41 protein-coding genes are annotated in these 43,561 nt (G+C 46.5%); 28 read left to right on the forward strand and 13 right to left on the reverse strand.

Going from position 1 to position 43,561, the window contains the following annotated elements; all coding sequences use genetic code 11:
• Positions 1-93 precede the first annotated feature (93 nt).
• The 5 genes from R7041_RS12890 to R7041_RS12910 all read left to right on the forward strand — a co-directional run bounded on the left by R7041_RS12890 (position 94) and on the right by R7041_RS12910 (position 4,338).
• Complete coding sequence (locus tag R7041_RS12890) at positions 94-1,113, forward strand: SPOR domain-containing protein (protein ID WP_064368882.1); 1,020 nt, start codon at positions 94-96, stop codon at positions 1,111-1,113.
• Positions 1,114-1,339: 226 nt separating this feature from the next.
• Complete coding sequence (locus R7041_RS12895) at positions 1,340-2,347, forward strand: substrate-binding domain-containing protein (protein ID WP_206949373.1); 1,008 nt, start codon at positions 1,340-1,342, stop codon at positions 2,345-2,347.
• A gap of 55 nt (positions 2,348-2,402) precedes the next feature.
• Positions 2,403-3,338, forward strand: coding sequence for a LysR family transcriptional regulator (locus R7041_RS12900; protein ID WP_005379132.1), 936 nt, complete (start codon positions 2,403-2,405; stop codon positions 3,336-3,338).
• A 269-nt stretch (positions 3,339-3,607) separates the two neighbouring features.
• A complete protein-coding gene (locus R7041_RS12905; protein WP_005379135.1) occupies positions 3,608-4,012 on the forward strand; it encodes an SMR family transporter in 405 nt (134 codons plus the stop codon).
• Positions 4,009-4,338: an SMR family transporter gene (locus R7041_RS12910; RefSeq protein WP_005478614.1), complete on the forward strand. Its 330-nt coding sequence runs from the start codon at positions 4,009-4,011 to the stop codon at positions 4,336-4,338. The genes R7041_RS12905 and R7041_RS12910 overlap by 4 nt, the downstream gene beginning before the upstream one ends.
• Before the next feature lie 889 nt (positions 4,339-5,227).
• On the opposite strand, the gene edd is transcribed toward R7041_RS12910, so the two are convergent.
• Positions 5,228-7,024: a phosphogluconate dehydratase gene (gene edd, locus R7041_RS12915; protein WP_064368883.1), complete on the reverse strand. Its 1,797-nt coding sequence runs from the start codon at positions 7,022-7,024 to the stop codon at positions 5,228-5,230.
• Complete coding sequence (locus R7041_RS12920; protein WP_005467756.1) at positions 7,024-7,548, reverse strand: gluconokinase; 525 nt, start codon at positions 7,546-7,548, stop codon at positions 7,024-7,026. Before R7041_RS12920 ends, edd begins: the two co-directional genes overlap by 1 nt.
• A 153-nt stretch (positions 7,549-7,701) precedes the next feature.
• On the opposite strand from R7041_RS12920, the gene R7041_RS12925 reads away from it, so the two are divergent.
• Positions 7,702-9,078 (forward strand): GntP family permease, encoded by a 1,377-nt coding sequence (locus R7041_RS12925; protein WP_012841240.1) that lies wholly within the window; start codon positions 7,702-7,704, stop codon positions 9,076-9,078.
• 9 nt (positions 9,079-9,087) lie between these two features.
• Complete coding sequence (locus R7041_RS12930; protein WP_025624148.1) at positions 9,088-9,699, forward strand: bifunctional 4-hydroxy-2-oxoglutarate aldolase/2-dehydro-3-deoxy-phosphogluconate aldolase; 612 nt, start codon at positions 9,088-9,090, stop codon at positions 9,697-9,699.
• 105 nt (positions 9,700-9,804) lie between these two features.
• Here the strand turns inward: R7041_RS12930 and xapA are convergent, their stop codons facing one another.
• Positions 9,805-10,629, reverse strand: coding sequence for a xanthosine phosphorylase (gene xapA, locus R7041_RS12935; RefSeq protein WP_064368884.1), 825 nt, complete (start codon positions 10,627-10,629; stop codon positions 9,805-9,807).
• A 121-nt stretch (positions 10,630-10,750) separates the two neighbouring features.
• Here xapA and R7041_RS12940 point away from each other — a divergent pair, with 121 nt between their 5' ends.
• A complete protein-coding gene (locus tag R7041_RS12940) occupies positions 10,751-11,656 on the forward strand; it encodes a LysR family transcriptional regulator (RefSeq protein WP_025622053.1) in 906 nt (301 codons plus the stop codon).
• 81 nt (positions 11,657-11,737) lie between these two features.
• Here the strand turns inward: R7041_RS12940 and gorA are convergent, their stop codons facing one another.
• Positions 11,738-13,093, reverse strand: a complete 1,356-nt coding sequence (gene gorA / locus R7041_RS12945) for a glutathione-disulfide reductase (protein ID WP_206949372.1) — start codon at positions 13,091-13,093, stop codon at positions 11,738-11,740.
• A 259-nt stretch (positions 13,094-13,352) separates the two neighbouring features.
• Positions 13,353-14,192 (reverse strand): 23S rRNA (adenine(2030)-N(6))-methyltransferase RlmJ, encoded by an 840-nt coding sequence (locus R7041_RS12950; protein WP_005379158.1) that lies wholly within the window; start codon positions 14,190-14,192, stop codon positions 13,353-13,355.
• 400 nt (positions 14,193-14,592) lie between these two features.
• Here R7041_RS12950 and prlC point away from each other — a divergent pair, with 400 nt between their 5' ends.
• Entirely contained in the window at positions 14,593-16,635 is a 2,043-nt protein-coding gene (prlC, locus tag R7041_RS12955; RefSeq protein WP_161440649.1) for an oligopeptidase A, read from the forward strand.
• 66 nt (positions 16,636-16,701) lie between these two features.
• Here the strand turns inward: prlC and asnC are convergent, their stop codons facing one another.
• Complete coding sequence (asnC, locus tag R7041_RS12960; protein WP_005389595.1) at positions 16,702-17,166, reverse strand: transcriptional regulator AsnC; 465 nt, start codon at positions 17,164-17,166, stop codon at positions 16,702-16,704.
• A 113-nt stretch (positions 17,167-17,279) separates the two neighbouring features.
• Here asnC and R7041_RS12965 point away from each other — a divergent pair, with 113 nt between their 5' ends.
• The 3 genes from R7041_RS12965 to R7041_RS12975 all read left to right on the forward strand — a co-directional run bounded on the left by R7041_RS12965 (position 17,280) and on the right by R7041_RS12975 (position 22,033).
• On the forward strand, positions 17,280-20,405 hold the full coding sequence (locus R7041_RS12965) for an EAL domain-containing protein (RefSeq protein WP_064368885.1): 3,126 nt from the start codon (positions 17,280-17,282) through the stop codon (positions 20,403-20,405).
• Between the two features lie 89 nt (positions 20,406-20,494).
• The gene (locus tag R7041_RS12970) at positions 20,495-21,274 is read left to right on the forward strand and encodes a class I SAM-dependent methyltransferase (RefSeq protein ID WP_053303431.1); all 780 of its coding nucleotides are present in this window, start codon (positions 20,495-20,497) and stop codon (positions 21,272-21,274) included.
• A gap of 186 nt (positions 21,275-21,460) precedes the next feature.
• Positions 21,461-22,033 (forward strand): hypothetical protein, encoded by a 573-nt coding sequence (locus R7041_RS12975; protein ID WP_064368886.1) that lies wholly within the window; start codon positions 21,461-21,463, stop codon positions 22,031-22,033.
• A 69-nt stretch (positions 22,034-22,102) separates the two neighbouring features.
• Here the strand turns inward: R7041_RS12975 and R7041_RS12980 are convergent, their stop codons facing one another.
• The gene (locus R7041_RS12980) at positions 22,103-22,981 is read right to left on the reverse strand and encodes a carboxylate/amino acid/amine transporter (RefSeq protein WP_017635030.1); all 879 of its coding nucleotides are present in this window, start codon (positions 22,979-22,981) and stop codon (positions 22,103-22,105) included.
• Between the two features lie 64 nt (positions 22,982-23,045).
• A complete protein-coding gene (gene uspA, locus R7041_RS12985) occupies positions 23,046-23,471 on the reverse strand; it encodes a universal stress protein UspA (RefSeq protein WP_005379165.1) in 426 nt (141 codons plus the stop codon).
• A gap of 282 nt (positions 23,472-23,753) precedes the next feature.
• Here uspA and ftnA point away from each other — a divergent pair, with 282 nt between their 5' ends.
• The 3 genes from ftnA (at position 23,754) to R7041_RS13000 (ending at position 26,070) form a co-directional block, all read left to right on the forward strand.
• Entirely contained in the window at positions 23,754-24,281 is a 528-nt protein-coding gene (gene ftnA, locus R7041_RS12990; protein ID WP_005379167.1) for a non-heme ferritin, read from the forward strand.
• A gap of 91 nt (positions 24,282-24,372) precedes the next feature.
• Positions 24,373-24,696 (forward strand): universal stress protein UspB, encoded by a 324-nt coding sequence (gene uspB / locus R7041_RS12995; RefSeq protein ID WP_005379169.1) that lies wholly within the window; start codon positions 24,373-24,375, stop codon positions 24,694-24,696.
• A 180-nt stretch (positions 24,697-24,876) separates the two neighbouring features.
• Complete coding sequence (locus R7041_RS13000) at positions 24,877-26,070, forward strand: NAD(P)/FAD-dependent oxidoreductase (RefSeq protein WP_005382944.1); 1,194 nt, start codon at positions 24,877-24,879, stop codon at positions 26,068-26,070.
• Positions 26,071-26,163: 93 nt separating this feature from the next.
• On the opposite strand, the gene R7041_RS13005 is transcribed toward R7041_RS13000, so the two are convergent.
• Positions 26,164-27,507, reverse strand: a complete 1,344-nt coding sequence (locus tag R7041_RS13005; protein WP_005382945.1) for a sigma-54 interaction domain-containing protein — start codon at positions 27,505-27,507, stop codon at positions 26,164-26,166.
• A 436-nt stretch (positions 27,508-27,943) separates the two neighbouring features.
• On the opposite strand from R7041_RS13005, the gene R7041_RS13010 reads away from it, so the two are divergent.
• The 5 genes from R7041_RS13010 to R7041_RS13030 all read left to right on the forward strand — a co-directional run bounded on the left by R7041_RS13010 (position 27,944) and on the right by R7041_RS13030 (position 31,268).
• Positions 27,944-28,495, forward strand: coding sequence for a BON domain-containing protein (locus R7041_RS13010; protein ID WP_046874167.1), 552 nt, complete (start codon positions 27,944-27,946; stop codon positions 28,493-28,495).
• 45 nt (positions 28,496-28,540) lie between these two features.
• The gene (locus R7041_RS13015; RefSeq protein WP_005379177.1) at positions 28,541-28,717 is read left to right on the forward strand and encodes a DUF1328 family protein; all 177 of its coding nucleotides are present in this window, start codon (positions 28,541-28,543) and stop codon (positions 28,715-28,717) included.
• An 8-nt stretch (positions 28,718-28,725) separates the two neighbouring features.
• Positions 28,726-28,923 carry a hypothetical protein gene (locus tag R7041_RS13020; RefSeq protein WP_005379178.1) on the forward strand — a complete coding sequence of 66 codons (198 nt, stop codon included), beginning with the start codon at positions 28,726-28,728 and terminating at the stop codon, positions 28,921-28,923.
• A 104-nt stretch (positions 28,924-29,027) separates the two neighbouring features.
• Positions 29,028-29,459: a hemerythrin domain-containing protein gene (locus R7041_RS13025; protein WP_005379185.1), complete on the forward strand. Its 432-nt coding sequence runs from the start codon at positions 29,028-29,030 to the stop codon at positions 29,457-29,459.
• A 144-nt stretch (positions 29,460-29,603) separates the two neighbouring features.
• Entirely contained in the window at positions 29,604-31,268 is a 1,665-nt protein-coding gene (locus R7041_RS13030) for a diacylglycerol kinase family protein (protein WP_206949371.1), read from the forward strand.
• A gap of 201 nt (positions 31,269-31,469) precedes the next feature.
• Here R7041_RS13030 and R7041_RS13035 read toward each other — a convergent pair whose 3' ends face one another.
• A complete protein-coding gene (locus R7041_RS13035; RefSeq protein WP_005379193.1) occupies positions 31,470-31,868 on the reverse strand; it encodes a hypothetical protein in 399 nt (132 codons plus the stop codon).
• Positions 31,869-32,016: 148 nt separating this feature from the next.
• The gene (locus R7041_RS13040; RefSeq protein WP_005379194.1) at positions 32,017-32,454 is read right to left on the reverse strand and encodes a DUF2383 domain-containing protein; all 438 of its coding nucleotides are present in this window, start codon (positions 32,452-32,454) and stop codon (positions 32,017-32,019) included.
• A 361-nt stretch (positions 32,455-32,815) separates the two neighbouring features.
• Between R7041_RS13040 and R7041_RS13045 the strand changes: the two genes are divergently transcribed.
• From R7041_RS13045 to R7041_RS13060, 4 genes are read left to right on the forward strand one after another with little or no spacing between them, the layout of a single operon-like run.
• On the forward strand, positions 32,816-33,064 hold the full coding sequence (locus tag R7041_RS13045) for a hypothetical protein (RefSeq protein ID WP_005379196.1): 249 nt from the start codon (positions 32,816-32,818) through the stop codon (positions 33,062-33,064).
• Positions 33,065-33,112: 48 nt separating this feature from the next.
• Positions 33,113-33,625 (forward strand): hypothetical protein, encoded by a 513-nt coding sequence (locus R7041_RS13050; RefSeq protein WP_064368888.1) that lies wholly within the window; start codon positions 33,113-33,115, stop codon positions 33,623-33,625.
• Complete coding sequence (locus R7041_RS13055; protein ID WP_005379200.1) at positions 33,615-33,941, forward strand: hypothetical protein; 327 nt, start codon at positions 33,615-33,617, stop codon at positions 33,939-33,941. Before R7041_RS13050 ends, R7041_RS13055 begins: the two co-directional genes overlap by 11 nt.
• Before the next feature lie 45 nt (positions 33,942-33,986).
• On the forward strand, positions 33,987-35,057 hold the full coding sequence (locus R7041_RS13060; RefSeq protein ID WP_064368889.1) for an AI-2E family transporter: 1,071 nt from the start codon (positions 33,987-33,989) through the stop codon (positions 35,055-35,057).
• An 18-nt stretch (positions 35,058-35,075) separates the two neighbouring features.
• On the opposite strand, the gene R7041_RS13065 is transcribed toward R7041_RS13060, so the two are convergent.
• Together R7041_RS13065 and R7041_RS13070 are read right to left on the reverse strand one after the other, a co-directional pair.
• Positions 35,076-37,523 (reverse strand): EAL domain-containing protein, encoded by a 2,448-nt coding sequence (locus tag R7041_RS13065; protein ID WP_206949370.1) that lies wholly within the window; start codon positions 37,521-37,523, stop codon positions 35,076-35,078.
• 194 nt (positions 37,524-37,717) lie between these two features.
• On the reverse strand, positions 37,718-38,623 hold the full coding sequence (locus tag R7041_RS13070; RefSeq protein ID WP_054579547.1) for a DMT family transporter: 906 nt from the start codon (positions 38,621-38,623) through the stop codon (positions 37,718-37,720).
• A gap of 168 nt (positions 38,624-38,791) precedes the next feature.
• Between R7041_RS13070 and rmuC the strand changes: the two genes are divergently transcribed.
• From rmuC to ubiB, 4 genes are all read left to right on the forward strand, one after another.
• Positions 38,792-40,324 carry a DNA recombination protein RmuC gene (rmuC, locus tag R7041_RS13075; protein ID WP_033905890.1) on the forward strand — a complete coding sequence of 511 codons (1,533 nt, stop codon included), beginning with the start codon at positions 38,792-38,794 and terminating at the stop codon, positions 40,322-40,324.
• 77 nt (positions 40,325-40,401) lie between these two features.
• Entirely contained in the window at positions 40,402-41,181 is a 780-nt protein-coding gene (gene ubiE / locus R7041_RS13080; protein WP_005379210.1) for a bifunctional demethylmenaquinone methyltransferase/2-methoxy-6-polyprenyl-1,4-benzoquinol methylase UbiE, read from the forward strand.
• 11 nt (positions 41,182-41,192) lie between these two features.
• Entirely contained in the window at positions 41,193-41,828 is a 636-nt protein-coding gene (locus R7041_RS13085) for an SCP2 domain-containing protein (protein WP_005379213.1), read from the forward strand.
• Entirely contained in the window at positions 41,825-43,459 is a 1,635-nt protein-coding gene (gene ubiB, locus R7041_RS13090) for a ubiquinone biosynthesis regulatory protein kinase UbiB (protein ID WP_318114847.1), read from the forward strand. The genes R7041_RS13085 and ubiB overlap by 4 nt, the downstream gene beginning before the upstream one ends.
• The last annotated feature ends 102 nt before the right edge of the window (positions 43,460-43,561 follow it).

A 43,561-nucleotide genomic window follows, 5' to 3' on the forward strand; every position in this document is an offset into this window, starting at 1 on the left:
TTCCGGCTCTTTTTTTGCTAGTTATTCTTTGTTCACATTTTTTTGGCGCTTTGCCGCCATAATGACCTTACCCACTAATTTAGAGTGAAGTGTATGGAAATGAAGAAGGCACAACACCCATCTCGTATCTTCCAAGCAAGCCTAGCTTTCGGCTTGTCGCTGGTATGCGCCCAGTTTTCTAGCCCAGTATCGGCGGAGGAGTTCCTTTGCCAAGCCACTCAAGCCAGCGAGAAAGAATTACCGATGCTTGAGAAAACGTGCCCAATTGGTAACGGAGTATGGGGAAAGAAAGTGCCGCAGGGGGGCAACTACCTTTACTGGATTCAATGCGGATTGCTACCCAAGCCTATGTCTCTCGCGAAAGCTAAGCCTCTCTATAGTAAAATCACGACTGACGTATGGATGAAGCCTGAATCCAAAGGCTATCGCTGTTTGATTGGACCTTACAAGGCATTGTCTGATGCGAGGGATGACTTACGAGGAGTCAAAACCTTGTCGAATTACAAAGAGGCGTTCATCCGAGTGGTTGGGAAAGGGACGAAACAACCAGTAACACCACCTACACCTAAATCTACTGTATCGTCGAAATCAGCCGCATCTTCGGTTAAGCCAACACCGACGGTGACCCCGAAACCCGCGCCAGTTCCTGCTGTGCGAGCTGATACCGACGCCTTTAAAGCGCGGGCAGAGAAGCCAGATACCAAGGCAAAAAGTTCACGTGATAGCTCTTCGTCTAAGCCTGTTGCTAAGACCAAAGCGAAGCCAATTGTCACCGGAAATGATGACATTGAAGTTCGCTTGAGTACTTCAGTACAGGGCAAAACGTACGTGGTCCCATATTTACTCGATCACCATAATCAGTTTTACATGGAACATGGTAAGCCGTGGAACCGCCTCAACTACGAAAACTCGCACAAAGTATGTCAGCAACTGGGTATGAGCTTAGCCAACCCTGCAGAGTTTAAAGCGCTGAGGGCGTCTGGGGTGATGGAAAAAAATCAATGGCCACTGCAACTGCCGTATTGGGGCAAAGATAAGAAAGGTTTGTTCGCCGATCGTGAGCCCAATCAGCTCACCGGAACCTCATTATTGAACGTGGTGTGCGTGAAATAACGACTCAGATATTGCGGTCAAAATATAGAAGAAAGCCCCGAGTTCGGGGCTTTTTTGCGGTCTCAAATATTATCGCTATTTAAGAGGCGTTTCTTTGTGATGCGTTTGCTAATACGCTCTACCACTGATATTCATCTCATTTTGCGAATTATTTTCACTGAACTTGTCGGCAGAGAGTCTATTCGTCATAATGTTACTTGTAACATTACTGATAAATCACATATTTATGGCTCAACAGAATAAGAAAACTCGTACGACATTGCAGGATGTCGCAGACCAGGTTGGCGTCACGAAGATGACCGTTTCACGCTATATGCGTAACCCTGAATCGGTGGCAGAAAAGACTCGGGCCAAGATTGCGACTGCGATTGAAGAGATGGGTTACATCGAAAACCGTGCACCGGCGATGTTGTCAAAGTCCTCCAGTAAAGCCATTGGTATTTTACTGCCGTCTTTGTCCAACCAAATTTTTGCTTCCTTTGTTCAGGGCATAGAGATGGTGACCAAAGCCAATGGCTATGAGACGCTTTTAGCGCATTTTAGCTACGATGAGCTTGAAGAAGAGCGCAAGATCGCGTCATTACTCTCTTATCAAGTCGATGGGCTTATTCTAACTGAAAGCCATCACACGCCGCGTACATTACAGATGATCAAAAATGCGGGCATTCCGGTGGTCGAAACCATGGAACTGCCATCGGAGCCGATTGATATGGCGGTTGGACTCGATCATGAAGATGCGTCGTACACCGTGGTTAAGCAGATGCTAGATACGGGGAAGCGTACAATCGTCTATTTTGGCGCGCGTCTGGATACGCGAACCAAATTGCGGATGCAAGGTTACGATCGCGCGATGGCAGAAGCAGGGCTAGAACCCAAACATGTATTAACTGGTGATCATTCTAGTTTTTCTTTAGCGCATGATTTGCTCGAACGCGCACTGGAAACGCACCCAACGCTCGATGGGGTGTTCTGTACCAACGATGACATCGCAATTGGCACCATGCTGAGTGCGCAGCAACGTGGCATTCAAGTTCCACAGCAATTGGCAGTGGCGGGCTATAACGCGCTGGATATCGGTCAAACCATCAGCCCGAAACTGATCAGCGTTGATACGCCGCGTTTCCAAATTGGTGTAAAGAGCGCAGAGCTATTAATTGCGCGCCTGAAAGGCGAAACGCAAGAAGAAAAAGTCTTCGATATGGGGTATCAGATCACGTCGGGAGAGAGTGTTTAACTAATTGTTAACTGCTCTTTGTATTCGCTCATCAATGGTATTGGTAGGTTAGGGTATGGCACATCAGCTGGATGCATTGGATCTCAACTTAATGCGTTTATTAAAAGCCGTGGTGGAAAACCGCAGCATCAAGCTGGCCGCAATGCAGCTTGGCATTTCTCAACCGAGCGCCAGCCGCGGCGTGATGAAGTTGAAGCAAGTGTTTGATGACCCGCTTTTTGTGCGTAAAGCACATGGGGTAGAGCCATCACCCATGGCGATTCGTCTCGCCGCCGAGTTCGACAATATGGTTGCACCACTGGAAAAAGTGGTGCAAGAATTTGAAGTGTTCGACCCACTGCAATACCAAGGGCAGATTGCGATTGTAACTGACCCTTATTTGATGGATGAACAAGGGCAGCGACTGCTCACTGGCTGTCATCGAGCCTTTCCCAAAGCGCACTTTGCCTTTTCCAGCTGGAATACTTACTCGCACGATGAAATGTTAGAAGGCGAGCACGATTACTGCATTCTTGACCAAGAGACCGAGCTGTCGAAAGACATTTACATGCGCCCGTTATTCGTTGAAAAACGAGTGATTTTGGCGCGCAAAAACCACCCAACGTTGTCGAAAGTCAGCAATGATTGGGACACGGTGTCCAAACTACCACTCGTCTCTTTGCCTGCGCCTGCATCATATAAACCGCTTTGTACCGTGGAGTCCGAGTATCGACGTATGGGTTATGAGCCAGTAGTGTTACTGAAGTCCTATAATTTGCGTTTGGCTTGCCAAATGTTGCAAGAAACCGACGCGATTATGTATGCCAGTCAAAGCTCGGCATTGTTGATGCCAGAACTCGCCTCTTACGCAATGCCACCCGTTAATCGTGAGTTCAGTCAGTTTGTGGTCTCTGGCGGTTTCCTTCAAACCAACCGCAACCATCCTTTGCACAGACACCTACATAAAGTGGTGCGACAAACCCTCAATACGCCGCTGATTTTTACGCAGTGACGTCACCTGATGGCATCAGCTGAATGAGAGAGCAGATGCTTTAACCTTATCAATGTTGTGTGATTACATAGACAACTTATTTCTTAAGATATTCAAAAATGAATATCTCAATTACCTGTCTCTTTTTCCTACCCAGCGCTAACCTTATCTCAAATAGTCAGGAGAAGTGGCTCATTTTTATCTTTTTAACTTTTTGAATGTCGATACAGGTACGTGGCATTCACCATTCTCCGTTATGCATTTTTTTAATTTCTGATGGAGGATTAATCATGCTAGTTGCACGTCTATTTTTATTGCTCGCCATCGTTGCCGAAGTGGCTGGCACCAGCACTATGTCTCTTATCGGACAAGGGCACGGGTGGTGGGGCTACATCGTAATGTATGTGCTGATCGCAATCTCTTACTACTTTCTCGCGTTTGCCGCGAAGAAAATATCGATAGGTGTGGCATACGCTGTTTGGGAAGGGTTAGGTATCTCGTTGATCACCGTGGTGTCGATCATCGCCTTTGATGCCAACTTAAACCATCAAGAATTGTTTGGTTTGATGTTAGCCGTTGTTGGCATTGTGTGTGTGACCTTAGGGGAATCACATGGTCAACCTAACGCCAAGAAAAATGCCGATAAACCGGCAAAAGAACGTTCATTTTCTACTAGTACAAGGTGCGAATCATGAGTCAATTTTTTACGATGTCATTTGGATTTGTCGTGATGGCTGCCTTGGTCGATATCATGGCCAATATGGCGCTGACACGCTCAAAAGGCTTTAAATATAAAGGCTGGGGCATTGCGGCGATTGTGTTGGTACTGACAGCATTCACACTGTTGGCACAAGCGGTGAAAGAGATCGACTTAGCCATTGCTTATGCCTCTTGGGGTGCGATCGGTATCTTGGGTACCGCAGTGGGTGGAGCCTTGCTGTTTAAGCAGAAACTCAAGCCAATCGGCTGGTTTGGTATCTTTGTGGTGATTGCTGCCGTCGTAGTGATGAAGACCGCTTGATGTAACTTACTGAATGCTAGATATCGTCATTCTGAGCAGCAAGAGACGAGCAAGATTCAGAATCTACCAACAAAAAGTGCTGTGGCAGAAGTGTTTTCTCAGGCTTCACAGCTCGTTGATAGTAGATTCCTGATCTCGCTTAGGCTCGTCGGAATGACGGATTCATTCGTTTTTTAGAAAGAACCGAGGCCAATCCCAAAGCTCGTCATTCTGAACAGCGAGGGACGAGCGTGATTCAGAATCTACCAACAAAAAGTGCAGTGGCAGAAGTGTTTTTTCTGGCTTCACAGCACCTTGATATTAGATTCCTGATCTCGCTTAGGCTCGTCGGAACGACGGATTCATTCGTTTTTTAGAAAGAGCGGTGGCCAATATCAAAGCTCGTCATTCTGAACAGCGAGGGACGAGTATGATTCAGAATCTACCAACAAAAAGTGCTGTGGGAGAGGGGTTTTCTCTGGCTTTACAGCACCTTGATATTAGATTCCTGATCTCGCCTGGGCTCGTCGGAATGACGGATTCATTCGTTTTTTAGAAAGAGCAGTGGCCAATCCCAAAGCTCGTCATTCTGAACAGTGAGGGACGAGCGTGATTCAGAATTTACCAACAAAAAGTGCTGTGGGAGAGGGGTTTTCTCTGGCTTCACAGCACGTTGATATTAAATTCCTGATCTCGCCTAGGCTCGTCGGAATGACGGATTCATTTTTTAGAAAGAACCGTGATCAACCGCCAAAGTTTGTCATTTTGAACAGCGAAGGACGAGCAAGACTCAGAATCTACCAACAAAAAGTACTGTAGCAGAGGTGCTTTCTCTGGATTCACAGCACGTTGATATTAAATTCCTGATCTTGCTTGGGCTCGTCGGAACGACGAGGTCTTTCTTCTCGCCTTAAACAATAAAGCTTGCGCCTTCTTCTGCACTCGATACGTTTTGGCGGATCACGCTAAACAAGCCTCGTCCCCAAGTTTGTTGGGTCGATTCGGTATCGAAATGAATCAACTCGCGACCAGTGGTGTCGCTTAAGTTGTTCAGTTCGCCCGTTTGGCAATCAAGGCGAATCAAATCACCGTTGCGCACTAAACCAATCGCGCCACCACGAATGGCTTCTGGAGAAACGTGAATCGCAGACGGAATTTTACCGGATGCACCAGATAAACGACCATCTGTCACTAGCGCGACTTTAAAGCCCGCTTTTTGCACGTTCCCTAAAATTGGCATCAGCTTGTGTAGTTCAGGCATGCCGTTTGCCGCTGGGCCGTTGTGTGTGACCACAACGATGCAGTCTTTGTTCAGCTCACCACGTTTGTACGCGGCCTCCACTTCGTGTTGGCATTGGAATACGATCGCTGGTGCAACAATCACGCGTTGCTCTTCTTTCACCGCAGACACTTTCACCACGGCTTTGCCCAAGTTGCCACTCAGTACGCGAGTGCCGCCGGTGTTTTGGAAAGTGGCGTCTGGTTTGGCGATCACGTCACCGTCTTGGCTGCCTTGGCACGGTGTCCAGGTCAGTTGGCCATCGACAAGGCTCGGCAGCGTCATTTGGTCTTCAAATTCACCAAACACGGGTTTCACATCGCGATGCAAAAGCTCGGATTGGTTCAAGCGGTGCAATAACGCGGGCACGCCCCCCGCGTCTTGGAACGCGTTCATATCGGCTGGGCCGTTCGGGTAAACGCGCGCTAATAAAGGAACCACATCCGACAGATCGCTGATGTCTTGCCACGTGAGCAAGATGCCAGCAGCACGCGCCACGGCGATCATATGAATGGTGTGATTGGTACTGCCGCCAGATGCGAGTAGAGCGATGATGCCGTTGACCAAGCTCTTTTCTGTGACCACCTCGGCCAGCGGACGAAAGTGTGCAGAACCCGCCGTCATAGAGGCGATTTTCAGAGCTGCGTGATCGGTTAACGCTTTACGCAGTTGGGTATGGGGATGAATGAATGCCGAACCTGGCAGCATCAAGCCCATGGCTTCGAACACCAACTGGTTGGTATTGGCGGTGCCGTAAAATGTACACGTACCCGCAGAGTGGTAAGCGCGACACTCCATATCCAGCAGAGCGTCTTTGCCGACTTCTCCCGCTGCGTATTTTTGGCGCACGTCGACTTTCTCTTCGTTGCTGATGCCTGTTGCCATCAGACCCGCTGGCACAAACGCCGTTGGCAGGTGTGCGTAAGACAGCGCGCCCATCAGTTGCCCCGGTGCGATTTTGTCACAGATGCCAAGCAGTAATGTGGCATCAAAGACATTGTGACTCAAAGACAACGCCGTTGATTGCGCAATTAAGTCACGCGAAAACAGCGACATATCCATGCCTGCTTGACCTTGAGTCACCCCATCGCACATCGCTGGCACACAACCTGCGACTTGCGCCGTATGGCCGTAGTCCGCCAGCACTTTTTTGATTTGTGCTGGGTAGTCTTGGTACGGCTGGTGGGCGCTCAACATGTCGTTGTAGGCGCTTATCAGCGCGACATTGGCATGAGTAAAATCGAGAATATTTTTCTTTTCAGAAGAGCAAGAAGCGGCGACTGCATGGGCTAAGTTACCACAAGATAAACCAACGCGGCCTTTGCCCGCTTCGGCTTGGACTTCGGTGCGAGTAAGAAACGCAGCGCGCGCTTCACGGCTGCGCTCGGTCAAACGTTGTGTGACCTCAAGAACAACAGAGTGAGTCATTACGCCACCTCGATCGCTTGCATTTTGATTAGCTCAGCGGCAGAGCGTTCCACCACGTCGCTGATGTCTCCGTCGATACTGACGATCAGAGTTTGAGGCTCGTTGTCTGGGCGCTCTAGCGTCTCGAATTGGCTCTTCACCATGTTTTCTTTCATGAAGTGGCCTTTGCGCATACGCATGCGATTAAGGATCAACTCCATGTCGCCATCAAGGAACAGGAAGGTCACGTTGTCGTTGCCTTCGCGGATCTGATCGCGGTAAATCTTTTTCAGTGCTGAACAGACAATAATGCCGTGTTCGTTTTTGCTTTCTAGGCTGTACGCCGCATCACGAATGCGTTCTAGCCATGGCTTGCGATCATCATCGTTCAGAGGCTGGCCCGATGCCATTTTCTGAATGTTCGCTCGTGGATGAAGATCATCACCATCAATGAATTTACGCCCTAGCTTTTTCGCTAGATGCTCACCAATTGTGCTTTTACCACTAGCACAAACGCCCATAACGATGACACTACTACCAGCCATAACTTATCCTCATAACCAAATTTGCGCGTGATCTCAATTTTTGAATTCACTTTAAAATATGGGTTTATCTTATTCATGTTATCGGTAACATGTTACCGGTAACTGAAATAAATGTGAACCATAACACAAACAATAATTCTTAAAGGTGAACCTATGGAGCAATTAACCCAAGCCCCAGATCCTACGTTCCTACTGACGATTGCAGGCCTTGCCATTGCAGCGTTACTCGTTCTGATCATTAAACTGAAAGTCCATGCTTTTGCTTCCCTTACTATGGTGAGTTTAGGCACAGCAATCGCCACTGGCGTTCCTTCAGAGAAAGTCGTATCGACCATGATGGGCGGCTTCGGCGGCACACTGGCTTCCGTGGCATTGCTGGTTGGTCTTGGTGCGATGATCGGTAAAATTCTTGAAGTGACTGGCGGTGCGAAAGTGCTGGCAGACACTTTGATTGGTCGCTTTGGTAAAGAGCGCGCACCATTTGCTTTGGGCGTCGCTTCATTACTGTTTGGCTTCCCAATCTTCTTCGATGCTGGCCTTGTAGTGATGATGCCTATCATCCTAAGTGTGGCGGCTCGTTTTGGTGGCTCACCAATTAAATACGCGTTGCCTGCAGCTGGTGCTTTTGCGGTTATGCACGCGTTTGTTCCACCACACCCAGGTCCGGTTGCAGCGGCAGAATTCCTTGGCGCAAACATCGGTCTGCTATTGGTGGTGGGTATTTTGGTTGCTATTCCAACTTGGTACCTTGGCGCTTACCTATTTGGTTTGTACGCGGGCAAAAAATTCGATATCCCACTATCTAAAGCCTTCTTTAATGGCGAAGCGATGGTGGATGAGCGCAACGCACCAAAATTTGGCACGGTTATGACCATCCTTGTGCTGCCAGTCCTGCTAATCTGTTTGGATACGGTATTGAACACACTGGCGGTTGCGGGTGTGATTGATGGCAAAACGGCACTGGTTGAGTTCCTACGCATGCTAGGTAAAACCCCAGTTGCGTTGCTGATCACTTTGATTGTCTGTCTGGCTGTGTTTGCCAAAGACTACGGCATGGCAAAACTAGAAAAATTATGTGGTGAGTCATTGGCTCCTATCTGTGGTGTTATCCTAGTAACGGGTGCAGGTGGCATGTTTGGCGGCGTACTGCGTTCAAGTGGTATCGGTGATGCACTGGCTGACGTTCTTACAGATACAGGTATGCCTGTGATTGTGGCGGCGTTTGTTATTTCAACCTGTCTGCGTGTTGCTCAAGGCTCGGCAACGGTAGCGCTCACCACTACGGCAGCTCTTATCGCGCCAGTTGTGGCTGCATCAACAGGTTTGAGTGAACTAGACCTTTGCTTTATCGTAATCGCGATTGCGGGTGGTGCAACGGTACTGTCTCACTTCAATGACTCTGGTTTCTGGTTGGTATCTCGTTTGCTTGAGATGGATGAGAAAACCACATTAAAAACTTGGACGGTAATGGAAACGTTACTTGGCGGTATCGCGTTTATTATCGTCGCAACATTAAGCTTTATTCTTTAGAGGTTCCCCATGACAACACTTGAACAACGATTAAGAGATATCAAAATCGTCCCAGTTATCGCAATCAACGACGTAGCACACGCTCTGCCACTGGCAAAAGTGTTGGTAGAAAACGGTTTACCATGTGCGGAAGTGACATTCCGCACCGAAGCGGCGGCGGAGTCGATTCGCATCATGCGTGAAGCGTACCCAGAATTGTTGATTGGCGCGGGCACCGTTCTGACCACAGAACAAGTGGATATCGCGATCGAAGCGGGCGTGGACTTTATCGTTAGCCCAGGCTTCAACCCAACCACAGTGAAATACTGTCAGCAACGTGGTGTGACTATCGTACCGGGTGTAAACAACCCAAGCTTGGTTGAGCAAGCGATGGAAATGGGTCTGCGTACGTTGAAGTTCTTCCCTGCTGAGCCATCAGGCGGCGTAAACATGCTGAAAGCACTCACGGCGGTTTACCCAGTGGAATTCATGCCAACAGGTGGCGTGAGCCCATCCAACGTGGAAGATTACCTAGCGCTGAAATCGGTTGTAGCTTGTGGCGGTACGTGGATGGTGCCAACCGCAATGATGGACAACGGCGATTGGGAAGGCATTGCTGAATTGGTTCGCGCAGTTAAGTAAAACGCACAAACGGCTCCGAAATACCCCCGAACGTTAGAAAACGTGATACGAAAAAGGGTCATCAAGTTACTTGATGACCCTTTTGCTTTTGGGAATGAAACGGTTTTAGAAGTGATGCTTCATAAAGCGCTTAATAAAGCGAATGAAATCTGCTTCGGCTAGCTTCGCGCACTTCAATGTTTGGGCGTGAGACAATTCTACATCTCCCAAGCCTTCTGCCATGTTGGTGATCGCACATACTGCCAATACGGGTAAGCCGCAATGCGCCGCAGAAATCACTTCTGGCACGACCGACATGCCCACTACGTCACCACCGATGATTTGCATCATGCGGATTTCGGCTGCGGTCTCAAAGTTGGGGCCCGTGTAAGAGACAAACACACCTTCATTCAGGTGAATGCCATTGGCTTTGCCTACTTCAAACGCTTCTGCGCGCAGGTCTTTGTCGTACGCATTGGCGAGGCTGAAGAACCTCGGGCCGTACTCTTCATCATTCGGACCGATCATTGGCGATTCAGGCATGGTGTTGATGTGGTCATGAAATACCACCAGAGAACCGACATCAATACGCTCAGGGCGAAGGGAGCCTGCCGCGTTGGTGACGAGCAGAAACTCACAGCCCAGCTTTTTAAAGGTGCGCACGGGCGTTGTCATGACCTTCATTGAGCCGTGCTCGTAGTAGTGACCGCGACCTTTCATGCACACTACGTCTACGCCGTCCATGGTGCCAATTACCAACTCACCAGAGTGTCCTTGCACGGTGCTAACCGGAAAGCCTTCGAGCTCTTCGTATGGAATGACCACTTTGTCTTGTAGCTCGTCTGCCAATACGCCTAAGCCAGAGCCTAAAATAAACGCCGCTTTAGGTTGGAAGTTTGGTTTGCGTTCGCGAATGGTTTGTAGCGCGTCGATTACTGGATCGTGATTCATGTTAGTCACCTTCTGGTTGTGTGTTGATTCCATTGTGTGACTTTCTGCGCTGGTTATCTTTGCTTTATTCTCTACTATCATCCTTAAAAAGAGGATAATGAAACTCGCTAGGACTCAATGCATGAAGTCAGAACCATTTGAGCGCGTGACGCTGAAGATGCTGCGTTACTTTTACGAGGTCGCACAAACCAAGCATTTCACTAAGGCCGCCGAGAACCTTAATATCACCAATTCGCCGTTGAGCAATCGCATCAAAGAGTTGGAAGAAGTGCTTAACGTCAAACTGTTTGAGCGTGATTCAAGAAACGTCATGCTGACGGAGGCCGGGCGATTGTTGGAGTCCAAATGCCAACTGATTTTTCAGACCTTGGATGTCTCACTCAATCAAGTGCAGCAAGTGGGTTTGAACCAGAGAAATATCTTGCGAGTTGGTGTGGTAAGTAGTGCATTTTGGGGCGGATTTGATCGTTTGTTACAGCGCTTCCATGCTGAGCATAGCACTTATCACGCCGACATTTTTGACCTTAACCCAGAGACGCAAAAGAAGCATCTGAGTGAGAAGAAAATCGACGTGGGCATTGTACGTTTTGCCGATGCACTCAACATTTATCCGTATCAGTCGGTGTCTTTGGGCAAAGATGTGTTTGTGGTGGCGGTGTCGGAGCAACATGAGTTAGCCAGCAAATCTTTGCTGCGGCTCCAAGATTTAAAGGCGTGTGAGTTTGCGTTTATGAGTTTGGCGAATTCTGCCTCGGCAAACTTCATCATCAATGCCTGTCTGCAAGAAGGCTTTTCACCCCATATTGGCAAACAAGTGGTGGAGCCAAGCACTTTGATGGCGTATGTGGCAAACAGCAATACCGTGACGTTGGTGCCGTCGACGTTTTCTCAGCATCATTGGCATGGGATTCGTTTTATCAAGCTGAAAGAGTCACTGCGTGCAGACTTGTGTCTGATTCATGATGGTAAGCAGGAGAGTGCTATTAAAGCCGAGTTTATTCGCACGTTATTGGAAAATGCGAGTTAAGCATGGGATAACAAAAAAAGGTCATCCTAAGATGACCTTTTCAAATGATTCACTGAAATCAGCAATGCGATTAGCGCGTAATTAACGCATCGTTACGAACTCTTCAGAGCCCGTTGGGTGGATAGCCACAACAGAGTCGAAGTCTGCTTTGGTTGCGCCCATCTTCATTGCTACGCCGAAGCCTTGGATCATTTCATCTACCGTGAAACCGATGCCGTGTAGGCCAACAACCGTTTCTTCTTCGCCCGCACATACAAGCTTCATCTTACATGGTTGACGGTGCTTAGTAACAGCGGTGTACATCGCCGTAAAGCCAGATGTGTAGACTTTGATGTTGTCTTTGCCGTACTTCTCTTCTGCTTCTTGCGTTGTAAGACCGATAGTGCCGATTGGTGGGTGGCTAAATACCACAGTTGGTACCAAATCGTAGTCCATCTTCGCGTTTGGTTTGTTGTTGAACAAACGCTCAGAAAGTTGACGACCCGCTTTCACTGCTACTGGTGTTAGCTCGATACCGCCTTCCATGATGTCACCCACACAGTAGATGCCTTTCACGTTGGTTTCTTGGTATTCGTCTACCTTAATGTAACCTTTTTCGTTCGTTGCAACACCAGTTGACGCTAGGTTGATTGCGTCTGTCGCTGGGTGACGACCGATTGCCCAAATCAGTTGGTCAACGTTTTGGCTTTCACCGTTTTCTAGGTGCAGAGTTAGGCTGCCATCGACTTCTTTTACCACTTCTTTTGGTACAGAGTGGGTGTGCAGTTTTGGACCTTCTGCGTCCATCACTTCAACCAATGTATCGATGATCATTGGATCGAAGCTACGTAGTGGTGACTCTTTACGTACGAACAGGTGCGTTTCTGTACCTAGCGCGTGCAGTACGCCAGCAATTTCAACTGCGATGTAGCCTGCGCCAACAACCGCAACGCGTTTTGGTTGCTCTGCTAGGTCGAAGAAGCCGTTTGAATCGATGCCGTATTCAGCGCCTGGAATGTTTGGAATAGTAGGACGACCACCAACCGCGATCAGGATGTGATCTGCTGTGTAGTGTTCACCGTTTACTTCGACAGTTTTTTCGTCAACAAACTTAGCAAAGCCTTTAATCACGTTTACTTTATTGTTGCCAAGAACGCGATCGTAAGATTGGTGAATACGACCAATGTACGCCTGACGGCTCTCAACCAGTTTGCTCCAGTCGAAACCTTTCACGTCGACATCAAAACCGTAATCTTCTGCGTACAGGTTCATTGCTTCTGCGATTTGCGCGCCATGCCACATCACTTTTTTCGGTACACAACCTACGTTGACACAGGTACCGCCAAGGTCTTGAGCTTCGATTAGCGCAACTTTCGCGCCGTACATCGCCGCACGGTTTGCAGATGCGATGCCGCCACTGCCGCCACCGATACAGATATAGTCAAAATGAGTCGCCATTACTTTCTCCAAGAGCTTATAAATTTTATCTGGTACATAGATAGATTGGGATGACCTTGCCCGAACTCAATGCCACCGTTATCCCACTATCATAAATCGAATTCGACTAATTCCTAAATGGGAAAAAGCGACAATACTTATGACAAATAGCGATGAGAGGCACAAAAAGAAGAATAAGCACGATTGGAGGGAGAAGGTGAGAGCATAAAAAAGCGCAACGAGAATATCGTTGCGCTTGAAGATATCAGTACTGAAGTGCTTACTCTGGCACAATCCAGTCCACTTTCCAGTGGCCAGTTGCTGGTGCGATCGCGTCTTGCAGGAATGGCAGAATCTCTTTCATCTGGCTTTCCAGTTTCCATGGCGGGTTAATCACAATCATGCCGGATGCCGTCATGCCGCGCTCGTTGGTATCTGGTGCAACACCTAACTCGATTTGCAGAATTTTACGAATGCCCAGTGCTTCCAAGCCTTCGATCATATCTTCGATGTCGTGGCGGTTTACCACTGGGTACCAAATCGCGTAGATACCGGTTGCCCAACGTTTATGGCTCTGATGAATCGCTCGCACCACATCGCGGTACTCTTTCGCGAGTTCGTATGGTGGGTCAATCAGCACCAAACCACGACGTTCTTGTGGCGGTAAGCTTGCTTTGAGGCGTTGGAATCCGTCTTCTTTGAAGATGCTCACTTGGCGATCACGATGGAATTCTTGCTCTAACAATGGGTGATCGGCCGGGTGCAACTCGGTCAGCACCATGCGATCTTGTGGGCGGATTTGCGCGCGCGCCACACGTGGTGAGCCTGGGTAGTAACGCAGCTTCTCGCCATTGTTGAGCACTTTAATGGCATCGATGTAGCTTTTGATGTCTTCGGGAATGCTTGGGTTATCCCAAATACGTGCGATGCCTTGTTTGTATTCGCCCGTTTTTTCAGACCATTCGTGAGTCAGATCGTAACGGCCCACACCCGAGTGGGTATCGTGATAAACGAATGGCTTATCTTTTTGTTTCAGCGCATCAAGAATGAGGCTTTGAACGATGTGTTTGACCACGTCGGCATGGTTGCCAGCGTGGAAGCTGTGGCGGTAACTTAACAAATTAAACTCTCGAAACACTCTTTGGTTGAGTGTGGTCTGTGATTTTCACTCTATGGCGGTATTATACTCAAGTAACTTAAAGATGTAGAACTTCCAATCAAATCTGTTCCTCTGATAAGGGGACGCTATTGAAATTTCTTTAAGTCACCCACACTTACTATTGGTAATCGAATTGAACTAGGTGAGTTTCTCGCACTCAAAAGGGTGTGAAATTTCATTTAGGTATAACAAGACTCAAGGACAGAGTAGCGCTGGTTGACTATATGATGGTCATCGCGGCATAGAGAAAGGGAACGGAGCTCCCCCCAATCCATGTTGCTGGCTCGTCTGTACATTGAGTTGGCCTATCTACACAAAATAGACAGGCAATCACAGAGTCAAAACACAAAAGGAATTATTCATGTCTAATCCTCTACTGACGTTTACGGACCTACCTCCGTTTTCTCAAATTAAACCAGAACACATCAAGCCTGCCGTTGAGGAAGCGATTGCTGACTGCCGAGCAAAAATCGATGAAGTTCTACAAGACAACGCTCACCCAACTTGGGACAGTGTGATTGCGCCAATTGAAGAAGCGGATGATCGCTTAAGCCGCATCTGGTCGCCAGTGGGTCACATGAACTCGGTAGTGAACAGCGAAGAGCTACGTGAAGCTTACGAAAGTTGCCTACCAATTTTGTCAGAGTACGGCACTTGGGTTGGTCAGCACAAAGGGTTGTACGAAGCGTACAAAACCATCAAAGCGAGCGAAGAATTTGCAACGTTAACTCGTGCCCAGCAGAAAACCATCACTGATGCACTGCGTGATTTCGAGTTATCAGGCATTGGTTTGCCATCCGATGAGCAGCACCGTTACGGCGAGATCAGCAAACGTATGTCTGAGCTGAGTTCTAAATTCTCTAACAATGTGCTGGATGCCACCATGGGTTGGACCAAGCACATCACAGACGAGAAAGACCTAGCAGGTATGCCAGAATCGGCGCTGGCAGCAGCGAAAGCTGCCGCAGAAGCAAAAGAGTTAGATGGTTACCTCATTACGCTAGATATCCCATCTTACCTACCTGTCATGACGTACTGCGATAACCAAGAGTTGCGTAAAGAAGTGTACGAAGCGTACGTGACGCGCGCTTCTGATCGAGGTCCAAACGCAGGCAAATGGGATAACTCAGAAATCATTACTGAGCAGCTAAAACTGCGCCATGAAATTTCACGTATGCTAGGTTTCAATACTTATAGTGAAAAGTCGTTAGCAACAAAGATGGCTGAAACGCCGGATCAAGTGCTGGGCTTCCTGAATGACCTAGCGACACGAGCGAAACCGCAAGGTGAACGTGAAGTCGAAGAGTTACGTCAGTTTGCGAAAAGTGAGTTTGGTGTTGAAGAGCTGAGCGTTTGGGATATCGCTTACTACAGCGAGAAACAAAAGCAGCACCTGTTCCAAATTTCGGATGAAGAACTGCGCCCATACTTCCCAGAGTCAAAAGTCGTGAGCGGTCTGTTTGAAGTGCTAAACCGCGTGTTTGGCATGACCGTTACTGAGCGCGAAGGCGTAGACACTTGGCATGAGTCCGTGCGCTTTTTCGATATCTTTGATGCTGAAGGCACACTCCGTGGCAGCTTCTACCTAGATCTCTACGCTCGTGAACACAAACGTGGCGGCGCGTGGATGGATGATTGTCGTGGTCGTCGCGTTACGCTATCTGGCGAGCTGCAAACGCCGGTTGCGTATCTAACGTGTAACTTCAACCGTCCAGTGGGCGACAAACCAGCACTGTTCACGCACGATGAAGTCGTGACGCTATTCCATGAATTTGGTCATGGAATCCACCACATGTTGACGCAAGTTGATACAGGTGCTGTTTCAGGTATTAATGGCGTGCCTTGGGATGCGGTTGAGCTACCAAGTCAGTTCCTAGAAAACTGGTGTTGGGAAGAGGACGCTCTGGCGTTCATTTCTGGTCACTATGAGACAGGTGAGCCGCTACCGAAAGCGATGCTAGACAAAATGCTCGCAGCGAAAAACTTCCAATCTGCGATGGGTATTTTGCGTCAGCTAGAATTCGGCTTGTTCGATTTCACGCTTCACACCGAATATGACCCTGAAGTGGGTGCGCGTGTACTGGAAACTCTGGCGAAAGTGAAAGAGAAAGTCGCGGTAGTTCCTGCGGTTGAGTGGGCGCGTTTCTCACACAGCTTCGGCCATATTTTTGCTGGTGGCTACAGTGCGGGTTACTACAGCTACCTGTGGGCTGAAGTGCTGTCGTCAGACGCGTATTCTCGCTTTGAAGAAGAAGGCATCTTCAACAAAGAGACGGGTCTAAGCTTCCTGAACAACATCCTAGAAATGGGGGGCAGTGAAGAGCCAATGGAGCTGTTTAAGCGCTTCCGTGGCCGCGAGCCACAAATCGATGCACTGTTGCGCCATTCGGGTATTGCGGCGTAAATTGAGCAAAAAACATCAAGGCCAACCGAACGGTTGGCCTTTTTTGTACATTTTTTATAAAAAATTTTACGGATTTACGTTTCGGTTGATCGGGTTCTGCAACGATATCAATGTCTCCGTGGACTGAACCTCATCAATGGCTTGCAGCTTGTCGATCAGTACAAATTGCAGCTCTTCAATCGATTTGCACATCAATTTGACGAATATGTTATACGCGCCCGTGGTGTAGTAAGCTTCAACGACTTCGTCGAGCGCGTTGAGTTTTTCTAACGCGGAGTGGTAATCACGAGCTGCATTGAGGTTAATACCAATAAAGCAGCACACATCGTAGCCAAGCTTTTTAGTATTGATGATCACCTCCGTTCCTTCGATGATGTCCGCCGACTTCATCTTCTCGATACGCACATGGATAGTGGCAGGGCTGACATCGAACTGCTTTGCCATTTCTGCGTAGGGCGTTCTGGCGTCAGCCATCAGTGTTTTTAATATTGCGCGGTCAAGGTCGTCGAGTTTCGGCAGGCTCGCATTCATACTATGATTTCCGTTAGGGATAGAGTTTTACCTCCCTTTTATACTCATAGCGGATAGGATTCACAAGGTTTGGCAGGAGTAACTGCGGGTTAACTCCGAGCTATGGAGATAATGTGCAGCGTTTTCTGGTTATTGCCGCGCTATGTTGGAGCGCGTTTGCTACGGCCTCAGATCCGAAGGTGTTGGTCGTGCACTCCTATCATCAGGGTTTTTTCTGGACGGACTCCATACAGCGAGGCATCGAGCAACAGCTGGGCGATCGAGCGCTGGACATGCGTGTGCTCTATCTAGACTCGAAACGTAACCAGAGTGAGCAGTTTTTTGCACAACTAAAATCCTTATATCTTACGAAATTACGCAAAGAGCGATTCGATGCCATTTTAGTGAGCGATAACAATGCACTTGAACTCATGCAGCGTTTAGCCCCAATCATCAAAGACACCCCAGTTATATTTAACGGCATTAATAACTACCATCCTTCTTTACATCGTTCTCTGAATGCAACCGGAGTCATGGAAGATGTCGATTTGGAAGCGAATCTCGCTCTTATTGAGCGCTTACATCCGAACTACACACAAGTTCTCATCGTCAGTGACCACTCGGTGACCGGTGAGGTGTTGCGTTATCAAATCGACAATTTTGTCCTCAAGTTCCCGCAATATCGAGACAAAATCGTACAACTTGTCCCAGACAGCATCATCGATCTAAAACAACAAGTCGCAAAACTGAGTTCCGATAAAGTCGTCTTGTTCTGGACCTATTACCGAGATAAACAAGGTATGGTTGGCAGCGAGCGTGACTGGGTTGGTGTCAACAAAGTCTCAAACGCGCCGCTGTTTATGGTGCATGACATTGGTTTGGGTCATGGCGCAGTTGGAGGGGTTATTCAAAGTGGTTATCGGCATGGTATTGAGAGCGCAGAGATGCTTGAGTTCGTTTTGGATAACCCTGATCAGCCTCTGCCTGCGGTGAAAAAAAGTGATTCTGAAATAAAGCTCGATTACCAAGCGGTAGCGCGTTGGGGATTGGGGGCTGAACAAGAGGTTTCTGCGGTATTTTTTAATAAGCCAATGAAGCTTTCTGAACGTTTTGCCAAGGAAATTCGCCTGTTTGGTAGCCTGTTTGTGGTGATGTCGGTGGTCATTTTGCTGATGGGTTATTATTTACAGCGGATGCGTCGAAGTGAGAGCGCTGCGCGAGAAAGCCAGGCTATTCTAGAATCGATTTTCGATCAGAGCATGCAGTATATGGGCATTTTGGATGCCAACGGTGTGCTTAAATCGGGCAACGATCACCTTCAATCCTTACTTTATCACCAAGGACTGCGCTTAGACCGACCACTTTGGTTTCACCCCAACTGGAGTGAAAAAGCACAAGCGTTGCTTGAGGAGTATTTCCACGCGCCTCACCATCAAGTGTCGACGTTTGAAGCTGAAATTTGGAGTAAAGAACACGGCGCATTGGTGTTAGAAGTTTCGCTCAAGCCTTTTTCTCAGCAAGTAGGGAATCATAAGCAATACTTGTTTGAAGCGCGCGATATTACCAGTCGTAAATTGATGGAGGACAAGCTCTACCAACGTGAGTCAACCCTACGCAACTATTACGAGCAGCAGCCCGTGATGATGGTGACGCTTGATAGTAATAACCGAATTCAAGAAGTGAATCGATTTGCTCAACTACTTCTTGGCTACAAACCGATGGACATGCTCGGACATCGCCTGAGGGAGTTCTATTTTGATGACAAAGTGCTGTTCCCTCGCCAAGTGTTATTGCAACCCAACCAGCAAGTGCATGGTGTTTGGCGACGTGAAGTCGAGTATCGTCATGCAAATGGTCATCGTGTTTGGGTGCGCGAGAATATTCGTCCGCTGAGTGAATCTGAGCAACTGCTGATTGTGGGCGAAGATATTACCGAAACCAAACTGCTCTCCGAGAAATTGGAATACCAAGCTCGCTATGACTTACTGACGGGGACTTACAACAGAAACCATTTTGAACTAGAGCTTAAGACCGCACTGTGCGAAGTGGACAGCCATCGTCGAGTCCACGCCATGTTGTACCTCGACTTAGATCAACTAAAAGTCCTCAATGATACGGTTGGGCATGATGCAGGTGATGCGGCGATTCAATTCTGCGCAAGTATGCTGGAAGGCGTTCTGCCGTACAATTCCATCTTGGCTCGAATGGGAGGCGATGAGTTTGCGGTGTTACTCAAAGACTGTGACGAATATGGCGCCATCAATATTGCCAAACTGATCATCTCGACACTAAGCGAACACCTCTTTATTTGGGAAGACACACGCCTGTTCATCAGTTGCTCAATTGGTATCCGTATCATCGATCATACCGCTGATACGCCACAAATGGTGCACGCTCAAGCAGACTCTGCTTGTCACGCCGCTAAAGAGCAAGGCCGTAACCGCTATAATCTATTCAGCTTAGATAACGAAGAGTTGCAGCGTCGTCAGATGGAAATGCAGAGCGTCAATTTGGTGCATGAGGCATTGTCGAATCAACGTTTAGAACTGTTTGCTCAACCGATAAAAAGCTTACAAAAGCACGAGACTCAAATGTATTTTGAGATTTTGGTGCGTATTCGCAATGGGTACGGTGATTATGTTTCTCCTGCGCTGTTTATCCCTGCTTCCGAGCGCTACAACATTGCCCATTGGATTGATAAGCAGGTTATTACTCAAACACTAGAGTGGTTAGAACAGCGTCCTGAGGTGGTTGAACAGCTTGGTCGCTGTTCGATAAACCTTTCAGGTCAATCTATGGGGAATCAAGAGTTTATTGACTTCTTATTGGAGCGATTGGAAAGTTCGACTCTGCCGTGTGAAAAAATCTGCTTAGAAATCACCGAGACAGCGGCGATGAGCAATCTGGATCAAGCCATTGAGTTGTTTACCAAGCTAAAGTCTTTGGGTTGCATGATTGCATTGGATGATTTCGGATCTGGATTGTCTTCATTTGGTTACTTAAAGAAACTTCCTGTCGATATCGTGAAAATTGATGGTCTTTTCGTGCAAGATATCAACGTAAATGAAATGGACCGCGTGATGGTTCGTTCAATCAATGACTTGGCGAAGCAACTAGGCAAAGTGACGGTGGCGGAGTTTGTCGAAAATGACCAGGTCATGCAGCATTTGATAGACCTCGGTGTGGACTACGGCCAAGGCTACGGTATTGGCCATCCTAAGCCGCTTTCTGAGCTAGTGGAGCAACTGACGGCTGTATAACCTCTGCGTAGCAAGCTCAACCTAGCATTAATAGGTAACTTAGGTATACACTCAGCGCCAGTTACCTCGATTTTTATTGGAGCCTCCTTTTGCAACTGCAATTGATCTGTGAAAACCCGTCTCAACAATCTCATCTTGATGAACTCGCTGCGCGTTGGCAGCTTTCACACACTGACGATAGCGATTTTGCTTTGGTGCTAACCACCGAGCGTTTGGAGCTACGTAAAGTGGATGAGCCAAAGCTGGGTGCAATCTTTGTGGATTTGATTGGTGGTGCGGTCGGTCATCGTCGCAAGTTCGGTGGTGGTAAAGGCCAGGCAATTGCGAAAGCTGCGGGGTTGAACAAAGGGGCAACGCCAACCGTGTTAGACGGCACGGCAGGTCTTGGTCGTGATGCGTTTGTGCTCGCCTCGCTAGGTTGTAAAGTGCAGATGGTCGAGCGTCATCCAGTCGTAGCGGCTTTGTTAGATGATGGCTTGGATCGAGCGAAACAAGACCCAGAAATCGGCACCTGGGTATCTGAGCGCATGTCGCTAATCCATGCTTCTAGCCATGATGCGCTGGAACAATTGGCGCAAGATAAAGACTTTGTCCAGCCAGATGTGGTGTATCTTGACCCGATGTATCCGCACCCAGAAAATAAAAAGAAGTCGGCGCTCGTGAAAAAAGAAATGCGCGTTTTCCAATCGTTGGTTGGCGCTGATTTGGACGCCGATGGCCTACTAGAACCAGCCATGGCGTTAGCCACAAAGCGTGTAGTAGTTAAGCGCCCGGACTACGCGAATTGGCTGAACGAGCAAAAGCCAAGCATGGCGATTGAAACGAAAAAAAATCGCTTCGATGTCTACGTTAAAGCATCGATGGCATAACTTCCTGACGGCTCAACTTTTCTTGTCACAGTACGGTGTGTCGTGCTGTGACTCAGCCTCTCTTTCCTCGTCTCTATTGATAGTTTTCTCTTGCTAATTCCCTTCCCTGACTGTATATCTAACTAAGAATTATTATTATTTCACTTGTTGTGATGCGGTCGATAACTGGGAAGCTGGAGTAGTAGAATGGCTAAACGTTTATGTAAAATGAGTCGCAAACAGATCGCGGCAGAACTTGGTGATATCCATCGTTTAGTTGTCGCACCAAAATTCGTTTGTCGTTCTTGCGCACGCTCTTCATCGGCCAAAGATACCCTTTGTAAGCCAGCCGCAATTCCTCCACAAAAATGCCAAGACAAGCCATTGAGTGAGCAACAAGCATGTGGCTTATTGGTTGAAGCTCTGCCAGCACAAGCGATTCCAGTGACCACTAAACAAAGCAACGAAAAAGCCGCGATTGTGAGGCGTGTTGTTGAGCGTGTGAAAGAGAAAAAACAAGCCGAAAAATCTCCGGAGCCAGTAAGAGCCGACGCACCAGTATGGTTTGATTTAGCGGATAAAAAATCGCTCAAGAAAGCGAAAAAAGCACTGAAAAAGCATTATAAGCAGCAAAAGAAGTTGCTAAAAGTAGCGAAAAAACAACAAAAGTTACTTAAGCGTCAGCGTAAACTGGAAGCGCGTAATGCGAAACTAGAAGTGTTGCTGCCAACGCCACCTAATGCTTTGATGAACGCAATCTCACAAGCCAAAGTGCATTAATCAAATAAAAAAACGCTCTCCAGTCGGAGAGCGTTTTTTATTGTCGAAATGTTTATAGGATTAGCTGCGTTACTTATTGGCGTAGCTCATCTCTACGCGCTTTTTCACCCAGGTTTCGTTAATCCATAGGGATAGCATGATGATCGCACCGCCAATGGCGAGTCGCATGACATCAACATCGCGGTTCCAAATCACAATGTTTACAATCAAGCCCGCCGGAACCAATGCATTGTTCATTACTGCCAGTGCCCCTGCGTTCACCATGGTCGCGCCTTTGTTCCAAGCAAAGTAACCAAAACCAGAAGCAATCAAACCAAGGTATGTCAGAATGCCCCATTGTGTTGCAGTGGTTGGTAGTTTGTCGAGGTTACCCATGAGCGCGAAAGCCACGGTTGCTACACAAAGTGCACCTAAGTAGAAGTAGCCAAACACGGTGTGTTGTGGCAAATCGACGGGCTCACTCTCCATGATATATTTGTAGCCCACCTGACCGATGGCAAAGCAGAGGTTTGCTCCTTGTACGACCAAAAAGCCCAGTAGGAAATCTTCATTAATGCCTGCAAATTTAATCCAGGCGGCACCAAATACGGCTATTGCAGCGGTAACTAAGTACCAAGGTGAAAAGCGACCTTTCAAGAAGTCATAGATTAGTGTGACGTAAATGGGTGTGAATACGGTGAACAGCAATACTTCTGGCACGGAAAGGAGCAAAAAAGATTGGTAGTAGAAGCAATACATCAAACCGAGCTGGAAGCCACCGACAGTCATCAGTTTCGCGATCAGGGGTTTGCTAACGCCACGGAATTTCAAAAAGGGAATGAAAACCAAACTCGCCAGTGCCACGCGCATGAACACCGAGAACCAAGAATCAACCTGACCGGCGAGGTAAACGCCGATCAGGCTAAATGAGAATGCCCAAAGTAGGGTAACTGCGGATAGATAAGCCATGGATGAGAATCTTTATCAACAACAAATGTGCCCGCAGTCTAACCAAGTTTTATCGTTGCGCCAATCAGTCTTTTAGCGGTACGACCAGCATATCGACTGGTGAGCAGTTAATCAGCTGTCGAGTCGAAGATAGAATCTTGCTCCAGAAATCTTGGTGATGACCACAAACCACCAAATCAATACTGTAATCTTGAATGGTATCGCACAGCTCATTACTCAAATCGCCACTACCGACTAAAGTATGGGCAATTGGGTATTGCGCATATTCAGCGAAGTTTGCCAATTGTGTGCGCGATGCTTCCATTGCTTGATGTTGCGCTTCTGCCATATTGATATCGATAAGCCCGGTGTAGAGTTCTGCGTAGTTCACGTCGATGTGAATAAAAGAGACTTTCGCATCCAGAGGTTTAGCCAGTGATACGGCTTTCTTAATCAACACTTTACTGTCGTCTGAAAGGTCGACTGCCACAAGTATGTGTTTGTAACTCATATTGCTATCTCCTTGTAAGGTCATAGTTTTAGATTAGCACCAACCCCAAAAAAAATTTGCTGAAGTGATCTCATATCGGTGCCGTAGGTACAAAGTCTTGTCTCAGTAATCATGTTATAGTGGCGTTATACCCAAGTGACTTTGATATGCTGAAATAAGCGTAGTGTTACTGACTAGAGTTGAAGTGAAACTTCGCCGTGTCTGCCAGACCAAGCTATTCTCGCAGCGTCATTTATTTCGAGGTTACTTGGGTATATTGCATGCACAATAATAGGAGTTAACATGCTGTCTCAAACTATGGTCGAACAATTGAATGAGCAAATTAACCTAGAATTTTTCTCATCCAATCTATACTTACAAATGAGTGCTTGGTGTGAAGACAAAGGTTTTGAAGGTGCGGCTGAATTTTTACGCGCTCACGCCGTAGAAGAAATGGAGCACATGCAACGCCTATTCACTTACGTGAGTGAAACTGGCTCAATGCCAATCTTAGGCGCTATTGATGCGCCAAAGCATGACTTTGCGAGCCTAGGTGACGTTTTCCGCGAGACATTTGAACATGAGCAAATGATCACGGAAAAAATCAACAAACTGGCGCACGTTGCATTTACTAGCCAAGACTACTCAACGTTTAACTTCCTACAGTGGTACGTGTCAGAACAGCACGAAGAAGAGAAGTTGTTTAAAGGGATTTTAGATAAGATCGAACTGGTAGGTGAAGACGGTAAAGCGTTGTTCTTCATTGACAAAGATCTAGCACAAATGGCGAAAGAAGGTTCATCTTCAATCATGGATGCTCCAGCTGCGTAAACGCGTTTTGGGACGTTGTAAGTAGCGGGTAAAGACGAAGTGTTGATCGTCTTTTTCTCTTGAGCATTGTTGAAGATGTAGGGAGGAAAAGATGATCAGTGGAGACACAATCTTATTTGCGCTAATGGTGGTAACTGGAGTTAATATGGTCCGGTATCTCACCGCTCTTCGTTCTCTAATTTATATCATGCGTGAAGCGCATCCGCTGTTATATCAGCAAGTTGATGGTAATGGTTTTTTTACCACTCATGGAAATGTCACCAAGCAGGTGAGGTTGTATCACTACATTAAAAGTAAAGAATATCATCATCACCACGATGAAATTTTTACTGGTAAGTGTGAAAGAGTGCGTGAATTGTTTGTTCTATCGACCGCGTTGCTCGGCGTGACGCTACTTGCAGCCTTCATTCTCTAAGAGTCAATAATCTAGATAGTTGTTCTGTCTGAGATTTTGCGGACATACAGAGCGCTTAGAGTTTAAGCGCTTTTCCCTTTCGGTATTTGTCGGTAGAATGTCGCGCCTAGAAAGCAAGGATGTGCAATGTGCACATCCTTTTTTATTTTGATTCGATACCAATCAGTCTAAGAGCTACCGATGAGTAAGAAATTTGATGTTGTTGTAATTGGCGCAGGCGCAGCAGGTTTAATGTGTGCTGCAGAAGCAGGCAAGCGAGGCCGCCGTGTTTTGGTGCTCGATCATGCTAAAAAGCCAGGACGTAAAATCCTTATCTCGGGCGGTGGTCGTTGTAACTTCACTAACTACGACGTTTCAGCTAATCACTATTTGTGTCAAAACCCGCACTTTGTTAAGTCGGCGCTCTCCCAATACACTAACTGGGATTTCATCTCGATGGTGTGTAAACATGGCATTGAGTTCGAAGAGCGTGATCACGGCCAGTTGTTTTGTGTCGATGCATTTACGGCCAAAGATATCGTGAAGATGTTGTTAGCTGAGTGTGACATGCCGAACATCGAGCAGCGTTACCAATGCGATGTTCATTCGATTGAAAAAATTGATGAAGGCTTTCGTTTGCATGCTGGTACTGAGATTGTCGAATGTGAGTCTTTAGTTATCGCAACAGGTGGCTTGTCGATGCCAAAACTGGGAGCGACACCATTTGGTTATAAAGTCGCGGAACAATTTGGTCTTCGAGTTATCCCAACCACGGCAGGTCTTGTACCATTTACTCTGCATAAAGAAGACAAAGAAGACTTTGCTGAGTTATCTGGTATCGCGGTACCTGCGGAAATTACGGCTGAAGATGGCACCATGTTCAAAGAAGCCCTGTTGTTCACACATCGTGGGTTATCTGGTCCAGCAGTGTTACAGATTTCTTCATTCTGGCGGGCCGGACAAAAGGTGTTGATCAATCTTGTGCCAAACGATGATGTTGCTGAGTTATTAGAACGCAGTCGTGAGAAGCATCCAAATCAGTCACTCAAGAATACGCTTGCCAAAGTGCTGCCTAAGCGTCTGGTTGAAGTCTTAATTGAACGTAAAGAGCTAGTCGATAAACCGCTAAAACAGTTCAATCAAAAGGAGCTTGCGGCGATTGTGGAGCGCCTAGAGCATTGGGATATCGCCCCGAATGGCACTGAAGGCTACCGAACTGCGGAAGTGACACTCGGCGGTGTCGATACTGATCACTTATCCTCGAAAACCATGGAATGCAAAGACATTAAAGGGCTTTATTTTATTGGTGAGGTGATGGATGTGACTGGTTGGCTAGGGGGCTACAATTTTCAGTGGTGCTGGTCGAGCGGTTTTGTTGCGGGGCAGTGGGTTTAATCAAACACCAAACGCAGCCTAACTGCATAAAAGATAAGATACAAAAAGAGCACTGAGTTTTATTCAGTACTCTTTTTGTATTCCCATAGCGAGTTACTCGTCTTGATACTTTTCGAGTTTGTTATAGAGCGTTTTCACGCTAATGCCTAACTCCTGCGCTGATTCCGTTTTATTGCCTTGATTCTCTTCAAGGGTATTGAGAATGGCGGCTTTTTCTAGCTCTTCTAGCGAAACGCCCGCCGGAACAAGGTCTTCGATGCTGGTGCCTGTTTCCAATGGTGGTGTGTCGAAGATCAGGTGTTCATCTCGGATGGTGTCATCAGCCAAAATAAATGCACGCTCGATCGTGTGTTTGAGCTCACGGACATTACCTGGCCAGTCGTGTGCAGCGATTTTTTGGATCGCAGAGTCAAGAATCGTTTTGGTTTTTGCCTCATTGGCGTTGCGGTGCGCGATAAAGTGCTTGGCCAGACCGACGATATCACCGCCTCGTTCTCGCAGTGGCGGTATCGTTAATGGGAAATGCGATAAGCGGAAAAACAGATCTTCACGCAGGAACTGCTCCTCAATGGCGATTTTAGGATCACGGTTTGTAGCAGCAATGATGCGAGTATTAGCGATATGAACCGTATTACTGCCAACTGGGCGATACTCTCCGGTTTCTAGCACCCGCAATAGCTTCACTTGATGCTCGATAGGCATCTCGGTGATTTCATCTAAAAATAGGGTGCCGCCCTCTGCCTGCTTAAATACACCTTGGTGAGTTTTATTTGCTCCGGTAAAAGCGCCTTTCTCATGGCCAAACAGTTCACTATCAACCAATTCAGGGCTAATGGCACCACAGTTAATCGCTATAAAGGGCTGTTGTTTACGCTCACTCGCTAAGTGGATGGTCTGCGCCACCAGTTCTTTGCCTGATCCACTTTCACCGACAATAAGGACGTTGGCTTCTGTTTTAGCAACGCGCCTGATCATACGATAGAGCTGATGCATCGGAGAGGAAGAGCCGACCAAAAGACCAAATTGGTCAAGATCGCTGGTGGACACTTTACGCCCTTGATCTTGTTTGTGTTGATAGTACTGGCTGACTTCGCTCAGGGTGTCCGTCAGAATGGCAATATCAACGGGCTTTCTGTAGTGAAAAATAGCACCCAAGTTCATCAGCTTATCCAAGTTCTCATTTGGAGCGCCTGAGCTAATGATGATCAAGTCCATATCGTAGATGTCTTCGATATTAGAAAGACGTTGATAATCTGCACTAGTAAAGTGGGCGACTTCAACAATCGCAACTTCCGGTTTGAGTTGTAGGAAATCTTCAATCCATTGGTCTGCGGCATCGATGTCATGCAGACGAAATTTGTTCAGTTCCTGGCAAGAAGCGATGGCATTTTTAAGTGATGGATCTTGTATTCTTAGAAACAGGCTTGGCATCGACATAGAAATGTCCTCTTTACTATGACAGAAACAATGTACGTGGATTATTCTCACTTCACAAGACAAAATATTGTCAGCATAGATTTAAGGATTTGTTCGGTATTTTTATGTTGTTAGCCCCTTTTTGATATATATCGGTGAGAGCCATCAGTAGATATTTCCTTTTGTTCAGATTTTTATTTTTAAAATAATAATTTTGCTATTAATTGATTCTGGATAAATAGCCTTTCTGTTTTATCAGGTTATTTCGGCACAAGTGACGGAGGCTTTATCACCGATTAAAAATTACATTTTTTACGTGTAAATAATTCATGCTTATACTTTATTGCTCATCTCATTTTTACCTCTTTCCTTTATTAGTCACTTAAAAACAATGAGTTATAAAGTTGGCACATGGTTTGCTCCTAGGGAAGTGCAACGTCAATAAAGGAGAATTACCATGAATAACATCGCAGCTAAAATTGTACTTACGTCAGTTCTTGCTACTTCATCTACAGCAGTCTTAGCGAGTGATAAATGGGAAAAAGAATCCATGGACGCTTGGCTAGATGGTAAAGCTGAAACCACACTACTGCTAAACAGCAATCTCAACTCTTTTGATATCAATACCGATGTAGAGAATCAGGTCGTTACCCTTTCTGGTTCGGTAAACAATGATCTTGAAAAATCACTTGCCGAAGAGCTTGTTACTGGTCTTGATGGTGTGAAAAAAGTAAACAACGAATTGTCAGTAGTGAATGAAGGCAAGAAAGAAACTGATTCAGAAGCTTTAGCTACACTGACCGATTCTAAAATCACGACTATAGTTAAAACGCGCCTACTAATGAATACCAATGTGAGTGGTACGGATATTGATGTAACGACAGAACGCAAAACGGTAACGTTGGCAGGTAAAGTTAATTCAGATGCGGAGCATGATCTTGCAATTTCAATTGCAAATAACACCAATGACGTAAATAAGGTGATTGATAAGCTAGAAGTGGTTCAATAATAGCGAGCCGAGTGATTTAACCCACTTTTATTAGGAGGTAACACTATGGTTCGTTGGATGTTTATTTTTCTGGCACTGGCACTAATTTCTGCACTATTAGGCTTTACCGGTATTGCAGGAGCTGCTGCCTCTATCGCGCAAGTGATATTTTACCTATTCCTATTGTCATTAATTGTATCAATAGTGATTGTTCTGCTGGGAAGAAAAAACGTAAATAGATAGGAGATTCCATGCGACTTACGTCATTTATTTACCGTATCGCCGCAGTATTCGGTTTGGTGTTTGCGTTGGCAGCTTGTAGTGAAGAAGGGCCAATGGAACAGGCCGGCAAAAAGATAGATGAAGCCGCCGAAGAAACCCAAAATGCGATTGAAGATGAATGTGAAAACATTAAAGAAAACCTAAACGCTGAAGACCAAGATTGTTAGCCGAATCAGGTTAGGTTTTTTACGCATAGCTATGTAAGAGAGGGGCGGTCAATCACCGCCCTTCCTTTTGTCCCAATTGTTTACAATCAGATAAGGAGTCAAAGATGAAAAACATATTTGATGTACTGAAAGAGAGTCATGAAAAGCAGCGCCTTTTACTCGATGCTCTGATGGAAACGTCTGGAGATTCCCCCGCTCGTGAAGAGTTTTACCACAACCTTAAAGAGGAACTCGAACAGCACGCAGCGGCAGAAGAGCGATTTTTCTACGCGCCTTTAATAGATAGCGATAAGACCATTGATCTCACTCGCCATGGCATCGCAGAGCATCATGAAATTGATAAAGTGATTGCACAGCTTGATGCAACCGATATGAGCTCGCCAGCGTGGCTCAACCTAATGAAAACCTTGCGTCACAAAGTGTTGCACCATCTTGAGGAAGAAGAGCAGCGTTTCTTCCAGTTAGCCGGTAAGGTAATGACCGATAAGCAGAAAATGAAACTAGCGGATGGTTATGTTGAAGAGATGGCAAGCTAGGTAGAGTGTTGGACCTTTTCGTGCCATTTCGGCACGGGAAGGCACTCAATCAAGGCGTTTGCTCAAGTTCATGTATCCAAGCTCAATCCCCCGCGTATTCTAACTTCCACTAAAAAGTGCACTCGCTGAAGGCAAGGAGAGCGAATGTTTATCATCAAATATTATATTCTTGGCGCTCTGATCAGTTTATTGGCCGCTATCTATACGCCTCAAATTATCGTTAGTTTGCTGTTCTTGTGGATATCTCTTTCTTTAGCGTTGGTCAGCGTAGCCTACGTATTCGACATTCCCTCTATTTTTAGAAAAAACCAAGATGGCAAGATTGTCAGGTGGATTCGCTGGGCATTCATCCCATTTCTATTGGGGGCTAGAGCGTATAACGCCTGGGAAAGACGGCGTGATACTGTACCTCCAATCCAAAAAGTCAGCGACAATTTATACCTATCTCGCCGTTTGTTTCAGAGTGACTTAGATTTTCTCGAATCCAATGAGATCTCTTGTATTGTCGATGTCACCGCAGAATTTGCAGGCCTTGAAAGTGCGATGACCTACAAGCAGTTTCATTACCTTTCGATTCCGGTACTCGACCACAAAGCCCCAACGCTAGAGCGTCTTCGCCATGCGATTAACTGGATTGATACTCAAATCTCGTGCTCGCGGGCCGTGGTTGTGCATTGTGCGTTAGGGCGTGGTCGTTCAGTGTTTGTTGTGGCGGCGTATTTACTGAGCAAAGACCCGTCACTGACGGTTGAATCCGTGATGAAAAAAATCAATGACGTACGCAGTACCGCGAGATTGAATAAATTACAGATTAGGACGTTACGAGCGATCAGTGAAAAAGGCGTACTGGGGCTGGATCAATCCACTTGGATGGTGGTTAACCCTGTTGCAGGTGGCGGCAAATGGGAGGAAAACGAACAGCACTTGATTCGTGAGCTAACCAAAAAATATCGCTTGAGTATTCATCAAACCACCACAAACCTCAGCGCCGAGCAGCTAACACAACAGGCAAAAGAAAGTGGAGCTAAGCAAATCATCGTAGCTGGTGGCGATGGCACAGTAACAGAGGTGGCGAGCCAATTGGTGGATACCGACCTCAAACTCGGTATTGTTCCGCTCGGAACTGCCAATGCGTTATGTCATGTGCTCTATGGCGTTGGCGCAAAATTCTCACCGGTCGAAAAAGCGTGTGAAGCGTTGCTTGGCGGACACTGCCAACGTATTGATACTGCGGACTGTAATCAGCGGCTTATTTTGTTGGTCTTAGGTATTGGGCTAGAACAGAAGATGATCGAGCACGCTCAGCGAGAAGAGAAAAATGTTTTTGGACAACTCGCTTACCTCACCGGCTTTTTTAATGCTGTAGTGGCGGAAGAAACGCAAGCTTTAACCGTTTCGTTAGACGCTCCAACTGAAGATGGAAACCACGACAATAATACACAAACGCTTGAAGTCCATAGTTTTGTCGTTGCGAATATCGCTCCATTTAGTACGTTGCTTGCCCAAGGTGGTGATGCGCCGCAGCCTGATGATGGCAAGCTGCATATCACATATTTAGATAACACCGAGTCTTTAGGCGGACGTCTTATCGCCTTGTCGGATCTGACATTAACGAGCGTAGGCGCACAGGAAGAATCGACACATTTTCAATACGCGACGGCTCAGAGCGTCACTATTTCTGCGAATAAACCGATTGAGTATGTGATTGATGGTGAACTGTATTCTGATGAGCAACTAGCAATCAAGCTGCGTCCAAAGTCATTGAACGTATTTGTTCCAAGCCAGAGACGTAAATCAGCTTCGCTTTAACACTGTAATCCGCGGATAACGCGCCATTTGCTTCGTATTCTACATGGCGCTTTTTCTGTGTTGTTTGATGATTTGGTGCGCGTCGTAAAAAGGCTATTAAGGTCGCTGCGTAGATGCAGCGGCTTTTGTCTATCTACACCTTTTTATTAGGTTGATTGGGGATGAGGGTTAAACAAAGTGAAGAAAGAGGGGCGAGTATAATTACTCACCCTGAGGTAAGTGCTTTTCAATTTCATCGTTTTCAACTTGTAAAGCAGCTAACCAATAAGAAACAAGTGCGGTTAAGTTGGTGTCGTCAATGGCTCTAAGCAGGGCTTTTAAATCATCTAACAGTAATTTATTCATAAAATGCATTTCTTTGTAATTACCTAGCTCGGCAACGCCGTATTCGGTGGCATTTTCTGCAATGAATTGTTCACCGTCTTGATCGAAGAACAGCTTCGCCATCTTTTTGATCATCACTTTTTCTATTTTCACGAATCGATATGCCGCTCTTGCGAGTGTCATATGTGATTGCGGGTTAACGAGAGGCAAACACGTTTGGCGATGGTGTGTCATTTTTACGAGTAGCTCCCTTACTCGATTGTTATCCAATGTCATAGTGACCTCTTTATTTATGACTATTGTCGTGGGACATTTCTCGTGATGGTTATGTTAATGCGCCTGTGGGCTTGTCAGAAATGGCCAAAGCAAGTTGGCCATTTCTTTGCTCAATACCGAGCTTTATTGCAAAGGCGACCACCAGGTTTTAGCTAATAAGGCTGATGCTGCTGAGTTTTTCTTTGCAGCTTTTTATATCGCTACGGACTTTCAGCAGAACCGAGTTATCCGCCTGCTCTGGGTGGGAAGTAATCAAATTCTCAATCTCTTTGAGTACCTTGCTTTCGACACCTTCAAGCTGTTCTAAATACATTGACTCTTTGTCAGAGGACACTTCCTTCATCACGTCGCTGTAGACCTCACGCGCCTTGATGGTGTAGGAAACCGGAGTGTCGTCGGCAGATTCTTCATTGTTACTTGCTAGAGAGTAGGGAGTGAGCTCAATGACTGCACGCTCACGTACTCTGAGCAGTTCTACCAACACATTATTCAAAGAAGTGTTGTCGATGTTCTCGATGGCCTTGTTGTAAATTTCATTTCCGCTTTCGATAAGCTCAATGATTGAGGCGATGTTTTCATTTTTCATATGCCACTCCTTATTTACTGGTGATAGGGGTGTTTGAGCGTATGGAATACAAACACGATGTTTCATCTTCAGTTGCAGGTTGTATGCCAATGAGTTTTAAGTCTTATTGATCAGTGACTTAGCATCTAGTTTTGCAATAACTTGCTAACAGTCGGTAAGGCGCTAAGAAAAAATTACAAGAATGGCGGGGAAAGCCTGGAAAGAATTACACGTACAGATATGGCTTTTTATCGAAACAAAAATAAAATCAATAAAAAACAATAACTTAAAATTATGGCATGGATATGGCTTTGTAGGGAGTAAGTGAGGTCAAACATTGTTTCACTTGATTCACTATTCAACTCATTAACGGAGGCTAGTTATGGCTACTACAAAAGAAAGCACAGTAAAACCTCAAGAGCAGTTAGAAGAAGCATATCACTTAGCGGAGCAAGCCACGACGGAAGCCGTTGGCGCGATGAAAGACCAAGCCAAAGAGAAGCTGGATGTCGGTGCGCAGCAAGTTCAGCAGGCGACTAAGTCGGCAGAGAATGTAATCAAGGAGCGACCATTGCTGAGCATAGGTTGTGCCTTCCTTGCTGGTTGGGCGGTTTCGAAGCTGATCAAATAATAGTGGTCACCAAGGATTAAGCCACACAACAGAAGGGCGAGGCTTCACATGAATAATTCAGGGCAAGTTACCAATCAGCAATCAGGCTCGGCGGCTTCAGACTGCGGCCGAGCCCCTGATGGGGCAGAAGAACAGGACATCCAACAGACCATTAATGGTTTGGGCAGCATTCTTGCGCAATTGGACCAACTGACGAAATCGCTAAAAGCATGGTCGGGTTCAACGTTGGATTTGTTCATCTTGGAGATGAAAGTTAACGTGTCCGCAGTGCGTCAGATTTTGCTGTGTACCGTTGTTTTTACCCTATTGTCGGTACTGTTCGTATTCAGTTTGTGCCTTGCCTCTGGGGTGGTGGCTTATCAGTTAACTGCCAACGTATATGTTGCCGTGGGTGTATTTATCACATCATTAGGCTTGGCATTATTTGCTTTAGCCTGGTGGCAGAAGCGTTTAGTTGGATTTCTTGGATTCAAAAATACGACAGAACAATTACAGGAGGGGTGGGATGCGCTCGCTACAAAAGCTCAATCGAGCCATGCGGATCAAGCGGATGGAAGGTAAAGCATCTCTAGAGCAATGTTGTTTGTCGATGGAAATGTTCACGTTTACCACCAAGAAGTTTGTGAGAGAAAACCCTTGGACGACATTAGGCATTAGTGCTGTCGTTGCCGTTACCGCAGCAAAAGCAGGTCGATTGTCTCGACTGACTTCTTCTATTTCGTCAATGGGGCTATTGGTTAGCAGCGTGTCTGATATTACCGATTCGCTCACAAAGCCGGTCGCGGCAGCTTCTCTGGATGAGTCAGATGCGGAGCAAAATGGAAATGCAGCAACACAAGTAAGCAACGCTGCGACGACAGAGGGCGAACCACTCTAATAGCGGATTTCACCGCAAAATTTTCTTACCGATTCTGAGCTTATTATGACAGCGAAATTGAACATTCCTGCCAACACTGCGATTGGTGCAACGCTTCTCGTCCTGTTACTCGTCCCAGGGCTGTATTTTGCCAAGCCAATATTGTTACCTATTGTGCTTAGCACCTTTATTTCTCTGCTGTGCAGCCCTTTCATTAATTATCTTGAAGACAAAGGTTTACCACGTGCTATTACCGTCGTGTTGACGCTGTCATTCCTCGTTGGCGCCTCAATTATTGGTCTTGCCGCCATGTCGGAGCCCGCCAAGCAATGGTGGTCTGAGCTGCCCAGTATCGTGAAAAATGTGTCGCAAGAAGTAAGCGAAGTTACTAAAGCTTCGGCTGATCACCTTAATACTCCATTGAATATCGCCAACGATATGAGTATGGATGAGGTCGGGAACAACACCGTCTTTTCTTTGGTAAAAACGCTCGCGACCACTACGCCGACGATTTTGACACAAGCGATGATCGTGCTGTTTATGGTTTACTTTATGCTCAATCATGGACGAAGCTTATTTCGAAAGTCAGTGTCTTACCTACATGGGTTCGCCAAACAGCGCCAAGCGATTGAGTTGGTCAAAGCGCTACAGAAAGACCTATCTCGATACATTGGCACCATCACTTTAGTGAATGCGGGGCTGGGGTTGAGTGTTGGGGCCGTGTTTTTTGTTCTAGGCCTTGAAGATCCATTTCTATGGGGCGCATTTGCAGGCGTGATGAATTTTGCGCCGTACCTCGGCCCTGTCATATCCATGGTGAGCTTTGGCTTTGTTGCTTATCTTCAGTTGGAGTCGGTCAGTTTTATGCTGACGGTTGTGTCTATCTATTTACTGCTCAATTTGATTGAAAGTCAGTTTGTTACACCAACACTATTGGGGAAAAGGTTTAATTTAAACCCATTAGTGATTTTTGTTTGGCTTGTTTTTTGGGGCTGGCTTTGGGGCGGAATGGGACTATTGATCGGTGTGCCGTTGCTGGTTTGTATCAATATTTTGGTTGATCGCCTAGAGCTGTGCCAATCAGCCCAAAATCAAGCAAAGCAAATCACCTCCGCGGACGTGGCACCGCGAGAGTGACTTGAGGAGCAAGCTGGTTCAATGAAACAGTTTTTCAGCGCTCACTGGCTGACTAAATAAATATCCCTGACCATAAATACAGCCTTTTTCGAATAAATAATCGGCTTGTTCCCGAGTTTCTATCCCTTCCGCGACGACTTTCAACGACAGCGTTTTTCCCATGGCAATAATGGCATTCACAATCGCGTTGCTGTCGCTATTACTTGGGACATCACTGACAAATGAGCGGTCAATTTTCAGTTTGTTGATTGGCAAACCTTTCAAGTAAGACAAAGACGAATAGCCAGTTCCAAAGTCATCCAGAGAAATCTCAATACCCAGCTCTCGTAATTGATTTAACGATGCAATGGCTTGTTGAGGGTCGATCAGTAAAAAGCTCTCTGTGATCTCCAAATCTAACCGTTGGGCAGGGTATCCGGTGTTATCGAGGATAGTACTTAATCGCTGAATGAAATTTGACTGCTGAAGCTGCAACGCAGAAACATTGACGGCGATTTTGCCAAACTCGATGCCCTGGTCTAGCCAAGCATTACCTTGCAAACAAGCTTGTTGTAACACCCACTCACCAATGCTTTGAATCAGCCCTGTTTTTTCTGCAATTGGAATAAAGTCTGCTGGTGGTACAAGGCCAAACTCTGGATGCTGCCAGCGTAATAAAGCTTCCACGCCGACAATCGTATTTTGTTCCAAGTTGTATTGCGGTTGGAATTCTAACCGGAGTTGTTGTTTTTCTATTGCTTGATGCAAAGCGGATTGAATGCGTACATGGGATACGGATTTATCGGTCAAATCCGGTGAGTAAAACGCGTAGCCGTTGCGTCCATTTTTCTTCGCTAAGTACATCGCAGTGTCTGCGTTTTTCAGTAAGGTTTCACTGTCTTGACCGTCTCTTGGGTACAAGGCAATACCAATACTGGTCGAGACACGAAGTGAGTCGTGGTTTGCCAAGTCGAATGGTTGCTGGAATACGCTTAGAATATCGCCGACGGTTTCCAGTAAGGCAACATCACTATGGATGTCTGGCAAAATAATCACAAATTCATCGCCGCCAATACGAGCCACATGCGCATTGAGGTGAAGCACATCTTGCAGACGAATCGCTAACTTAGAAAGCAATTGGTCACCACAGAAGTGGCCCATACTATCGTTGATGTGTTTGAAATGGTCGATATCTAAGAATAGGGTGGCAAACGTCTGCTGGTTTTTGTGTCCGGTTTCGATGTGTTGCTCGAGTAAGCTGAGTAAATGGGTGCGATTAGGTAGATTGGTTAATGGATCGTAAAAAGCCATGCGCTGCAGCTTTTCTTCGTGTGCCTTACGCACAGAGATATCTTCAAACACACAAATGTAGTTAATAAGGTGGTTTTTATCGTCCATTACGGCGCTAATGGTCGCTAATTGCGGATAAATGCTGCCATCTTTCTTTCTGTTGATGAATTCGCCTTTCCATTGGCCTTTGTTTTCGAGTTGATGCCACAACTGTTGATAGAAACCTTGATCATGATGGCCTGAGCGCAGAATTCGTGGGTTTTTTCCTATCACCTCTTCAGAGCGGTAACCTGTAATTTGGGTAAAAGCCGTGTTTACATCAATGATGTTGGCATTGCGGTCTGTAATGACCATGCCTTCTTGCGAATTGTTGAAAATTTGGGACGCTAAGGAGAGCTGCGTTTCTACCATTTTTCGGCGGGTGATGTTACGTGTCATCCCCAGAATGCCGATTAAGTTTCCCGCATGATCACGGACAGGAGACTTAATGGTTTCTAGCCAAGTGGGGTTATTGTTTTCATCAATTTGACGGCATTCTTCAACAATATTTTGCGTGCCCGTGGCTACCACCAATTTATCGGCATCAATGAATTTTTCCGCACGTTCATGGCTAAACAGAGCAAAATCGTCTTTTCCAATGATTTCACTGTTGGTTTTTTGCCACGCATTTTCTACGCTTCGGTTGGTCATCGAATAAAGACCATCCATGCCTTTTATCCATACGTGGTCTTCAAGGCAGTCGATAAACTCTTGTAGTGTTGGTGTTGGCTTTATTTCCGCGCTTTGATGTCGCGTTTGTTCTTGCTGACAGTGCAAGTTGATATCAAAGCTGATCCGCCCCGCCATTGCGCTTAGCCATGCCGAAACAACCGTTGATTGATCATTAGGGTGAGTCAGTGTCAGTACGGCAAGCAATTCGCCATTAGGTAGCCAAACTGGTCCAATGCTCAAGGTTTGCTCTTCAAAGAGGGTATGGCTAACTGTAAAATCTGTCGGCGTAAAGTGATCGACAACTTGCGTTATCACATCGACGATAGCACGATGATTTTGGGTTGAGGTGGACACCTCAGTCGATAGCCACTGCTGAGTATCGCTCAGAGTATAAAGCTGTCCCTGAGCTTGAGTTACATTACAGCATTGTCGCAGAACGTGTTGCCAGTCTGCCATCAAAGGCGAAGGAATAGCGAAGCGAAACATAATTAATAACGAGTCCTAAATCGCCCAAAAGTAATTATATTAGAATCTAGCGTAAGCTATTGGGCTTTGTGAGTATCGTATCCAACGCGTAGCTAAATCCTAGCAGCGTAAAGTGCTTTCTATCATTAAAATGTTATCTATATCTCTTTTTTATCCAACTTATTGCATCGTTTTTTAGGGCTTTGGATAGGTGATTAAGAAGCGTTTACCGCTTTGGTTTTCTTGCCCCATGAGACTTGCTGAATGACTAAGCCACTGATGATCAATACCAGGCCAATCAAGGTTGAAGGGTGAATTTCTTCGCCGATGATGGTAGCTAACAACATGAGTGAGATAAATGGAGAAGCAAAGATCAGATTACTGATACGCGCGGTGTTTTGCGTTGATTTGAGTGCGCTCAGCCACAAAACGAAAGTGATCCCCATTTCAAACAGTCCGACATACGTCACCGCTGCCCAGCCTTTAGCTGAGATCATCTGCCAGTCAGCACCTTCATAAAGACTTAAACCAATGGCGAATGGAATAGCGACCAAAAAGCCGAGCAGAACGCCAACCACAGGGTCGGCCTTATTTTTGGTATTTAAAATCCAGTAACCGGCCCACAGCAGCGTTGATAGCAGCGCAAGACCAACACCCAACGGGCTCTCAAATTCCATGCCTAAAAGATTGCCTTGTGTGGCAATCACAATCACGCCTACATAGCTAAAACCGCAAGCGAGCCAATCTTTAGCTCGGATCTTCTGCCCTAAGAAAACAGCAGCCATTAGCGTCAAGGTAATGGCCCAGCTGTAGTTGATCGCTTGAGCCTGAGATGCGGGCAGCAAGTCATATGCTTTGAACAGAATAACGTAATACGCCAAAGGGTTAATCAACCCAAGCAGTAGGTAATACCAAGGGTTTGAGAAAAATGTAGCGCTTAACTGGCCCAGTTTACCTTGCACACCACAGATTACTGTTAGTGCAATCGCAGAGACGATGCTGGCAATGCATAGCATTTGAATCGGCGTAAATTCTGCCAGCGTGAGTTTAAATGCGGTTGCAACGGTAGACCAAAGTAATACTGCTGAGAGCCCAAATCCTAGGGCGCGACGCTCGTTCATGATGCCTCTGCGTGATGATGTGCCGCTCGGTTTGGATAATTTGAGCGGAAGAAAGAATATTATAGGAAGGCCTAGTGTATGCGAGGATTTTTCATCCAACAAACTGGACATTTATCCAGTGTCTAAATACCATTGTTATAGATACAAAACATAGGCTAACTCGCTATTATGCAATGGATTCTTGAGTACCAATCTCTCATTCTCTCTTCTCTTTGTGCTGCCACGCTTAGTGGTGTCGCTGCCGGTTGGTGGGTGAAACAGCGTTTTATCACCCAAACTCAGCTTCTCGAGCAACAACTTTTTTCAGAAAAACAGCTTCATCAACAGCAACTTGAACAGGTCAAGCAAAGCCTTGCCGATGCTCAGCAAGAGTTGGATGAATTAGATGATGAGCGCGATAAAGCCGCGTTTGAAGTGCGTCAAACGCACGGAAAGCTGATGGCAGCTATGGAAAAACTGCGTTACTTCGAGGCCGTAAAGCAAGAGCGCCAGCAATACTTTGATGAGCTTGGTCAAATGCGTGAACACAAATCACGTCTAGAAACGCAACTGCGTGAACAGCAAGCTCGCCATGAGCAAATTAACCAAGCCAATGCAGAAAAACTGCAAATTTTAGAACAAGCGGAAGCACGCTTGAAACAACAATTTGAGCACTTGGCAAATCAACTGTTTGAAGAAAAAACCGCGAAGGTCGATTTGCAAAACCGTCAGAGTTTAGAAGGCTTGTTGTCACCGCTTAGAGAACAGTTAGAAGGGTTCAAAAAGCACGTTAATGACAGCTTTAGCCAAGAAGCTAAAGAGCGCCATACCCTAGTGCATGAGCTGAAAAACCTGCAACGTTTGAACGAGCAAATGACGCGCGAAGCGGTTAATTTGACCCAAGCGTTGAAAGGGGACAACAAACAACAAGGTAACTGGGGCGAAGTGGTGCTCGCTAGGGTACTTGCCGAATCTGGCTTGCGTGAAGGGCACGAATATCAGACTCAGGTGAACTTACAAAATGAAGCAGGCAAGCGTTACCAACCTGATGTCATTGTTCATCTCCCACAAAACAAACAAGTGGTTGTGGATTCTAAAATGGCGCTGGTTGCCTATGAGCGCTACTTCAACGCCGAAACTGATGCTGAGCGCGATCAGGCTTTGAATGCGCACTTAGCTGCTCTACGTGCACATATCAAAGGGTTAAGCATGAAGGACTACCACAAACTCAAAGGTATTCAGAGTTTGGACTATGTACTTATGTTTATTCCGGTTGAGCCGGCGTTCCAAGTCGCGATTCAAGCCGATCCGAGCTTGATTAAAGACGCGATGGAGCAAAACATCATTTTGGTGAGCCCAACAACGTTGCTGGTGGCATTGCGCACCATTGATAATCTATGGCGCAATGAACGCCAAAATGAAAACGCCAAAATGATTGCGCAGCGTGCGACAAAACTCTACGACAAATTACGATTGTTTGTAGACGACATGGAGGGGCTCGGTGGTGCGCTGGATAAGGCGAATCAAAGCTATCAAGGTGCGATGAACAAGCTTGCCACAGGGCGCGGAAATGTGATTCGCCAAGCCGAAAGCTTTAAACACTTGGGAGTTGAAATTAAACGACCGATTTCTTCCGACCTCGCGCAGTTAGCGCAGAGTGATGCATTTTCAGAAAATGACCCGTTAGTAGAAAGACATCCGGCTGAGGATAAAGTAAACTAATCGCCCGCAGTGCAGTGGGCGATTTTATTTGTCAACAAACGCCCCGTAGAGGAAAGCGCTGCCTAAGAGGAATTAGAATGACGGACACAAGTTTGCAATCCAATACAGCGTTAGAGAATGAAACCACTCACTTTGGTTTCTCTACAGTGGCAAAAGACGAAAAAGTGACTAAGGTTGCCGAAGTATTCCACTCCGTGGCAACAAAATACGACATCATGAATGACCTGATGTCAGGTGGTATTCACCGCCTTTGGAAGCGCTTCACTATCGATTGTAGTGGCGCTCGCCCTGGCCAGCGTATTCTTGACCTAGGTGGTGGTACGGGGGATTTGACGGCGAAATTCTCGCGCATTGTTGGCGATGAAGGCCATGTCATCCTTGCCGATATCAATAACTCAATGCTTAACGTTGGTCGCGATAAACTGCGTGACAACGGTATTGTGGGTAACGTGCATTACGTTCAAGCCAACGCAGAAGAACTGCCGTTCCCTGATGATTATTTTGATGTTATCACCATCAGTTTTTGTTTGCGTAATGTGACAGACAAAGACAAAGCGCTTCGTTCAATGTTCCGCGTACTGAAGCCAGGCGGCCGCCTATTGGTGTTGGAATTTTCAAAACCAGTGCTAGAGCCGTTATCTAAAGTATACGATGCATATTCATTCCACTTGTTGCCGAGAATCGGTGAGCTAGTTGCGAATGACTCAGAGAGTTACCGCTACCTAGCGGAGTCAATCCGTATGCATCCAGACCAAGAAACGCTGGAAGGCATGATGCAAGACGCAGGTTTTGAAAACACCAAATACTACAACTTAACTGGTGGTATTGTGGCTTTGCATCGCGGTTATAAATTCTAAGGGTTAACGGCATGCCATTTGAACCACTTATCACCGCTGTGATTGAAACGTCACTGAATACACTGATCAAAGACGACCCTGCATTGGGCCGTCGTTTAGCGCGTCTAAAAGGTCAAGTTATTCAAGTTCACCTGAAAGAGATCAATAAAACACTGACATTCGTTTTTAGTCAGCAAATTGATGTGCTCGGTCATTACGAAGGGCAGCCTAACTGCTATCTATCGCTCAACTTGAGTGTGTTACCAGAGCTGCGCGATCAGGCCAACATCACTCGTCTTATTAAGCAAGATAAACTTGAACTCGAAGGCGATATTCAATTGGCGCAGAAATTCTCTCAGTTGATGGTGGATTGCAAACCAGATGTTGAAGAGTGGTTGTCTCGCGTGACTGGCGATGTCGCCGCACATACCTTTGTGCAAGGTTCAAAAAACATCGGCAACTTTCTTGCGTCTCAAGCAGAAAAACACCAGCGTCATCTTGCGCAAGTAGTGACTGAAGAATGGAAACTGGCTCCCGCTCCGTTAGAAGTGGCCTATTTCTGTGACCAAGTTGATGAGGTTCGCAGCCAGGCTTCTCGCATTGAAGCTCGTTTAACGGCTTTGCTGAATAAGCTGGATGCAGATAAGCCTGCATTGGAGAAACCATGACGCCAGCAGAACTAAAGCGCTTATACCACATCGCCAAAGTACAACTGGAATACGGCTTAGATGAGCTGCTTCCCGATCACCAACTGACCAAAGCTCCGCTTTTACTGCGCAAAAGCTTGTTTTGGATTAAGAACAAGCACCCAGAAAAACCACTCGGTGAACGTCTGCGTTTAGCACTGCAAGAGCTGGGGCCGGTTTGGATTAAGTTCGGTCAGATGATGTCGACGCGCCGTGACTTATTTCCTCCGCATATCGCTGATCCCCTAGCTTTACTTCAAGACCAAGTCGCGCCTTTTGATGGCGAGTTGGCAAAAAAGCAGATGGAGCAAGCATTAGGTGGTCCGTTAGAAAAATGGTTTACCGAGTTTGATATCAAACCACTGGCGTCTGCGTCGATTGCTCAGGTACATACTGCGCGCATAAAAGACACTAACCAAGAAGTGGTATTAAAGGTTATCCGCCCAGATATTCGCCCAGTCATTGATTCAGATCTAAAACTGATGCACCGAATGGCGCGTATAGTCGCCGGAGCGATGCCTGAAGCACGTCGTTTAAAACCAGTTGAAGTCGTGCGTGAGTACGAGAAAACCCTGCTTGATGAACTCGACTTGCGACGTGAGGCGGCGAATGCCATTCAGTTGCGCCGCAACTTTGAGGGCAGCGAAGAATTATATGTTCCTGAAGTTTTTCCCGACTTCAGTAATGAAACTGTCATGGTTTCTGAGCGAATATATGGCATTCAAGTCTCTGATATTGAAGGCTTGAAAGCAAATGGCACCAATATGAAATTGCTCGCGGAACGCGGTGTGAGTGTGTTCTTCACTCAGGTGTTCCGAGACAGCTTTTTCCATGCCGATATGCATCCGGGTAATGTGCTCGTCAAACCCGAACATCCAGAGAACCCAATGTGGATAGGGCTAGATTGCGGAATCGTTGGTACACTTAATAGCGAAGACAAGCGTTATCTGGCGGAAAACTTCCTGGCGTTTTTCAATCGTGACTACCGCCGAGTGGCGGAGTTACATGTGGATTCAGGTTGGGTGCCTGCGGATACCAATGTCGATGAGTTTGAGTTCGCGATTCGCATTGTGTGTGAGCCTATTTTTGCTAAGCCATTGTGCGAAATCTCCTTTGGTCATGTGTTGTTGAATTTGTTCAACACGGCACGTCGATTCAATATGGAGGTTCAGCCACAACTTGTACTGTTGCAAAAAACGCTGTTGTACGTGGAAGGGCTTGGTAGGCAGCTATATCCTCAACTTGATTTGTGGGAGACCGCAAAACCATTCCTGGAAGAATGGATGATGAATCAAGTTGGGCCGCAAGCTCTAGTGAATGCGATTAAAGACCGCGCACCATTTTGGGCAGAGAAATTACCTGAACTGCCAGAGCTACTTTACGATAGCCTGAAACAAGGTAAAGCGATGAATCAACGTATGGATCAGCTTTATCAAGGGTATCGCCAGAGCAAGCGCCAGCAGGCGACAGGAAAGTTTTTGTTTGGCGTTGGCGCGACTTTAGTCGTATGCTCGGCAATATTGGTGAACGATGCTTTTGAGCAGCTTTCGTTGGCCTGCGGTATCGCAGGTGTCACATTTTGGCTGCTTAGTTGGCGAGCTTATCGTCAATAGACGTTAAACTCTTGAAATATTTTTGTTTGTTTAAAGACCCGAGGTAAAGAGAATGGGTGGTATCAGTGTTTGGCAACTTCTAATCATTGCTGTAATTGTTGT

The organism is Vibrio sp. 1751, from assembly GCF_033339895.1.
Taxonomy (GTDB): Bacteria; Pseudomonadota; Gammaproteobacteria; order Enterobacterales; family Vibrionaceae; genus Vibrio; species Vibrio alginolyticus.

Excerpts from the sequence above, each read along its gene's own strand:
- R7041_RS12925 (WP_012841240.1), top strand. The coding sequence starts at position 7,702 with ATGGAGCAATTAACCCAAGCCCCAGATCCTACGTTCCTACTGACGATT.
- R7041_RS12900 (WP_005379132.1), top strand. The coding sequence starts at position 2,403 with ATGGCACATCAGCTGGATGCATTGGATCTCAACTTAATGCGTTTATTA.
- R7041_RS13020 (WP_005379178.1), top strand. The coding sequence starts at position 28,726 with ATGCGACTTACGTCATTTATTTACCGTATCGCCGCAGTATTCGGTTTG.
- R7041_RS12975 (WP_064368886.1), top strand. The coding sequence starts at position 21,461 with ATGGCTAAACGTTTATGTAAAATGAGTCGCAAACAGATCGCGGCAGAA.
- xapA (WP_064368884.1), bottom strand. The coding sequence starts at position 10,629 with ATGAATCACGATCCAGTAATCGACGCGCTACAAACCATTCGCGAACGC.
- ubiB (WP_318114847.1), top strand. The coding sequence starts at position 41,825 with ATGACGCCAGCAGAACTAAAGCGCTTATACCACATCGCCAAAGTACAA.
- uspA (WP_005379165.1), bottom strand. The coding sequence starts at position 23,471 with ATGAGTTACAAACACATACTTGTGGCAGTCGACCTTTCAGACGACAGT.
- R7041_RS12910 (WP_005478614.1), top strand. The coding sequence starts at position 4,009 with ATGAGTCAATTTTTTACGATGTCATTTGGATTTGTCGTGATGGCTGCC.
- R7041_RS12895 (WP_206949373.1), top strand. The coding sequence starts at position 1,340 with ATGGCTCAACAGAATAAGAAAACTCGTACGACATTGCAGGATGTCGCA.
- R7041_RS12920 (WP_005467756.1), bottom strand. The coding sequence starts at position 7,548 with ATGGCTGGTAGTAGTGTCATCGTTATGGGCGTTTGTGCTAGTGGTAAA.
- R7041_RS13040 (WP_005379194.1), bottom strand. The coding sequence starts at position 32,454 with ATGAAAAATGAAAACATCGCCTCAATCATTGAGCTTATCGAAAGCGGA.
- R7041_RS12940 (WP_025622053.1), top strand. The coding sequence starts at position 10,751 with ATGAAGTCAGAACCATTTGAGCGCGTGACGCTGAAGATGCTGCGTTAC.
- R7041_RS13050 (WP_064368888.1), top strand. The coding sequence starts at position 33,113 with ATGAATAATTCAGGGCAAGTTACCAATCAGCAATCAGGCTCGGCGGCT.
- R7041_RS13010 (WP_046874167.1), top strand. The coding sequence starts at position 27,944 with ATGAATAACATCGCAGCTAAAATTGTACTTACGTCAGTTCTTGCTACT.
- R7041_RS13060 (WP_064368889.1), top strand. The coding sequence starts at position 33,987 with ATGACAGCGAAATTGAACATTCCTGCCAACACTGCGATTGGTGCAACG.
- asnC (WP_005389595.1), bottom strand. The coding sequence starts at position 17,166 with ATGAATGCGAGCCTGCCGAAACTCGACGACCTTGACCGCGCAATATTA.
- R7041_RS13035 (WP_005379193.1), bottom strand. The coding sequence starts at position 31,868 with ATGACATTGGATAACAATCGAGTAAGGGAGCTACTCGTAAAAATGACA.
- R7041_RS12890 (WP_064368882.1), top strand. The coding sequence starts at position 94 with ATGGAAATGAAGAAGGCACAACACCCATCTCGTATCTTCCAAGCAAGC.
- R7041_RS13000 (WP_005382944.1), top strand. The coding sequence starts at position 24,877 with ATGAGTAAGAAATTTGATGTTGTTGTAATTGGCGCAGGCGCAGCAGGT.
- edd (WP_064368883.1), bottom strand. The coding sequence starts at position 7,024 with ATGACTCACTCTGTTGTTCTTGAGGTCACACAACGTTTGACCGAGCGC.
- R7041_RS13070 (WP_054579547.1), bottom strand. The coding sequence starts at position 38,623 with ATGAACGAGCGTCGCGCCCTAGGATTTGGGCTCTCAGCAGTATTACTT.
- R7041_RS13045 (WP_005379196.1), top strand. The coding sequence starts at position 32,816 with ATGGCTACTACAAAAGAAAGCACAGTAAAACCTCAAGAGCAGTTAGAA.
- ftnA (WP_005379167.1), top strand. The coding sequence starts at position 23,754 with ATGCTGTCTCAAACTATGGTCGAACAATTGAATGAGCAAATTAACCTA.
- R7041_RS13065 (WP_206949370.1), bottom strand. The coding sequence starts at position 37,523 with ATGTTTCGCTTCGCTATTCCTTCGCCTTTGATGGCAGACTGGCAACAC.
- uspB (WP_005379169.1), top strand. The coding sequence starts at position 24,373 with ATGATCAGTGGAGACACAATCTTATTTGCGCTAATGGTGGTAACTGGA.
- R7041_RS12905 (WP_005379135.1), top strand. The coding sequence starts at position 3,608 with ATGCTAGTTGCACGTCTATTTTTATTGCTCGCCATCGTTGCCGAAGTG.
- ubiE (WP_005379210.1), top strand. The coding sequence starts at position 40,402 with ATGACGGACACAAGTTTGCAATCCAATACAGCGTTAGAGAATGAAACC.
- R7041_RS13005 (WP_005382945.1), bottom strand. The coding sequence starts at position 27,507 with ATGTCGATGCCAAGCCTGTTTCTAAGAATACAAGATCCATCACTTAAA.
- prlC (WP_161440649.1), top strand. The coding sequence starts at position 14,593 with ATGTCTAATCCTCTACTGACGTTTACGGACCTACCTCCGTTTTCTCAA.
- R7041_RS13025 (WP_005379185.1), top strand. The coding sequence starts at position 29,028 with ATGAAAAACATATTTGATGTACTGAAAGAGAGTCATGAAAAGCAGCGC.
- R7041_RS12980 (WP_017635030.1), bottom strand. The coding sequence starts at position 22,981 with ATGGCTTATCTATCCGCAGTTACCCTACTTTGGGCATTCTCATTTAGC.
- rmuC (WP_033905890.1), top strand. The coding sequence starts at position 38,792 with ATGCAATGGATTCTTGAGTACCAATCTCTCATTCTCTCTTCTCTTTGT.
- R7041_RS13030 (WP_206949371.1), top strand. The coding sequence starts at position 29,604 with ATGTTTATCATCAAATATTATATTCTTGGCGCTCTGATCAGTTTATTG.
- R7041_RS13015 (WP_005379177.1), top strand. The coding sequence starts at position 28,541 with ATGGTTCGTTGGATGTTTATTTTTCTGGCACTGGCACTAATTTCTGCA.
- R7041_RS12930 (WP_025624148.1), top strand. The coding sequence starts at position 9,088 with ATGACAACACTTGAACAACGATTAAGAGATATCAAAATCGTCCCAGTT.
- R7041_RS13085 (WP_005379213.1), top strand. The coding sequence starts at position 41,193 with ATGCCATTTGAACCACTTATCACCGCTGTGATTGAAACGTCACTGAAT.
- gorA (WP_206949372.1), bottom strand. The coding sequence starts at position 13,093 with ATGGCGACTCATTTTGACTATATCTGTATCGGTGGCGGCAGTGGCGGC.
- R7041_RS13055 (WP_005379200.1), top strand. The coding sequence starts at position 33,615 with ATGGAAGGTAAAGCATCTCTAGAGCAATGTTGTTTGTCGATGGAAATG.